This is a genomic window from Streptomyces populi (assembly GCF_002911015.1).
GTDB classification, from domain to species: domain Bacteria; phylum Actinomycetota; class Actinomycetes; order Streptomycetales; family Streptomycetaceae; genus Streptomyces; species Streptomyces populi.
In genome coordinates this window covers 1-49,259 of record NZ_KZ626901.1, presented here as the reverse complement: position 1 = coordinate 49,259, position 49,259 = coordinate 1, and the positions used below count along the sequence as shown (strand labels likewise).

Here is a 49,259-nt window from a genome sequence, read left to right as displayed (position 1 = left end):
CGTGCCGGTACATCGAATGCCCGCAGGCCGGACGGATCAGAACCGACGCACGCCTCGAAACCCCGCTGAGATCCGTCCGGATGCGGGCGGATGTACCGGCACGGCCCCGACCCCCCACCGCACCGGCGCCGGATCCGAACCGGGCGGAAAGGCGGGCGAGCGACCGCCGGGGCCTCTATGCTCGAGTCGGCGATATATCTGACTGAGTCAGTCATCCGGGCCGAGCAGGCCACCCGCGACCGCGCACAGCCGACCTCCGGGGCCGATCATGACCGTCCAGGACATCCGCTCCTTCAACCGCTTCTACACGAACGTCATCGGCGCGCTCGACTACGGCCGCCACCTCTACGCGCCGTACACGCTCACCGAGTCCCGCGTCCTCTACGAACTGGCGCACACACCCCAGGCGGACGCCGCCGACCTGCGGACCGAGCTCTCCCTGGACTCGGGCTACCTGAGCCGCATCCTGAACAAGTTCGAGCAGGACGGCCTGGTCGAGCGCGCCACGTCCGAGAAGGATCCGCGGCGGCGCAGGATCACGCTCACCGCGCACGGCCGGGACGCCGCCGCGCTGCTGGACGAGCGGGCGCGCGGGACCGTGGGCACGCTGCTGGCGACCGTGCCGCCCGCCGACCGGCCGCGGCTCACGGAGGCGATGCTCACGGTGCGCACGCTCCTGGGCGACAGGCGCACCGCACCCCGTCCCGAGGACGTCCTCCTGCGCGAACCGGGCCCCGGCGACCTCGGCTGGATCGTGCAGCGCAACGCGGCGCTGTACGCGGCCGAGTACGGCTGGAACGCCGACTACGAGGGCCTGGTCGCGAGGATCGTCGCCGACTTCGCCGAGGACCACGATCCCCACCTGGAACGGGTGTGGATCGCCGAGCTCGACGGGCGGCCCGTCGGATGCGTGATGTGCGTACGGGACGAAGCTCCCGGCACCGCCCGCCTGCGGCTGCTGCTGGTCGAGCCGGAGGCGCGGGGGCTCGGCGTCGGCGACCGTCTCGTCGGGGCCGTCATCGGCTTCGCGCGCGGCGTCGGCTATCACGAGCTCGTCCTGTGGACCAACGACGTCCTGACCGCCGCCCGGCGCATCTACCGGCGCCACGGCTTCACCCTGGTCGCCGAGAAACCGCACCGGTCCTTCGGCGCGGACCTGACGGGCCAGGACTGGCGGCTGGACCTGCGCGCCGACCTGGACTGACCCGGACCACGACGGCATGCCGGACGCCCACCGCAATCCGAACGGACCCCGCCAAGCCCCGAACGGACGTCCGCCAGGACCCGAACGGACGTCCGGCGCGCCCGGAATGCGGACAGCCCGTCCGCCCGCTGAACGAAGCCGCATCGCAGAGTTAACTCAAAAACCCACCGAATGGAACCGCTCCCGCAACCTGGGCACGGGACCGTACTCCCCCAAGCGACCTGTTCTCATGGGGAGTTGGCATATATGCAAGGCACTGTGGACGACTTCGCGTTCGGGGCGGTGACGCCGGCGGCCTCCTACCTCGTCGCCTGTGTGGGCAGCGCCCTGGGGCTGCGCTGCGTCGTCCGGTCCCTGAACAACCGGCAGTCGTGGAAGCCCGGCTGGCTGGCCCTCGGGGCGGCGACCATCGGCTGCGGCATCTGGACCATGCACTTCGTCGCGATGGTCGGCTTCAGGATCCAGGGGATCCCGATCGACTACGACGCCCGTCTGACGTCGCTCGGCCTCGTCGTGGCGGTCGCGGTGGTCGGCCTCGGCGTCTTCGCCGTGGGATACCGCGGAGCCACCCCCGTCACCCTGACCGCCGCCGGGATCCTCACCGGGCTCGCCGTGGTGGCCACGTACTACATCGGCATGGCCGCGCTCGAGCTGAACGGGGCCCTGGAGTACGACTCGCTCACGGTCGCGGTCTCCGTGCTGACCGCGGTCACCGCCGCGACCGCCGCCCTGTGGACCGCCGCCTCCTACCGGGGGTTCCCGGCCGCCCTCGGCGCCACCCTCCTCATGGGCGTCGCCCTGACCGGCACGCACTACACCGGCATGGCCGCCCTCGGCGTGCACCTGCGCGGCGCGACGGACGCGTCGTACATGACCGGGACGTACGGCAACGCCTCACCGGTCTCGATCCTGCTCCCCATGATCATCGGACCGGTGGTCTTCCTGATCCTGTCCGGAGTGGTGGTGATGTTCGACCCCCAGCTCGTCCTCGGCGGCGGGGACTGGAGCCGGGCCACCCCGCGTCGGCGCCGGGTCGCGGTCGCCGCGCCCGAACGGCCCGCGCAGCCCCCGCAGAACGCCTCGCTCTTCGAGCCCCGGGACCAGCCGGTGGGCCGGCACGCCGGTCCGCGCGGGCGGTGAGCCGCGCCGTCCCGTCCGGCAGGTCGTCGACGCCGTCCACGGCGACCAGCCGGACGGGACGGCACCAGCACCCGGAACGGTACGGACCGCCGTCGCCCGCCTCCCGAAAGGACGCCGTCAGCGGACCGTCGTCAGCGAACCGTCGCGCCGGCCGCCCGGGACACCGCCCCGGCCACTCTCGCGGACAGCCGGTCCCGGCACTCGGGCCACTCCGCCGCCGTCACCGAGAAGACCGCGGAGTCGCGCAGCATGCCGTCCTCGCCGGGCGCCCAGGAACGGGACCAGTTGCGCAGGACGCCCTCCAGGCGGGCGCCGGTGGCCGCGATCGCCGCGCGGGAGCGGGCGTTGCGGGCGTCGGTCTTCAGATCCACGCGGGCCACGCCCCACTCCTCGAAGGCGTGCCGGAAGAGGAGGAGCTTGGACTCGGCGTTCAGGCCGGTGCCCTGGGCCGAGGCCGCGAGCCAGGTGAACCCGACCTCGACGGCGTCGAGCCGGTCGTCCGACCGCCAGCACCGCGGTTCCCAGTACGAGGTGGCGCCGACCGCCCGTCCGGAGGCGAGGGAGATCTGCGCGTAGGGCGCGAGCCTGCCCGTCGCGGCGCGGGCGAGCTGCGCGTCGACGTAGTCCCCGACCTCGTCGGCCCGGGGCACCCAGGTGAACGCGTACGAGTCCCGGTGTTCCTCCGCCGCCTCGGCGAGGTCGGCCGCGTGCCGGTGGCCGAGCGGCTCCAGCCGTACCAGCGTGCCTTCGAGGACCGGCCCCTCCAACTGGAAACCCAACGCCCCGCGTCCCTTCGCCGAACCGATCGTGTCCGCTGTGATTCCTACGCGGCGGAGTCGGCCCGCGTCCAGCGGTTATACGTCCTCCACCGTGCCCGCGAGCCGGGCCCGTTCGGCGGCCAGGACGGTGAGGTGGCTGGTCAGGGACTCTCGGGGGCCGGACTTCACCAGGGCGGGGTTCCCGGTGGCGACGGCGGCGACGAAGGCGTCCATCAGGCCGGCGTCGCCCCCGCCGTGGCCGCCCGCCGCGTCCATGCCGCCCACGGCGTCCAGGTCGACGGCCTCCTCGGTCCGGGTCAGGAAGTCGTAGACGCTCAGACTCCTTCCGTCGCCGCGCAGTTCGCCGCGGGTCCCGAAGATCCGGGTCCGGCGGTCGGCCTGTTCGGTGAAGGCGGTCATGGTGAAGGTGGCGGTGGCCCCGGAGGCGAACTCCATCGACACCACCTGGTGGTCCACCACGTCGTTGTCGCAGGCGTACACGCACCGCCCGTACGGGCCCTCGCGCAGGGCGGTCTCCAGCGCCCCGGGGGTGAAGTCGTCGACCAGCACGCTCAGCGGCCAGCGGTGCTCGCCGCGGGCGAGCCGGTCGCCGTACTCGCGCCGGGCGGAGTAGGGGCAGGTGTCCTCCACCCGGCAGTCCAGACAGCGGTCGGCGGCGCCCTCGGGCCTGTTCTCGGGCCGGAAGTGCGACAGGCGTCCGAAACTGGAGACGCGGACCGGGGGTTGGCCGAGGACGTACTGCAACCAGTCGATGTCGTGACAGGACTTGGCCATCAGCATGGACGTGGCCCGGTCCGTGCGGCCCCAGTTGCCGCGGACGAAGGAGTGGGCCTGGTGCCAGAAGCCGACGGGCTCCAGGTGCTGGACGTTGACGACGTCACCGAGCCGGCCGGAGTCCACGACCTCCTTCACGGCGCGGGTGTACCGGGTGTAGCGCAGGACGTGTCCGACCGAGAGGATCACACCGGCCCGCTCCACGGCGTCGACGATCCGCCGGCACTCGTCCTCGGTCAGGGCCATCGGCTTCTCCAGCATGACGTGGTAGCCGAGGGCCGCGAACTCCAGGACGGGTTCCAGGTGTTCACGGTCGAGGGTGCAGATCAGCACGGCGTCCGCGACGCGGCCGCGGGCGGCCAGCTCCCGCCAGTCGTCCACGGCGGCGTCCGGTTCCAGGCCGTGGGCGGCCACGAGGCGGTTCCGCCGGGTCTCCCGGGGTTCGGCGACGGCCACCACCCGGGCTCGCTCGGGATGGTCCAGGGCCCAGCACGCGTAACCGGTACCCCGCTGCCCGGCACCGACGACGGCGAGTGTGACGACGGAGGGGACGGAGGACATCTGTTCACCGCTTTCCGGTCGGATCGCAGGCGCGGTCGGCGCCGTCCGTCGGGAAGCTATCCGCCCCGGATCCCCCGCGACAAGACGGCAGCGGGGCTCCTCGCGCCCGCTCAGCCGTCCTCTCCGGCCGCGGCCCACGCCCCGAACACCTCGTGGAAGTCCGGGAACGTCTTGCGGACGCATCCGGGGTCGTCGAAGCCGATGCCCGGGGTGCGCAGCGAGGTCACCGCGAAGGACATGACGATGCGGTGGTCGCCGTACGTCCTGATCTCCGTGGCGGCGGGGACGCCCGGGTGGATCTCGATCCAGTCGGGGCCGGTCTCCACCCGGATGCCGAGCGCCCGGAGGTTCTCCGCGCAGGCCTCGAGCCGGTCGCACTCCTTGACCCGGGTGTTGGCGACGTCCTCGATGCGGACCGGGCCGTCGGCGAAGGGCGCGATCGCGGCGAGCGTCGGCATGGTGTCGGAGATGTCCCGCATGTTGACGGTGAGGCCGCGCAGTCCGCCGGTGCCGCGCACGGTCGTGCGGTCGGGTCCGGTCTCCACGTGCGCGCCCATGCGGCGCAGGACGTCCACGAAGGCGAGGTCGCCCTGGAGCGCCCCGGCGCCGAGGCCGTGCACGGTGACCTCGCGGCCGGTCAGGGCGGCCGCCGCGAAGAAGTAGCTCGCGGTGGAGGCGTCGGGTTCGACGGGGTAGGTGGTGGCCCGGTAGCCGCCGGGCGCCACCTCGAAGACGTCGCCGTCCACGGTCACGTCCGCCCCGAACGCGCGCATCATCGCGAGGGTGATGCCGATGTACGGGGCGGAGACCAGCTCGGTGACCTCGATGCGCAGGCCCGTGCGGGTCAGCGGGCCGAGCAGGAGCAGGGCGGTGAGGTACTGGGAGGACTGGCCGGCGTCGAGGGTGACGGTGCCGCCCTCCACCCCGGACGCCGTGATGCTCAGCGGGTGGTGGCCCTCGGCCTCCTCGTGCCGGAGGTCCACGCCGAGGTCGCGCAGCGCCCGCGACAGGGGCCCGAGCGGCCGTCGGCGCATCTGGGCGGAGGCGTCGAAGCGGTAGGTGCCGTGGCCCGCGGCGACGAGGGTCGGCAGGAAGCGGGCCGTGGTCGCGCCGTCCCGGCAGTACACGTCGGCCCGCTCCACCGCCGGACCCCCCGGACGGCCGTCGACGTGCCAGCTGTCCGGGGTCCGGCCGACGCGGTAGCCGAGCCGGGTCAGGCCCTCCGCGAAGCCCTCGGTGTCGTCCGAGCGGAGCGGGCGGACGAGACGGGTGACCCCGTCCGCCGCGGCCGCCAGGAAGAGCGCGCGGGCGGTGATGGACTTGGAACCGGGAATGTCGACGAGGGCCATGGGGTCATGCTGGCGCCCCGACCCGTTCCGGCGCCGGAACGTCCGCCGACTGGACCTTTCGCGGCGTGCGCGAGGTGAGTGCCACCCCGCCCACCAGCAGGGCCGCCGACGCCCACCGCAGCGGGCCGACGCCCTCGTGCAGGAACAGTGCCGCCGACGACATCCCGAAGACCGGGACGAGCAGCGAGAAGGGCGCGACGGTGGACGCGGGGTGCCGGTGCAGCAGCCAGCCCCAGGCGCCGAAGCCGAACACGGTCGTGATCCAGGCGACGTAGACGACGACTCCGGCGCCCTGCGGGTCCAGGTCCCGGAGCGCGTCGAGGTCGCGGGAGGGGCCCTCGGTGAGCAGGGACAGACCGAGCAGCGGCAGGACGGGGACGGTGCTCACCCACACCATGAAGTTCAGCGGGTCGGGCGGGGACGCCTTGCGGGTGAGGACGTTGGACAGCCCCCAGCAGGCCGCCGCCGCGATCACCAGGGCGAAGGCGCCGAGGGGGCCGGCCGTGCCCTCGTCGACGGCGGCCAGGACCACGCCGGCGAGGGCCACCGCCATGCCGCAGAGCCGGACGCGGCCGGGGCGTTCGCCGAGGAAGGCGAAGGCGGCGACCGCGGTGAAGACCGCCTGGACCTGGAGCACGAGCGAGGAGAGTCCGGCGGGCATCCCCGCGTCCATGCCGATGAACAGCAGCCCGAACTTCGCGACGCCGAGGACGAGTCCCACCGCCACGATCCACTTCCACGCCACCTTGGGGCGGCCCACGAAGAACACGGCGGGCACGGCCGCCACGAGGAAGCGCAGGGCCGAGAAGAGCAGGGGCGGGAAGTGGCCGAGCCCGATCTCGATGACGGTGAAGTTCACGCCCCAGACGGCGGCGACGAGGACGGCGAGACTGATGTGCGCGGGTTTCATGCGTCGAGCATCGGATGCCGTCACCATGTAGCACCAGCGCGAATGTCTGCATGGATGGATGAAGCAACGCTTACGTATGCTGGGAGGAGCCGGAAAAGCCGCATCGCCGACCGGGAGGCATCCGTGCTCGATCTCCAGCGCCTGCGCGCGCTGCACGCCGTCTCGGTGCACGGCACGGTCGGCGCCGCCGCGGCCGCGCTCGGCTACACGCCGTCCGCCGTGTCCCAGCAGATCGCGAAGCTGGAGCGGGAGACCAGGACCGTACTGCTGGAGCGGCGCGGCCGCGGGGTCCGACTCACCGAGCAGGCCGAGCAACTCGCAGCCACTGCGCAGCAGTTGCTGTCGATCGTGGAGCGGGCCGAGACCGAGCTGGAGGAGCGCCGGGGGATGCCGGCGGGGCGGCTGACGGTGGCCGCGTTCGCCTCGGCGGCCCGCGGTCTGATGCCCGCCGTCCTGGCCGATCTGGCCGCCCGGCACCCGGCCCTGGACACCCGGCTGACGGAGGTCGACCCGCACCTGTCCGTCGACCTGGTCGCCCGGGGCGCGGTCGACATGGCCGTCGCGCACGACTGGGACATCTCGCCGCTGCCCGCCCCGCCGGGGGTGGAGCAGGCGGTGATCGGGGACGACCTGTGCGATCTGCTCGTCCCCGCCGGACACCCCTTCGCCGGACGGGCCTCGGTACGGCGCGAGGACCTGGGCGGCCAGCGGTGGATCTGCCAGCCGCCGGGCAGGGTCTGCCACGACTGGCTGGTGCGCACGCTGCGCGCGGCGGGCAGCGAGCCGGACATCGTCCACCAGGCCGAGGAGAACCCGACCCTCGTCGCCCTCGTCGCCGCCGGTCTCGGCGTCGCCCTCATCCCGCGCCTCGGCCGCGGCCCCCTCCCCGAAGGGGTGGTGGAGGTACCCCTCGACCCGCTGCCCGTCCGTCGGCTGTACGCGCTGTGGCGCTCGGGAGCGGCGCGCCGTCCGGCCATCGCCGAGACGGTCCGAACCCTCCAGTCCCACTGGCCCACCGTGACGAAACACCCCTGACCCCACAGCCGGAGCCCGACGCAAGGGCTCGCGCCGCCCACCCCACGGCTCCGCAGGTCCGGGCGGTTCTTTCGCCCCCTCCGCCCCTACCCTTCCCACCCCTGGGGCTCCGCCCCGGACCCCGCTCCTCAAACGCCGGAGGGGCTGAAACTCACGCCGATGAGGGGCTGCGCCCGAACCACGACGCACCCGCAGCCGGGTACGCACGCGAGGGGCCGCGCCGGTACATCGATGCCCGTCGCCACCGACGCCCACATCCCTGTCCGACGGCGACGGGCTGATGCACCGGCACGGCCCCGCCCCACCCACCGGCACGGCGCGCCCTGCGCACACCCTTGACTGGAAGAAACTTCCCGGATAATCGTGACTCCTCGGAAGTTTCCTTCACGAGGGAAGGAGCGCTTGTGCGCGACTCCAGCACGGGAAGCACCGCAAGACCGTCCGGGCCGGTGGAGCCGGACAGACCGTCAAGGCCCTCCCGGCGCACGGTCCTCGCCGCCACGGCGGGCATCACCGCCGCGCTGGCCGCCGGTCCCCGCGCCCACGCGGCGCCCGCCCGCCCGGGCACCGACAAGGCGCTGCGCGCCCTGATCTCCCGTATGACGCTGGAGGAGAAGGTCGGCCAGCTCTTCGTCATGCGGGTGTACGGCCATTCGGCCACCGCGCCCGACCAGGCCGACATCGACGCCAACCTCAAGGAGATCGGCGTCCGCACGGCCGCCGAGCTGATCGCCGAGTACCGCGTCGGCGGCATCATCTACTTCGCCTGGGCGCACAACACCCGTGACCCGCACCAGATCGCCGCGCTGTCGAACGGCATCCAGCGGGCCTCGCTGGAGCTGCCGCGCGGGCTGCCGCTGCTGATCGCCACGGACCAGGAACACGGGATAGTGGCCCGGGTGGGCAAGCCCGCGACGCTGTTCCCGGGCGCCATGGCGCTGGGCGCGGGCGGTTCGCGGGCCGACGCGCGGACGGTGGGCCGCATCAGCGGCGCCGAGCTGCGCGCGCTCGGCATCAACCAGGACTACTCCCCCGACGCCGACGTGAACGTCAACCCGGCCAACCCGGTGATCGGCGTGCGCTCCTTCGGCGCCGATCCGGAGGCGGTGGCGGGCCTGGTGGCGGCCGAGGTGAAGGGGTACCAGGGCTCGGGGGTCGCGGCCACGGCCAAGCACTTCCCCGGCCACGGCGACACCGCCGTGGACAGCCACTTCGGCTTCCCCGTCATCACCCACAGCCGCGAGCTGTGGTCGGAGCTGGACGCGGTGCCCTTCCGGGCGGCGATCCGCGCCGGCATCGACTCGATCATGACCGCGCACATCATGGTCCCGGCGCTCGACCCCGCCGGTGACCCCGCCACCCTCTCCCACCCGATCCTCACCGGCATCCTGCGCGGCGAACTGGGCTACGACGGCGTCGTGGTGACGGACTCCCTGGGCATGGAGGGCGTCCGGACGAAGTACGGCGACGACCGCGTTCCCGTCCTCGCGCTCAAGGCCGGCGTCGACCAGCTCCTCAACCCGCCGGACCTCGGCGTCGCGTGGAACGCGGTGCTGAACGCCGTGCGCGGCGGCGAGCTGACCGAGGCCAGGCTCGACGAGTCGATCCTGCGCATCCTGCGGCTCAAGGCGAAGCACGGGCTGCTGAACGACCCGTACGTCCCCGACGCGGACGTCGACCGGGTGGTCGGTGTCCCGGCGCACCTCAGGGCCGCCGACCGGATCGCCGAGCGCACCACCACGCTGCTGGTCAACGAGGAGGGACTGCTCCCGCTGTCCCGGCGGCGCACCCCGAGGGTGCTGGTGGTGGGCGCCGATCCCGCCTCGCCGTCGCTGTCCGACGGGCCGCCCACCACCGTCATGGCCGCCGCGCTGAACGGACTCGGGTTCACCGCGACGGCCCTGTCCACGGGTACGGCGCCGTCGGCGGCCACGATCACCAAGGCCGTCACGGCGGCGGCCGACGCGGACGCGGTGGTCGCCCTGACGTACAACCTGACGGCCACCGGGTCCCAGAAGACCCTGGTCGAACGGCTGGTCGCCACGGGTGTCCCGGTGACCGCCGTCGCCGTCCGCAACCCGTACGACATCGCCCAGGTCCCGGGGGTCGGCGCCTTCCTGGCGTCCTACTCCTGGACCGACGTCGAAGTGCGCGCCGCCGCCCGGGTGATCGCCGGCCGGGCGGACCCGCGCGGCAGGCTGCCGGTGCCCGTACAGCGGGCGGACGACCCGGCGCGGGTGCGGTCCCCGATCGGGTACGGGCTGACGTACTAGGACCTGCCCGGGGCCGTGCCCGCCCACCTCCACGCGGGCGGGCACGGCCCCGGTCCGGCTACGGACGCAGGGTCATGTCCCGTTCGACGTCGCGGTCGTCCAGCCTCGCGTCGAACCGCGCGAGCGGCCGGGCCGCCGACGGGTTCGCCCGGACCGTCGCGGAGGCGACCCCCGCCCAGTCGAGGATGCGGGCGGTGGCGAGCGCCTTCTCGTCGGCGACGAGCCCGGCGACGTTCGCGCCGTGGTTCAGGCCCGGGGCCGTGAAGACGTAGGAGTCGCGTGCCTTGGAGCCGAGGCGGAACCGCTCGGCGCCCCAGGGGTCGTTCTGGCCGTAGACGAAGAGCATGTGGTTCGCGTGCCGGCGGACCCAGGTGTCCACGTCACGCATCGCTCCCGGCTGGAACCTCATCGGAATGGAGCGCGGCACGAAGTTCCGAGGCGGCTGGTAGCCGTACCGGACGTACTTCTTCTCGATGTACGGGAAGTGGATGGTGGGGGCGCCGAGTTGGGTGCCCGCCTGGTAGTAGTACGGCGTGTACGTCTCCAGGCCCTGGTCGGTGTAGGCCGAGAAGCCGGAGATGCCGTCCACCGAGTCCCAGATCGCCTCGTCCGTCGCGTGGGCGGCGTCCGCCGGGATCGTGTCGCAGTCCTTCAGCAGGCTGTACTGCCAGAAGCCCCACACGTAGTCGAGGACGACCGCCTCGTAGGCCCGGTCGAGGCCGCCGATGGTCGTGAACGTGTAGCCGTTGTCGGCCGCGTACTGCTCGTACTTCTTCTCCAGGGGCTCCCGGCGCACCAGGGCCTCGCGCTGCACGGCGTTCAGCCGGTCGCGGCACTCCTTGGTGCCGACCTGCGCGAAGAAGCGGTCGTACGCCGAGTCCTCGTCGTTCACGACGTCGTTGGGCGCCACGTAGGCGACGACGCCGTCCATGTCGCGCGGGTAGAAGCGCTCGTAGTACGTGGCGGTCATGCCGCCCTTGGAGCCGCCGGTGGATATCCACTTCTGACCGTAGATCTGCTTCAGCGCCCGGAAGATGCGGTGCTGGTCGCCGGCCGCCTGCCAGATGTCGAGCTTGGACCAGTCGGCCGGGTCGGGCCGGGACGGCGTGAAGAAGCGGTACTCCATCGAGACCTGGTTGCCGTCCACGATCTGGGTCGGTTCGCGCCGGCTCGGGTTGACGGAGACGTTGTAGCCGCCGGTGTAGAAGACCGTCGGGCGCGCGGTGTCCTTGTGCAGCACGGTGATCCGCTGCTGGAACGTGCCCTTGGACGGGTGCCGGTGGTCGACGGGCTGGGTGTAGTTCAGGACGAAGAACCGGTAGCCGGTGTACGGCTTCTCCTCGACGAGGCTCATGCCCGGGATCGCGAGGAGCCGGTCCAGGATGTCCTTGTTCTCGTCGGCCGTGCCGGTGGTTCTTGCGGTGCGGTGGGCCACCGCCGGGCCGGCGGTGGCCGTCCCGGCCGTGCTCAGCGTGCCGATGAGCACCGTGAGCACGAGCAGCCCTCTGAGCGCCTTGCGCATGCACCCTCCCCTGGGATACGCGGTTGTCCGCCGGAACCTAACGGAGCAACTCCCGTGACACCAGGGGGTCTTGGGTCATACGTGGTTCAGCACAGGATCCAGCCGGAACTCACCGATCCCGATCCGACCGAGCCCTTGACCCGCACGCAGCGGTGGCCCGCGTACAGGGTCACCGGGCCCGCGTGGTGCGCGAAGCGCCCGGAGTTCATGACCGGCCGGCCGCCGCGGGCCTGCACGCTGACGGACATCCGCTTGCGCGAGCCGTGCGCCCCGGGAAAGGTCACGGCGCAGACGTAGCCGCTGCGCTTGTACACCTGCACGGAGCCGGTCGTGAAGGGCAGGGTGCGGACCTTGCGGCCCGAGCAGAAGGGGGAGGCGGCCTGGGCGCTGCCCGGGCTCATGAAGGCGAGCAGTCCGGCCGCGGCCAGCACGGCCGTGCCGAGCGCCAGGCGTCGGCGTATCGCACCACTGTCCACTGTCGTCCCTCCCGCAGCAATCAGCGTACTGGTGTACGGACGCAGGACATGCGGCGGACGGTTGCGTACCGCTACGACTTCACTGTGGGGCGCGTCTCACCCGTGCGAGGTTTTTTCCTTTTTCGGACACAACCGTGCCGGTTTCCCCTTTGTCCAACGGAGCAGGAAACGAAAGGCGGTTACCCATGTCCGGCATCACGTCCTCCCTCACGACCGGTCGCGCTCTCGTCGCCGCGGCCCTGCTGATCGCCGCCGGCGCCTCGGTGCCGGCCGTCGCGAGTTCCACCGCGGCACCGCCCGCCCGCAGCGGGAGCAGCGGCCCCGCCTACGACCGCGTGGCCGACTTCTACGGCGCCTACATCGACGCCGTGACCGACGGGGGCTCCGGCACCCTGGGCACGCGGCTGCGGACCTTCTACCTGACCCCGGCCCTCCGCTCCCAGCTCGCCGGCTGGGAGCACCGGCAGCACGCCGACGGGGTGCTGCGCGCCCAGAACGTGCCGAGCGCCTGGCGGGTGACGGCGGGCGACAGCGGCGCCGGGCACACCTGGTCGACGGTCCGGCTGACCTGGGGCTCCCCGCAGCACCCGACGTACACCTATCTGACGGTGCAGTCGGATCTGGCGACGAAGAAGATCTCCGGCATCAAGCCGAGGAGCTGACGGGCTCCTCGGGCTCCGGGGAACCCACGAAGGTCCGCCACAGCTCGGCGTAACGGCCGTCGAGGCGGAGCAGTTCCTCGTGGGTGCCGTCCTCGGCGACCCGGCCGTGGTCCATCACCACGACCCGGTCCGCGCGGGCGGCCGTCGTCAGCCGGTGGGCGACCACCAGCGTCGTACGGCGGCCCGCCAGCCGGTCGGTGGCCTGGTTGACCAGGGCCTCGGTCGCCAGGTCCAGCGCGGCCGTCGCCTCGTCGAGCAGCAGCACGTCCGGGTCGACCAGCTCGGCGCGGGCCAGCGCGATCAGCTGGCGCTGCCCGGCGGAGAGGTTGCGGCCGCGCTCGGCGACCTCGTGGAGGTAGCCGCCGTCCAGCGTGGCGATCATGTCGTGGGCCCCGACCGCGCGGGCGGCGGCCTCCACCTCGGCGTCACCGGCGCCCGGACGGCCGTAGGCGATGGCGTCGCGGACGGTCCCCTGGAAGAGGTAGGCCTCCTGCGGGACGACACCGAGCCGGTGCCGGTAGGAGGTGATGTCCAGGTCGCGCAGGTCCGTGCCGTCGACCGTCACCCGCCCGGACGTCGGGTCGTAGAACCGGGCGACGAGCTTGACGAGCGTCGACTTGCCGGCGCCGGTCTCGCCGACGAAGGCGACGGTCTGCCCGGCGGGGATGCGCAGCGACACCGCGCTGAGCGCCTCCTCGGCGTCGTCCTCGCGGCCGTAGGCGAAGCCGACGTCCTCGAACGCGATCTCGCCCCGCAGCGAGGTGACATCGCGCGGCGCGGCGGCGGCCTTCGTCGAGGCCGGTTCGCGCAGCAGTTCCTGGATGCGGCCGAGCGAGACGGTGGCCTGCTGGTAGCCGTCGAACACCTGGGAGAGCTGCTGCACGGGCGCGAAGAACAGGTCGATGTAGAGGAGGTAGGCGACCAGGGCGCCGGTGGTGAGCGTGCCGGAGCCGATCCGGTGGGCGCCCACGATCAGCACGGCCGCCGCGGCCCCGGAGGCCAGGAGCTGGACGAACGGGAAGTAGACGGAGATCAGCCACTGGCCGCGGATGCGGGCCCGGCGGTAGCTGTCGCTGCCCTCCGCGAACCGCCGCGCGCTCGCGTCCTCGCGCCGGAACGCCTGGAGGATCCGCAGCCCGGACACCGACTCCTGGAGGTCGGCGTTGACCACCGACACCCGCTCGCGGGCCAGCTCGTACGCCTTCACGCTCGCCCGGCGGAAGAAGAACGTGCCGACGACGAGCGGCGGCAGGGTGGTGAAGACGACCAGCGCCAGCTGGAGGTCGATCACCAGCAGGGCGGCCATGATGCCGAAGAAGGTGACGACGGAGACGAACGCGGTCACGAGCCCGGTCTGGAGGAACGTCGACAGCGCGTCGACGTCGGTCGTCATCCGGGTCATGATCCGGCCGGTGAGCTCGCGCTCGTAGTAGTCGAGTCCCAGGCGCTGGAGCTGCGCGAAGATCTTCAGGCGCAGCGCGTACAGGACCCGCTCGCCGGTGCGGCCGGTCATCCGGGTCTCGCCGATCTGCGCGGCCCACTGCACGAGCACGGTGATCAGCGCGAGGGCGGCCGCCGCCCAGACGGCGCCGAGGGCGAGCCGGGTGACGCCCTGGTCGATGCCGTGCCGGATCAGGATCGGCAGCAGCAGCGTCATGACCGCGTCGACGGCGACCAGGGCGAGGCTGACGAGGAGCGGGGCGCCGAAGCCGCGCAGGAGCCGGCGCAGTCCGTAGGAGTCCTCGGGTGTGACGGCGCGGACCTCGTCGACGTCGGGCACGTCGGTGGCCGGGGGCAGTGCCTCGACCTGGGCGAGCAGTCCGGGGGTGGCGGGCATCCCGTCGAGCGCGGTGTCCCGGGGTTCACGGTCGCCGGTCCACAGGTGCGGGGTCACCCCGCGCTCGGCGTCGAACTCGGCGTCCAGCTCCTCGCGTACGGAGGTGTCCTCGCGCGGCGCGGCCGGCAGGGCGTGTCCCGGGGAGACGCCGCCCAGCTCGTCGGGGTCGGTGAGCAGCCGCCGGTAGAGCGCCGAGCGCTCCTGGAGCTCGTCGTGGGTGCCGATGTCGGCGAGCCGGCCGCCGTCCAGGACGGCGATGCGGTCGGCGAGGTTGAGGGTGGAGCGGCGGTGCGCGATGAGCAGGGTCGTACGGCCCTCCATGACCTGCCCGAGCGCCTCGTGGATCTCGTGCTCGACCCGGGCGTCCACGGCGGAGGTGGCGTCGTCGAGGACGAGCAGCCGCGGGTCGGTGAGGATGGCGCGGGCGAGCGCGACGCGCTGGCGCTGGCCGCCGGAGAGGGTGAGGCCGTGCTCGCCGACCTTGGTGTCGTAGCCGCCGGGCAGCTCGGCGATGAAGCGGTGCGCCTGGGCCGCGCGGGCGGCGGTCTCTATCTCGTCCTGGGTGGCGTCGGGGCGGCCGTAGGCGATGTTGGCGCGGACGGTGTCGGAGAAGAGGAAGGAGTCCTCGGGGACGAGCCCGATCGCGGCGCGCAGGGACTCGGCGGTCAGCTCGCGGACGTCGTGCCCGCCGATGAGGACGGCGCCGTGCGTCACGTCGTAGAAGCGGGGCAGCAGCAGCGAGACCGTCGACTTGCCGGAGCCGGAGGAGCCGACGACGGCCAGGGTCTCGCCGGGCCGGATCTCGAAGCTCAGCCCGTTCAGGACGGGCCGGCCCTCCTCGTACCCGAACGACACGTCGTCGAACTCGACGGTGGCGGGCGCGTCGGCCGGCAGGGTCTTGGTGCCGTCCTTGATCGACGGTTCGGTGTCGATGAGTTCCAGCACGCGCTCGGCGCCCGCGCGGGCCTGCTGTCCGACGGTCAGTACGACGGCCAGCATCCGCACCGGTCCGACGAGCTGCGCGAGGTAGGTGGAGAAGGCCACGAAGGTGCCCAGCGTGATCTGGCCGCGCACGGCCAGCCAGCCGCCGAGCGCGAGCATCGCGACCTGGCCGAGGGCGGGCACGGCCTGGAGGGCCGGGGTGTACCTGGCGTTGAGGCGGATGGTCCGCAGCCGGCCCGCGAAGAGCCGCCGCCCGACCTCGCGCAGCTTGCCGGTCTCCTGTTCCTCCTGGCCGAAGCCCTTCACCACGCGGACGCCGCTGACGGCCCCGTCGACGACACCCGCCACGGCGGCGGCCTGCGCCTGCGCGTACCAGGTGGCGGGGTGCAGCCGGGAGCGGCTGCGCTTGGCGACGAACCACAGGGCCGGGGCGACGGCCAGCGCGACCAGGGTGAGCGGCAGGGACAGCGCGGCCATGATCGCGAGGGAGATCAGGAAGAGCAGGACGTTCCCGATGGTCATCGGGAGCATGAACAGCAGGCCCTGGATCAGCTGGAGGTCGCTGGTCGCGCGGCCCACGACCTGTCCGGTGGACAGCTCGTCCTGGCGCCGCCCGTCCAGCCGGGTGATCGTCCCGTACATGTCGGTCCGCAGATCGTGCTGGACGTCGAGGGCGAGCCGGCCGCCGTAGTAGCGGCGGACGAAGGTGAGGGCGTACACGAGGACGGCGGCGCCGAGCAGCGCGCCCGCCCAGGGGGCCATGCCCCGGCTGTGGTCGCCGATGACGTCGTCGATGATCACCTTGGTGATCAGCGGGACCACCGCCATCAGGGCCATGCCGCCCAGCGAGGAGCCGAGCGCGAGCACCACGTCCTTCGGGTACCGCCAGGCGTACCCGGCGAGCCGCCGGGCCCATCCCCGTTCCGTCGCCACTTGGGCACCTTCCGTAGATCTCACTCCGCCGGAAGGCACCAACACCGGGCGAAGCGGATTTCATCCCTCCGCAATAATCGCCTGCCCGCTCGTCCTCTTGTCATCCGTCCGCACGACACACGTCCGCCCGCCGGGCACGGTGGCCGGGCGGGCGGACGACGGAGTGCGGACGTGACGACGCGGGGCCCCGGCCCCGGTCAGTCAGCTCGCCGGGACGGCCGGGAAGGCCTCCGCGGGCTGCGAGGTCGGCGTGAACCGCTGGGGGGCGACCGAGGTCGGCACGAGGTCCTTGTGGATGACCTTGGCGACGGCCTGGATGGTGGCGACGCCGTAGTCCATGGTGCTGCTGCCGACGGTGAGCACCGACATCATGTAGTCGCGGCCGCCGCCGTTGAAGGTGCCGAGGCTGTGCACCCGCCACGCGTTCGAGGAGCGCGAGAGCCAGCCGTTCTTGACGTGCACGGCGACCGTCGAGGGCGCCCCGGCCGGTGTCCCCCAGCGCTGCGAGGAGACGACCTGGCCCATGAGCTTCAGGATGTAGGCGCGGGCGTTGTCGCTCAGCACCGTGTTCTTGGCGGTGACGAGCTTGAGCAGCTTCTGCTCGTCGGTGACGTTGATCTGGGTCAGACCCCAGTAGCCGCCGGTGCCCGGCGTGGTCTTCGTCATCCCCGCGGCGGTCAGGAAGCCCTTGATCTTCGTCATACCGAGCTGGTTCCACAGCTTGGTGGTCGAGGCGTTGTCCGACTGGGTGATCATCTTGGTGGCGAGCGACGTCTCGGTGCTCGTCAGGTAGCGGTTGTGCTTCTTCGCGTCCCACAGCAGCGCGGCGAGGACGGTGACCTTCACCGTGCTGGCCGAGTCGAACGAGGTGGTGGCGCGGAGCGTGCAGGTGGTGTTGGTCGCACGGTCGTACAGACCGACCGCGACCGTGCCCCTGCGGTTCGCGAGCGCCGCGGTGATGTCCGTCTTCAGCTTGGCGGCCAGACCGGCCTTGCTCGACGTGCAGCTGACCGTCGGCGCCGGCGCGGCTGCCGCCGGGGCCGCGCCGACCGCGATCGGCACGATCACCGCGGCACCGATGCTCGCCGCGAGCACACGGGCACGCCGGGATATCCGGTGAGTCATGGAGGTTTCCCATCCCCTTGAAGCGATACGGACGCGCCAAGGGCGCGCCCGCATCAATGACTCACCGAGGGGTCCGATAGTTGTACGGGCGTTCTAGGTCCAGGAGTTCAGGCATCGAGCCCGACACACTTTCGCCATGCCTCTGACAAGCACTGTCGGTGTCGTCCTAAGATCACCGGCGGGGCCGAGGCCTCCCCACCCCCCTGCGTTGCGCCTCCCGCGGGGACACCCTCTTCGCGCTCGCGCCATCGGGAGCCTGTATGAGCATCACCACGCCGCCGCGGCCGTTCGACGTCACCGCGCTCTTCCCTCAACTGGCCCCGCTGGCGCGCACGGCGACCCGGCTGCACCCGCGGCCCGGGGCGCCGACCGTGCACGACAGCTCCGTCGGCGGCCCGCTCCTGTGGCCCGCCGACGAGGCGTGGCCGCACTGCTCGGGACCCCACGTACGGTACGGGCGGAGCCTGGCCCTCTCACCGGACGACGTCCGGTGGGAGCGGCGCGTCCGGGTGGAACTGGCCGCCCGGCCGCACAGCGACCCCAGCCTCCCCCTGGCCGCCCGGTACACGCCCGAGGAAGCAGCGATCGCGAAGCGGATCAAGGCCGGCCGCCCGTGGCCCGAGGGTCCCGTCGCCATGCTGCCCATGGCCCAGCTGTATGTGCGCGACATCCCCGGCCTGCGCCCGCCCGGGCAGTCCGAGGCCGATCTGCTCCAGGTTCTCTGGTGTCCCTTCGATCACCCGGCGAACCCCACGACCGCGCTGCGCTGGCGGTCCACCACCGAGATCACCGACGCGCTCGACGCACCGCCCGAGCCGCCCGCGATGCAATTCCGCGGCTACCTGCCGGAGCCGTGCCTGCTCGCACCGGAGCAGATCACCGAATACCCCAACTCTTTGGAACTGAGCAAGGAGCTGCGACAGGAGCTGCGCGACTGGACCAGGTGGCAGGCGGCCGGAACGGCGGTGGACAGTTCCTACTCGGTCGCTCCGGACGAGTTCTACGCGAGCCGGCTGTCCGTCGCCCCCGGTTGGAAGGTCGGCGGCTGGACCCGCTGGGGTCTCACCGACCCCACGCCCCGGCGCTGCCGGGAATGCGGCACCGAGGCAGACCCACTGCTGACCATCGCCAGCTCCGAATGGAGTGCGAACACCGAGAGCTGGGCCCCTGAAGAAGACCGGACGGACCTCGCCGCACTAGGGCCCGGCGAGGCGGGCGCCTCGGCTCTCCGCGACGCGGTGGACGTCACACAGCGCCTCGGCCAGGCGGGCGGCCAGGAAGCGGAGTTGCGCGGACGTGGCCCCGTGGTCGGTGAGCATGTCGGCGGCGTGGGCGAGGAGTTCGTCGGCCATGGCCAGTTGCACGGCCTCCACGGAGTCGGCAACGCGGGAGAGGTATCCGGTCCCGTCGCCCACGAGATAGCAGCGCTTGCCCTCCGCGCCCGTCCACGGCAGCAGGCGCAGGGGGCCGTCCTGGTCCTCGATCACGCGAGTATCTCCGTTTCACCTTGCGTAGCGATTCACTCACAGCGTACGACGGCTCGGTCTAGGCTCGCCAGAGGGCGGAGTGTGACCAGTCATCTGTCACAAAGGGGTGGCCATGACCAGTACGTACGGCGACTGGCTCAAGCAACAGCGGGAAGCGGCGGGGCTGACGCAGCAGCAACTGGCCGACATGACGGTGATGACGCGTTCGCACATCGCCCACATCGAGGCGGGCCGCCGCATCCCGTCCCGGGAGGACGCGCGGCGCCTGGACACCGCGCTGAACACGGGCGATGTCCTGAGCAGCTTCCTGCCCACGGAGGACGTGGCGGTCGCCGACTACTTCGAGGCGGCCCGGCTGCTCGAACAACAGGCGGTGATGATCCGCGAGTTCGCGCTGTCGTTCGTGCCCGGCATCCTCCAGACGGAGAGGTACGCACGTGCGGTTCTGAGTACGGCGTTCCCCCGGGTGAGTGGAGAGGAATGTGACAGGCGCCTTGTCACACGCCTCGAGCGGGCGAGGATCCTCGACGATCCGGTGACGCCCGCGGTGTGGGCTCTGCTGGACGAGGCGGTACTGCGTCGCCAGATCGGCGGGCCGAGTGTCATGGCTGAGCAGATCAGTCATCTCGTGCGGCTCGGCGAGAGCAGCCGCATCCAGGTGCATGTGGTGCCGTTCGAGTTGGGCGTCCATCCACTCCTCAGCAACATGCTCACCCTGATGTGGTTCGAGGATCAGCCGCCTCTGGCGTACGGCGAAGGTCTCCACATGGGCAAGCTCCATGACGCCCCATCCGTGGTCCAAGACCTACAGCATCGCTACGATTTCGCGCTGGGCAACGCACTGCCGCTCAAGGAATCACTGGAGCTACTCAGAGCAACAGCAAGGGACTACGAACGCCATGACTGACCAAGCCATCCCGAACGCGGCAGCACCGACAGGCTGGCGCAAGTCCTCCTACAGCAACGATCAGGGTGGCAGTTGCCTGGAGGTGCAGGACGGCCACCCGGCGGGCGTCCCCGTCCGTGACTCCAAGGTCCCGCACGGCCCCGCGCTGATCTTCGGGGCAGCCGCATGGTCACCGTTCGTGTCCGCTCTCAAGGCCGGGTTCGCCTCCGCCTGATCCGGTACAGCGGCAGCGCCCTCTCACAGACTGCGCCCAGCTTCACCACAGTCGGCACCCATCGGGTGTCTGCATGGTGCAGTGGTGACATCTGCCACCGATCCACTCCCCCAGCCCACCGTGACCCCCGACCCGCCGCCGGTCACGCCATCAGCGCCGCCGCAGGGCTCGCCCCGCTGGTCGCTCCCCGCGCTGATCGCGATCCTGATCCTGGCGGGGGTGCTCTACTCCTGGAACCTCTCCGGTTCCGGTCTGAACAGCTTCTACAGCTCCGCCGTGTTCAGCGGCACGCAGAGCTGGAAGGCGTGGTTCTTCGGCTCGCTGGACGCGGGCAACTTCATGACCGTGGACAAGCCGCCGCTCGCGCTGATGGTGATGGGCCTGTCCTGCCGGATCCTCGGTTTCGGGACCTGGCAGATGATGCTGCCGATGATCCTGGTCGCGCTGGCGACCATCTGGATCCTGCACGCCTCGGTGAAGCGGGTGTGGGGCCACGGCGCCGCGGCCGTCGCCGCCCTGGTGCTGGCGCTGACCCCGATCACGGTCGCCATCAACCGGGACAACAACCCCGACACCCTGCTGGTGTTCCTCATGGTGGCGGGCGCGGCCCTCACCCTGCGGGCCACCACGAACGGCCGGCTGCTGCCGCTGCTCGGCTCGGCCGCCTGCTTCGGCCTCGCGTTCAACACGAAGATGCTCCAGGGCTACATCGCGCTGCCCGCCGTCTTCGCGGTCTACCTCTACGCGGCCACGCCGAAGCTCGTGAAGCGGATCGTGAACCTGCTGCTCGCGGGCGTGGTCCTGGCCGTCTCCAGCTTCTGGTGGGCGACGGCCGTCTCCCTCGTGCCCGCCGACGACCGGCCGTACATCGGCGGTTCGACGGACGGCACCGCCTGGGACCTGATCATGGGCTACAACGGCCTCGGCCGGGTCTTCGGCGGCGAGGGCAACGGCGGGGGCGGCGGAGGCGGAGGGGGCGGCTTCTCCGGCACCGCGGGCCTGGGCCGGCTGTTCAACGACATCCTGGGCGGCCAGATCTCCTGGCTGATCCCGTTCGCGGCCGTCGCCCTGGTCGGCGGGCTGGTGCTGTGCGGGCGTGCCCCGCGCACCGGCCTCACCCGCGCCGCGCTGGTGCTGTGGGGCGGCTGGACGCTGCTGCACTACCTGACCTTCGCCATGGCCGAGGGCACGATGCACCCGTACTACACGACCGCGGTCGCCCCCGGCATCGCGGTGCTGTGCGGGGGCGGCGGTGTGATGCTGCTGCGTGCCCTGCGCGGCGGCGACGCGCGCTGGTCGTGGGTGCTGCCCGCCGGACTCGCGGTCACCGGCGTCTGGGCGGTCGTGCTGCTGCGTCGGGCCGTCGGCTGGAACACCTGGCTGTGGCCGTCCGTCGCGGCGGTGACGGTGCTCGCGGCCGTGGGCCTGTTCGTCTTCCGCTCCGGCAACCGCGCGCGACTGCTGACGGCCTCCGTGGCCGCGGCGGTCGTGGCGGGCCTCGCGGGTCCGACGGCGTACGCGGTCGCCGTCCCGACGAGTTCGGGCGGCGGCGGGATGGGTGGCACCAACCCGACCGCGGGGCCGACCACGAGCGGCGGCTTCGGCGGCGGTCCCGGCGGCGGCCGGGGCGGCTTCCCCGGAGGCGGCCAGGAACCGGGCGGCAACGGCGAGACGCCCGAGGGCTTCCCCGGAGGCGGGCAGGCACCCGGTGGCGGCGGCGAGCTGCCCGAGGGCGGCTTCCTCGGAGGTGGCCAGGACGCGGGCGGACCGGGCGGCGCGAACGGGGAGTTCCCCGGCGGCGGCCAGGCGCCCGACGGCAACGGCGAGACTCCCCAGGGCGGTACCGGCGACCGGCCGGGCGGCGCGGGCGGCTTCGGCGGAGGCGGCATGGGCGGCACCATCAGCAGCGCCCTGGTCTCCTACCTGGAGAAGCACCAGGACGGTGCCAAGTGGCTGCTCGCGGTGTCCAATTCGCAGTCCGCCGGGCAGCTGATCCTGAGCACCCACAAGCCCGTCATCTCCATGTTCGGCTTCACCGGCAGCGACAACGGCATGACGGTCGCCAAGCTCGAGGAGCTGGTGAAGAAGGGCGAACTGCACTACATCCAGATCGGCGGCGGGGGCATGGGCGGCGGTATGGGCGGCGGCAACAGCGCCAGTTCGGCCGTCACCGCCTGGGTGGAGAAGAACGGCACGGCGGTGAAGGAGAGCGAGTACGACAAGTCGGCGTCGTCCGGCTCCACTTCGACGTCCGGCTCCGGCTCCGCGTCCGGCTCCCCCTCCTCGAACAGCGGCCGGTCGGCCTCGACGCTCTACCGGCTCGACCCCTCCGACCTCGACTGATCCCGCGTCCCGGCATACCCCGACGGACGTCCCCCGGCCCCCATTGGTCGCGGGACGTCCGTTCCGTCATGTCCCGCGAAGAAAAACCGAGTTGTTGAATCCCGACACAGAACCAACACGCCCCCTTAACCCTCAGAACCGCATGTCCATGTCACCCTCCCGATTACCCGCTCCATTCAACCCGCGTAGAACGGACACCCCACGATGCCCGCCACGCAGATACGCCGTTGGAAGACCCTGGCGGTGGCCACCTCCGCAGTCCTCGTCGGGATCACCCTTCCGACGCTGACCGCGACCCCCGCGAGCGCCACCACCACCGCGTACGACAGCACGTACTACAAGAACGCGATCGGCAAGTCCGGCACGAGCCTGAAGTCCTCGCTGCACACCATCATCAGCAGCCAGACCAAGATCTCGTACTCCGCCGTCTGGAACGCGCTGATGGCCACCGACCAGGACCCGAACAACAGCAGCAACGTGATCCTGCTGTACAGCGGCGTCTCGCGCGCCAAGTCCCTCAACGGCGGCGACGTCGGCGACTGGAACCGCGAGCACACCTGGGCCAAGTCGCACGGGGACTTCGGCGAGGTGACCGGCCCCGGCACCGACCTGCACCACCTGCGTCCGGCGGACGTCCAGGTCAACAGCATCCGCGGCAACCTGGACTTCGACAACGGGGGCAGCGCCGTCACCAACGGCGGCGGCAGCAAGGTCGACTCCGACTCCTTCGAGCCGCGCGACGCGGACAAGGGCGACGTGGCCCGCATGATCCTCTACATGGCGGTCCGCTACGAGGGCGACGACGGCTTCGCGAACCTGGAGCCCAACGAGAAGGTGAACAACGGGAGCAACCCCTACATGGGCAAGCTCTCCGTCCTCAAGGCGTGGAACGAGCAGGACCCGCCGAGCGCCTTCGAGGAGAAGCGCAACCAGGTCATCTACGACTCCTACCAGCACAACCGCAACCCGTTCATCGACCACCCGGAGTGGGTCGAGGCGATCTGGTAGACGGGCGGGCCCGTGAGCCCCGGGACCCCTTCCGCTCGGGAGGGGTCCCGGGGTGGCGCTCGTTCCCGGCGAGGGCGGCCCCTCAGCCCAGGTGGGTCGGCGCGAACATCCTCAGCACCGCCGGCAGGACCACCACCGAGGGGCCGGGAGCGGCCAGGGCCTTCGCCAGGTCCTCCTCCAGCGTCTCGGGGGTCGTGCGGACTCCCGGGACGCCGAAGGACTCGGCCAGCGCCACGTAGTCGGGGCGGGCCAGCTCCGTCGCCGTGGCCTGGCCGAAGGCGTCGGTCATGTACTCGCGCAGGATGCCGTAGCCGCCGTCGTCGACGATCAGCCAGGTGACGTTCAGGTCGTACTGCCTGGCCGTGGCGAGTTCGGCGATCGAGTACAGCGCGCCGCCGTCGCCGGACACCGCGAGGACGGGGCGGGAGGGGTCGGCCGCCGCCGCGCCGAGCGCCGCCGGGAAGCCGTAGCCGAGGCCGCCGGCGCCCTGGGCGGAGTGCATGGTGTTGGCGCCGCGCGGGTCGAAGGCCGACCACGCCCAGTAGGCCAGGATCGTCATGTCCCAGAAGGACGGCGAACCGGCCGGCAGGGCGGCGCGGACGGAGGCCAGCAAGCCCTGTTCCAGGGTGAGTTCCTGTGCGGCGATGCGTTCCGCGACCCGGGCGAGGACGGTGCTCACGCGGTCCGCCGCCGTCGGATCGGGGCGTTCCTCCACCGTCTCCAGGAGCGCGGACAGCGCGAGGCGCGCGTCCGCGTGGATGCCGATCGCCGGGTGGTTGGACTCCAGCTTGCCGAGGTCGGCCTCGATCTGGATCACCCGGCCGCGGGGCTTGAACGTGTGGTAGTTCGAGGACAGTTCACCGAGGCCGGAGCCGACGACCAGCAGGACGTCCGCGTCCTCCAGGAAGTCGGTGGTGTGCCGGTCCTCCAGCCAGGACTGGAGCGAGAGCGGGTGCTCCCAGGGGAAGGCGCCCTTCCCGCCGAAGGTGGTGACGACCGGGGCGTTCAGCCTCTCGGCGAGCGCGCGCAGCTTGCCGGAAGCGTCCGCGCGCACGACCCCGCCGCCCGCGATGATCGCGGGACGGGCCGCCGAGGACAGCAGGTGGGCGGCCAGCGCGGTCAGTTCGGGGCGCGGGACGACGTCCTCCGGGGTCGCGTCCATCGCCGTGACCTGCGGCAGGTGGGTCTCGGCGAGCAGGACGTCCTGCGGGATCTCCACCCAGACCGGCCCGTGCGGGGCGGTCAGCGCCGACTCCCAGGCCGCCGCGATGGCGGAGGGGATCTGCGACTGCGTACGGACCGTGTGGACCGACTTCACCACGCCCCTGAACGAGGCCTGCTGGTCGGGCAGTTCGTGCAGATAGCCGTGCCGCCCGCCGCCGAGGCCCGCGGTCGGGACCTGGCTGCTGATGGCGAGGACGGGCGCCGAGGCGGCCCGCGCCTCCTGGAGCGCGGCGAGCGAGGTCAGCGCACCGGGGCCGGTGGAGAGCAGCAGCGGCGCGGCCTCGCCGGTGATCCGGCCGTAGGCGTCCGCGGCGAAGCCCGCGTTGTTCTCGACGCGCAGTCCGACGTACGTCAGGGACGAACGGCGCAGCGCGTCGAACATGCCGAGCGCGTGCTGGCCGGGCAGTCCGAAGACGGTGGTCGCGCCGAGACCGGAGAGGGTCTCCACGACCAGGTCTCCGCCGTTGCGGCCGGGGGGCGGGTTGAGCGCGGCCTCCGTCTGAGCCGCCGTCGGGCGGAGAACCAGGTCGTGGTCGTGGGTCACTTGCTCCGGGCCTCCGCGATCTGGCGGGACATGATGGTGGTCAGTTCGTACGCGGTGTGGGACGCGGCCACCGCGGTGATCTCGGCGTGGTCGTACGCGGGGGCGACCTCGACGACGTCGGCCGAGACCAGGTTGCAGGACGACAGTCCGCGCAGGATCTCCAGGAGTTCGCGGGAGGTCATGCCGCCCGCCTCCGGGGTGCCGGTGCCGGGCGCGTGCGCCGGGTCGAGGCAGTCGATGTCGATGGAGATGTAGAGCGGGCGGTTCCCGATGCGCTGGCGGAGCTGGTCGGCGACCTCGTCGGCACCGCGGCGGTAGACGTCCGCCGAGGTGACGATGCCGAAGCCCATCTTCTCGTCGTCGGTGAGGTCCTGCTTGCCGTACAGCGGGCCGCGGATGCCGACGTGGGAGAGCGCCTCGGTGTCGAGGATGCCCTCCTCGACGGCGCGGCGGAACGGGGTGCCGTGGGTGTACTCGGCGCCGAAGTAGGTGTCCCAGGTGTCGAGGTGCGCGTCGAAGTGGAGCAGCGCGACGGGACCGTGCTTCTTGGCCACGGAGCGCAGCAGGGGCAGCGCGATGGTGTGGTCGCCGCCGAGGGTCATCAGGCGGGCGCCGGTGCCGAGCAGTTCGTCCGCGGCGGCCTCGACCGTCTCCACGGCCTCGTTGATGTTGAACGGGTTCGCCGCGATGTCTCCGGCGTCCGCGACCTGCGCGAGGGCGAACGGGGAGGCGTCCTGCGCCGGGTTGTAGGGGCGCAGCAGCCGGGACGCCTCGCGGATCGCGTTGCCGCCGAAGCGGGCGCCCGGCCGGTACGAGACGCCGGAGTCGAACGGCACGCCGACGACGGCGACGTCGGTGGTGCCGACCTCGTCGAGGCGCGGTAGCCGGGCGAAGGTCGCGGGGCCGGCGTACCGCGGGATGCGGGACGAATCGACGGGGCCGCGGGGCGTCTCGTTGCTGCTCATGGGGTTTTGCCTTCTTTCCTACGCTTCGTCGCGTATGTACAACTAAGTACAAGTACTACGACTCTACTGGTGAACCGGGACCGGTTCGGACACGGGTTCGGCGTCACGGCCCGCGAGCCGCTCCCGCCAGGCGGCCAGCACCGCGGCGTCGGTCGCCGGCGTGGCCAGCGAGACGATCACGTACGCGGCCAGGGAGAGGAGGAGCCCGTAGTAGACGGGCTCGTTCGCCAGGATGCCGTACGAGGCCATCAGGCCGATGACGGCGAGACCACCGACGACGACGGAGGCGAGCGCGCCGTGCACCGTGCCGCGCTTCCACAGCAGACCGCCCAGGATCGGGACCAGCAGGCCGCCGACGAGCAGGTTGTAGGCGACGGTCAGCGCCTCGACCACGTTGTCGATCGCGATCGCCGTGCAGATCACGGCGATGCCCATGACCAGGATGAAGGCGCGGTTGCCCTTGACCTCGTCGTGGTCGCCCGCGGTGTCGCGCTTCACCACTCCGCGCAGCCGCGACCAGATGTCGTTGTTGGCGACGGTGGCGCAGGCGATCAGGGCGCCGGAGGAGGTGGACATCACGGCGGCGAGGGCCGCGGCGAGCACCAGTCCGCGCACACCGACGGGGAGTTCGTCCTTGACGATGGTCGCGAAGGCGGCGTCGGCGCTGGGCAGCTTCGGGTAGAGGACCTTGGCGGCCGTGCCGATGACGGCGCCGGCGAGGGCGTACACCAGGCAGTACGTGCCGGCCACGGTGCCGCCCCACTTGGCGGTCCGGTCGTTGCGCGCGGTGAACACGCGCTGCCAGATGTCCTGGCCGATCAGCATGCCGAAGGTGTAGATGAGGACGTAGGTGAAGATCGTCTCGCCGCCGATGCCCAGCGGGTCGAAGTACTCGGTGGGCAGCTTGGCCTTCATCTCCGAGAAGCCGCCGGCCTTGACGACCGCGATGGGCAGGAGCAGGAGCAGCACGCCGACCGTCTTGACCACGAACTGCACCATGTCGGTGAGGGTGATCGACCACATGCCGCCGAGGGTCGAGTAGGCGACGACGATCGAACCGCCGAGGACGATCGCGAGTGTCCGGTTCATGTCGAAGAGGACGTCGAAGATCGTGGCGTACGCGATGGTCGAGGTGACCGCGAGCATCAGCGTGTACGCCCACATCACGACCCCGGAGATGAGCCCGGCCCGGCCGCCGTAGCGCAGGTCGAGCATCTCGGAGACGGTGTAGACCTTCAGCCGGGCGATGCGGGCGGAGAAGAAGACGCTGAGCGCGAGCAGGCCGAGGCCGATGGTGAAGACCATCCAGGCGCCCGAGAGGCCGTACTGGTAGCCGAGGCCGACGCCGCCGATGGTGGACGCGCCGCCCAGGACGATGGCGGCCATGGTGCCGGAGTACATGACGGGCCCGAGCCGACGCCCCGCGACGAGGAAGTCGCTCTTGGACTTGGCGCGGCGCATGCCCCACCAGCCCATGGCCAGCATGCCGGCCAGATAGACGACGATCACTGTGTAGTCGACGGCCATGGGTCCTCCAGGCGTTCGGTGGCGTGTCGTGCGGGGATGCGGGGGACGAGCCGGCACGTGATCGCGGGGACATCCGCCCGTACCCGTGACTGCCGGTCGGGACCGACATTAGGTGGCCGGAAAGCGACTGCGAAGTGTACGTTTCATCCACTCGACGCGAACGGAATGGAGGAAAGGTCCACCATGCCGGAGGAGCCGCAGCCCCCGTCCGCACCGCTCTCGTCCACACCGCCCCCGGCCGCACCCGTCCCGGCCGTGCCGCCGACACCTCCGGTGCCGCTGTCGGCGCTCCTGGCCCGTGAGGACCTGGGCCTGCGCCTGATCGCCGGACCCGCGGAGCCCGACACGGTGATCCACTGGGCGCACACCTCGGAGATGGCCGACCTCTACCCGTACCTGCTGGGCGGCGAGCTGCTGCTGACGGCGGGGGTCCACGTGCCCGCCGCGGCCGATCGCGACGGGGACACCCCCGGCCCGGAGGAGTACTTCGACGGCTATGTCTCCCGGATCGTCGCGGCGGGCGGCGCGGCCCTGGGGTTCGGCCTGGCGCCGGTGCACGACACGGTCCCGCCCGCCCTCGTCGCGGCCTGCGACACCTACGGGCTGCCCCTCCTCGAGGTCCCGCCCCGGACGACGTTCTCCGGGGTCGCCCGCGCGGTGTGGCAGCTCATGGCCCAGGCCCGGCTGGCCGAGCTGCGCCGGGTGACCGAGGCCCAGCAGAGCCTGGCGGCCGCCGCCGCCCGCCCCGATCCGGTACCGGCGGTCCTGCGGCAGCTCGCCCGGCGGGTGGACGGCCGGGCGGCCCTGTACGGCCCGGAGGGCACGGAACTGGCCCACGCGGGGAGGCTCCCGGCGGACGCGGGGGTCCCCGGGGAGGCACTGGCCGAGCTCGTCGGCGTCGTGCGGCCCCGCGAGGACCGGGGTCCCGCCCCGGCCTCCGCGACCGACACCGTGGACGGCGTCCACCTCACGGCCTACGCCCTCGGCAGCGGCCGGGGCTTCGTCCTGGGCGTCGCGGCTCCGCGCCGCGACCCCGGCGACCACACGATCGCCTCCGTCGCGTCCGTGCTGCTCTCCCTGCTCACCGGGGAGCACCAGAGCGCGAGCGGGGCCGCGCGGACGGCGGCCCTGGTGCGGCTGCTGCTCGGGACGGCACCCGAGGCGGTGGCGCCCCTTCTCGGCGGTGAGCGGTGGGTGGTCGTGCACGCGCGCCCCGCCGGGGACGGCCCCGCCCCGGACGCCGTCTCCGCCTCCGCGCTGGCGGCGGCGCTGGGCTCCACGCTGGTGGACGCCGGCGACGACGGCGTCGTCCGCGTCCTCGTCCCCGGCGACCGCGCGCCCGCCGCGCAGCCGGGCTGGACCTGCGGGGTCAGCGCGCCCGCGGACCCGCGGGGCTGGGCGGCCGCCGACGCCCAGGCGGCCCGCGCGCTGGCCCGCGCCCGGGCCACCCGGGCGGCCGTCGTCCAGCACGGCGAGCGTCCCGCGCTCGCCGACCTCGTCCCCCCGGCGGACGCCGAGGACCACGCCCGGACCCTGCTCGCCCCCGTCGCCGGCACTCCCGCCCTGACCGAGACCCTGCGCACCTGGCTCTCCCTGCACGGCAGTTGGGACCGCACCGCGGTGGCCCTGTCCGTCCACCGCAACACCGTCCGCCAACGCGTCGCCCGCTGCGCCGCGTTGTTGGACGCCGACCTCGACGACCCGGACGTACGCATGGAGTTGTGGTTCGCGCTCAGGGAGGGCTGACCCCGGGGCGCCCTGGCCGTCCCCGTCGCCGGGCCCCCCGAGTGACGCGCGTCCCAGCGACGGGGACGGCCGCGCCCCGGGCCCGGGCGCACCGGCACAATGGTGCTATGCCGATACCCGGGACGCCCAGCCGCGCCGAACTCGTCGCCCACCTCGTGAAGACCCGTATCGCGGGCGATGTCGCCACGCCTCGCGAGAACAACCTCTCCCACTACCGCAAGCTGGCGAACGGCGAGCGCAACTGGTGGCTCGGTCTGGAACTCGGCGACCGCTGGAGCGACGAGCAGGACGTGCTCGCGGTGATGGCGGAGCGGGTCGGCGTCAGCGACGACCCGGAGCACCGCTACGGCCAGGACACCATCGACCCCGAGCTGACCGTGGACGCGCTGGACCGTCTCGCGGCCCGGCTGCGCAAGGCGGCCGAGGACCGGCAGCGGGTGCTGTTCGCGACCGGTCACCCCGGGGGGCTGCTGGACGTGCACCGGGCGACGGCCGCCGCCCTGCGCGCCGCCGGCTGCGAGATCGTGGTGATCCCGGACGGTCTGCAGACGGACGAGGGGTACGTCATGCAGTTCGCGGACGTGGCGGTCCTGGAGCACGGCGCCACGCTGTGGCACACCCACTCGGGCGAGCCGATGCGCGCGATCCTGACCGGGCTGGAGCGGGAGGGCAGACCGCTGCCCGACCTGGTCGTGGCCGACCACGGCTGGGCCGGCTACGCGGGCCGGCACGGGGTGGACTCCGTGGGCTACGCCGACAGCAACGACCCGGCGCTCTTCCTCGCCGAGTCCGAGGGCACGCTCCAGGTCGTGGTACCGCTCGACGACCACGTCCTCAGCCCGCGCCACTACGACCCGATGACGGCGTACCTGCTCAGGGAGGCGGGCCTGGCCTGAGGGTCCTCCCGCGCCCCCGGTCCGGATCCCGGTGACCGGTCCGGGGGCGCGCCCGGCACGGGCGCGCCCCCCGGGGAACGCCTACCGCGGGACGCGGACCACGCCCTCCTGGATCACCGAGATGGCCAGCCGGCCGTCCTGGGTGTAGATGCGGGCCTGGCCGAGGCCCCGGCCGCCCGACGCGGACGGCGACTCCTGGTCGTAGAGCAGCCATTCGTCGGCCCGGAACGGGCGGTGGAACCACATCGCGTGGTCCAGTGAGGCGCCGACGACGTCGCCGGTCACCCAGCCGCCGCGCCCGTGGGCGAGCAGGATGGAGTCGAGGAGCGTCATGTCCGAGACGTAGGTCGCGAGGACGACGTGCAGCAGAGGGTCGTCCGCGAGCTTGCCGTTGGTGCGGAACCACACCTGGGAGCGCGGCTCGCGGGCCTCGCCGACGGTGGCGTACGGCGGCGCGTCGACGTAGCGCAGGTCGACGGACTCGCGGGCTTCCAGGATGCGCTCCACGACGTCGGCGTCGGTGAAGACGTCGGCGTACAGCGGCAGTTGCTCGGCGGTCGTGGGCAGCGTCTCCGGGTCGGGCGCGGGCGGCATCGGGGCCTGGTGCTCCATGCCCTCCTCGTACGCCTGGAAGGACGCGGAGAGGTGGAAGATCGGCTGTCCGTGCTGGACCGCGACCACCCTGCGGGTGGTGAAGGAGCGGCCGTCGCGGATGCGGTCCACCGAGTACACGATGGGTGCGCCGGGGTCGCCGATCCGCAGGAAGTACGCGTGCAGGGAGTGGGCGAGCCGGTCCTCGGGGACCGTCCGCCCGGCGGCCACGAGGGCCTGGGCCGCGACCTGTCCGCCGAAGACCCGTGGGACGACGGCGGACCGGGAACGGCCGCGGAAGATGTTCTCCTCGATCCGCTCGAGGTCGAGCAGATCGAGGAGAGACTGAAGTGCCTCGCTCATAAGGCAGTTGTACCGCGCAGCCTTTTCGCGGACCTTACAGGCCCATGTCCTTGGCGATGATCGTCTTCATGATCTCGCTGGTGCCGCCGTAGATGCGGTTGACCCGGTTGTCCGCGTACAGACGGGCGATCGGGTACTCGTTCATGAAGCCGTAGCCGCCGTGCAGCTGGAGGCAGCGGTCGATGACGCGGTGCGCGACCTCGGTGCAGAACAGCTTGGCGCTGGCGGCCTCGGCCGGGGTCAGCTCACCGGCGTCGAGGGCCTCCAGGGCGCGGTCGGCGACGGCCTCGGCCGCGTCCACCTCGGCCTGGCAGGCGGCCAGCTCGAACTTGGTGTTCTGGAAGTGGGCGACCGGCTTGCCGAAGACGGTGCGCTCCTGGACGTACTCCTTGGCGAACCGGACCGCGGCCTTGGCCTGCGCGTAGGCGCCGAAGGCGATGCCCCAGCGCTCGGAGGCGAGGTTGTGGCCGAGGTAGTAGAAGCCCTTGTTCTCCTCGCCGAGCAGGTCCTCGACGGGCACCTTCACGTCGACGAACGCCAGCTCGGCGGTGTCGGAGGTCTTCAGGCCGAGCTTGTCGAGCTTGCGACCGATGGAGTAGCCCTCGGACTTGGTGTCCACGGCGAACAGCGAGATGCCGTGGCGGCGGTCCTCGGCGGTGGGCGCGGAGGTGCGGGCGCAGACGATCACGCGGTCGGCGTGGACGCCGCCGGTGATGAAGGTCTTGGCGCCGTTGAGGACGTAGTGCGTGCCGTCCTCGGAGAGCTTGGCGGTGGTCTTCATGCCCGCGAGGTCGGAGCCGGTGCCCGGCTCGGTCATCGCGAGGGCCCACATCTCCTCGCCGGAGACGAACTTCGGCAGGAACCGCTTCTTCTGCTCGTCGCTGGCGAGCATCTTGATGTAGGGCAGGCCGAGCAGCACGTGCACGCCGGAGCCGCCGAAGGTGATGCCCGCGCGGGCGGTCTCCTCGTACACGACGGCCTCGAACTTGTACGAGTCGATGCCGGCACCGTCGTACTCCTCGTCGACACGGATGCCGAAGACACCCAGCTCGCCGAGCTTGTGGTAGAAGTCGCGCGGCGCCTGGCCGGCGGCGAGCCACTCGTCGTAGACCGGGACGACCTCGGTCTCGATGAAGGCGCGCAGGGTCTCCCGGAACGCCTCGTGGTCCTCGTTGAACACAGTACGGCGCACCGCCGCCACCTCCGCCTGAATACCTGAGTCATGTCTAAGCGCTTGCTCATTTATCAGGTTACCCGCCGGTCACGAGCGCCGTCCAGGGGTCACCCCCCGAGACGCTCGTCACGCCCCAGGGGTCACACCGGCCGCTCCGAACGCCCCCCGCGCCATCCGGTGCAGCAGCTCGGCCGTGCCCGTGCGCCCCGGGAGCGCGCCCGGCCGCCCCAGGTGCGGGGTCGAGTTGAGCAGGCCGAAGACCGAGTGCACGGCCGACCGGGCGGCCGGCTCGGTCAGCTCCGGGTACACCTCGCGGACCACCTCCACCCACAGCTCCACGTACTGGCGCTGGAGCTGGCGCACGAGCTTGCGGTCGCTGTCCCGCAGGCGGTCCAGCTCCCGGTCGTGCAGGGTGATCAGGGGACGGTCGTCGAGCGCGAAGTCGATGTGCCCCTCGATCAGCGAGTCCAGGAGGCCCTCGGCGCCTCCCTCGGCCTCCGCGACCCGGCGCCGGCCGCCCGTGAGCAGCTGCCCGCTGATGCCCACCAGCAGTTCGGCGAGCATCGCGTCCTTGCCGGCGAAGTGCCGGTAGAGACCGGGGCCGCTGATGCCGACCGCCGCTCCTATCTCATCCACTCCCACGCCGTGGAAACCACGTTCGGCGAAGAGCCGCGCGGCCTCCCTGAGGATCTGCTCGCGCCGGGTGGGGGCGTCGGTTCTGGTGGCCATGAAAACAATTCTAGACATCACGGTTAGCGGTCGTTAACCTGAAGGAGTTGCGTTAACGCTCATTAACTAGTGGACCACTGGTGAGGGGACCGCAGGATGCAAGAGGCACCGGAGCTGACGAGCGCGGCGGATCCCGCGTCGGAGGCCTGGAGGGCCAACGAGGCGGCGCACCGCGCGCTGGGCGAGGAGCTGCGCGCCAAGCTGGCCGCGGCGCGGCTCGGCGGCGGCGAGAAGGCACGCGCGCGGCACACCGCGCGCGGCAAGCTGCTGCCCCGCGACCGCGTGGACACCCTGCTCGACCCCGGCTCCCCGTTCCTGGAGCTGGCGCCGCTCGCCGCCGACGGGATGTACGACGGAGCGGCCCCGGCCGCCGGTGTCATCGCCGGGATCGGCCGGGTGAGCGGGCGCGAGTGCGTGATCGTCGCCAACGACGCCACCGTCAAGGGCGGCACGTACTACCCGATGACGGTGAAGAAGCACCTGCGCGCCCAGGAGGTGGCGCTGGAGAACCGTCTGCCCTGCGTGTACCTCGTCGACTCCGGGGGCGCCTTCCTGCCCATGCAGGACGAGGTGTTCCCCGACCGCGAGCACTTCGGGCGGATCTTCTACAACCAGGCGCGGATGTCCGGCGCCGGGATCCCGCAGATCGCGGCCGTCCTCGGTTCCTGCACGGCCGGCGGCGCCTACGTGCCCGCGATGAGCGACGAGGCCGTGATCGTGCGCAACCAGGGGACGATCTTCCTGGGCGGTCCGCCGCTGGTGAAGGCCGCCACCGGCGAGGTCGTCACGGCCGAGGAGCTGGGCGGCGGCGAGGTCCACTCCCGCGTGTCGGGCGTCACCGACCACCTCGCGGAGGACGACGCGCACGCGCTGCGGATCGTGCGGAACATCGTGGCCACGCTCCCCGCGCGCGGAAGCCTCCCCTGGTCGGTGGAGCCCCCGGCCGAACCCAAGGTCGACCCGTACGGGCTGTACGGCGCGGTGCCGGTCGACTCCCGCACCCCCTACGACGTGCGCGAGGTCATCGCGCGCGTGGTCGACGGCTCGCGCTTCTCCGAGTTCAAGGCCGAGTTCGGCCAGACCCTGGTCACCGGCTTCGCGCGGATCCACGGGCACCCGGTCGGGATCGTCGCCAACAACGGCATCCTGTTCTCCGAGTCGGCCCAGAAGGGCGCCCACTTCATCGAGCTGTGCGACCAGCGCGGCATCCCGCTGGTGTTCTTGCAGAACATCTCCGGGTTCATGGTGGGCCGCCAGTACGAGGCCGGCGGCATCGCCAAGCACGGCGCGAAGATGGTGACGGCCGTGGCCTGCACCCGGGTGCCGAAGCTGACCGTCGTGATCGGCGGTTCGTACGGCGCGGGCAACTACTCGATGTGCGGCCGGGCCTATTCGCCGCGCTTCCTGTGGATGTGGCCGGGCGCCAAGATCTCCGTGATGGGCGGCGAGCAGGCCGCATCCGTCCTCGCGACCGTCAAGCGCGACCAGATCGAGGCGCGCGGGGACTCCTGGCCGGCGGCGGACGAGGAGGACTTCAAGGACCCGATCCGCCGGCAGTACGAGCAGCAGGGCAACGCCTACTACGCGAGCGCCCGGCTCTGGGACGACGGCGTGATCGACCCGCTGGAGACCCGGCAGGTCCTCGGACTCGCCTTGACCGCCTGCGCCAACGCGCCCCTGGGTGACCCCCAGTTCGGCGTCTTCCGGATGTGAGGGGACCCATGTTTGACACGGTGCTTGTGGCCAACCGGGGCGAGATCGCCGTCCGCGTCATCCGCACCCTGCGCGCGCTCGGCGTGCGCTCGGTGGCCGTCTTCTCGGACGCCGACGCCGACGCCCGGCACGTCCGGGAGGCCGACACCGCGGTGCGGATCGGACCGGCGCCCGCGTCGGAGAGCTATCTGTCCATCGAGGCACTGCTGGAGGCGGCGGCCCGCACCGGCGCCCGGGCGGTCCACCCGGGGTACGGCTTCCTCGCCGAGAACGCCGCCTTCGCGCGGGCCTGCGCCGAGGCCGGACTGGTCTTCATCGGCCCGTCCGCCGAGGCGATCTCCCTGATGGGCGACAAGATCCGCGCCAAGGAGACGGTGAAGGCGGCCGGCGTCCCGGTCGTCCCCGGCTCCTCGGGCAGCGGTCTGACGGACGCGGAGCTGATCGCGGCCGCCCGCGAGATCGGCGTCCCGGTGCTGCTGAAGCCCAGCGCGGGCGGCGGCGGCAAGGGCATGCGCCTGGTGCGCGACGCCGGGGTCCTGGCCGACGAGATCGCCGCCGCCCGGCGCGAGGCCCGGGCCTCCTTCGGCGACGACACGCTGCTCGTCGAGCGCTGGGTCGACCGGCCCCGGCACATCGAGATCCAGGTCCTGGCGGACGGGCACGGCAACGTCGTGCACCTGGGCGAGCGCGAGTGCTCCCTCCAGCGCCGCCACCAGAAGATCATCGAGGAGGCGCCCAGCGTGCTCCTCGACGAGGCCACCCGGGCCGCGATGGGGGAGGCGGCCGTCCAGGCGGCCCGCTCCTGCGGCTACCGGGGCGCGGGCACGGTGGAGTTCATCGTCCCCGGCGGCGACCCGTCGTCGTACTACTTCATGGAGATGAACACCCGCCTCCAGGTGGAGCACCCGGTCACCGAGCTGGTGACCGGCCTCGACCTCGTCGAGTGGCAGCTCCGCGTCGCCGCCGGCGAGCACCTGCCGTACGAGCAGGACGACATCACCCTCACCGGGCACGCCGTGGAGGCCCGGATCTGCGCCGAGGACCCGGCGCGCGGCTTCCTCCCCTCCGGCGGCACCGTGCTCGCGCTGCACGAGCCCCAGGGCGACGGGGTGCGCACCGACTCGGGCCTGACGGAGGGCACCGAGGTCGGCAGCCTCTACGACCCGATGCTCTCCAAGGTCATCGCGTACGGCCCCGACCGCCCCACCGCCCTGCGCAGGCTCCGGGCCGCCCTCGCCGAGACGGTCACCCTCGGGGTCCAGACGAACGCGGGCTTCCTGCGCCGGCTGCTGGCCCACCCGGCCGTGGTCGCGGGCGACCTGGACACCGGTCTGGTCGAGCGGGAGGCGGACGGCCTGGTCCCGGACGGGGTGCCCGAGGAGGTGTACGAGGCGGCGGCGGCCGTCCGGCTCGCCGAGCTGGCCCCGGCGGACGAGGGCTGGAGAGACCCGTTCTCGGTGCCGAGCGGCTGGCGGCTCGGCGGCACGCCGAAGCCGGTGGGCTTCTCCCTGCGGGTCCTGGACCCCGTGGAGTACACCCCGCGCGGCACCCACACGGTCACCGCCGACCGGGTCGCGGTGACGCTGGACGGGGTGCGGCACACCTTCCACCGCGCCGCCGACTGGGTCGGCCGCGACGGCGACGCCTGGCACGTGCGCGACCACGACCCGGTGGCCGCCGCGCTCACCGGATCGGCGCACGCCGGTGCCGACTCGCTGACCGCGCCGATGCCCGGCACCGTGACCGTCGTGAAGGTCGCCGTCGGGGACGAGGTGGTGGCCGGTCAGAGCCTGCTCGTGGTCGAGGCGATGAAGATGGAGCACGTCATCTCCGCGCCGCACGCCGGGACGGTCAGCGAGCTGGACGTCACACCGGGCACGACGGTCGCCATGGACCAGGTCCTCGCGGTCATCACTCCCGCGGAGGAGGAGACGGCGTGAGCACCTCCGAGATCGGCCTGCCGATGGCCGTGCCGGCCCAGGACCTGCCCGCCCGGGTCCGGATCCACGAGGTCGGCGCGCGCGACGGGCTACAGAACGAGAAGGCGACCGTACCGACCGAGGTGAAGGCGGAGTTCATCCGGCGCCTCGCGGACGCGGGGCTGACCACGATCGAGGCGACCAGCTTCGTCCACCCCCGGTGGGTTCCCCAACTGGCGGACGCCGAGCAGCTGTTCCCCCAGGTCGCCGATCTGCCGGTGACGCTTCCGGTGCTGGTGCCGAACGAGCGCGGGCTGGAGCGGGCGCTGGCGCTCGGCGCCCGGCACGTGGCCGTCTTCGCCAGCGCGACGGAGTCCTTCGCGAAGGCCAACCTCAACCGGACGGTCGACGAGTCGCTCGCCATGTTCGAGCCGGTGGTACACCGCGCGAAGGACGCCGGCAGCGCGGTCCGCGGCTACGTCTCGATGTGCTTCGGCGACCCCTGGGAGGGGCCCGTCCCGGTCCACCAGGTCGTCCGCGTCTGCAAGGCGCTGCGGGACATGGGCTGTGACGAGCTGAGCCTCGGCGACACGATCGGCGTGGCGACGCCGGGCCATGTGCAGTCCCTGCTCGCCGAGCTGAACGAGGAGGGCGTGCCCACCAGCGCCCTCGCCGTGCACTTCCACGACACCTACGGCCAGGCGCTCTCCAACACCCTGGCCGCCCTCCAGCACGGCGTCGCCACCGTCGACGCCTCCGCGGGCGGCCTCGGCGGCTGCCCGTACGCGAAGTCCGCGACGGGCAACCTCGCGACGGAAGACCTCGTGTGGATGCTCCAGGGCCTCGGTATCGACACCGGGGTCGACCTCGGCCGCCTCACCGCCACGAGCGTGTGGATGGCCGGACGACTGGGCCGACCCAGCCCATCCCGCACCGTCAAAGCACTCGGTAAAACGACACAGTCCCACCAGGAGTGAACACCATGTCCCTGGACCACCGCCTCTCCCCCGAACTCGAGGAACTCCGCCGCACGGTGGAGGAGTTCGCCCACGACGTCGTGGCACCGAAGATCGGCGACTTCTACGAACGGCACGAGTTCCCGTACGAGATCGTGCGGGAGATGGGCCGCATGGGCCTGTTCGGGCTGCCGTTCCCCGAGGAGTACGGCGGCATGGGCGGCGACTACCTCGCCCTCGGCATCGCCCTGGAGGAGCTGGCCCGGGTCGACTCCTCCGTGGCCATCACCCTGGAGGCGGGCGTCTCGCTGGGCGCCATGCCGCTCCACCTCTTCGGCACCGAGGAGCAGAAGCGCGAGTGGCTGCCGCGGCTGTGCTCCGGCGAGATCCTGGGCGCCTTCGGCCTGACCGAGCCGGACGGCGGCTCGGACGCGGGCGCGACCCGCACGACGGCCCGCCTCGACCCCGAGACGGACGAATGGGTCATCAACGGCAGCAAGTGCTTCATCACCAACTCGGGCACGGACATCACGGGTCTGGTGACGGTCACCGCGGTCACCGGCCGCAAGCCCGACGGCAAGCCGCTGATCTCCGCGATCATCGTGCCCTCCGGCACCCCCGGCTTCACGGTCGCGGCCCCGTACTCGAAGGTCGGCTGGAACGCCTCCGACACCCGTGAGCTGTCCTTCACGGACGTGCGCGTCCCGGCGGCCAACCTGCTCGGCGAGGAGGGCCGCGGCTACGCGCAGTTCCTGCGCATCCTGGACGAGGGCCGCATCGCCATCGCGGCGCTGGCCACGGGGCTCGCGCAGGGCTGTGTCGACGAGTCGGTCAAGTACGCCAAGGAACGGCACGCCTTCGGACGCTCGATCGGCGCCAACCAGGCGATCCAGTTCAAGATCGCCGACATGGAGATGAAGGCCCACATGGCCCGCGTGGGCTGGCGCGACGCCGCGTCCCGCCTGGTCGCCGGCGAGCCCTTCAAGAAGGAGGCGGCGGTCGCCAAGCTGTACTCCTCCACCATCGCGGTCGACAACGCCCGTGACGCCACGCAGGTCCACGGCGGCTACGGCTTCATGAACGAGTACCCGGTCGCCCGCATGTGGCGCGACTCCAAGATCCTGGAGATCGGCGAGGGCACGAGCGAGGTCCAGCGGATGCTGATCGCCCGGGAGCTGGGGCTGGTGGGCTGACCTTCACGCACGACCGGCACGACCGGCACGCCGCGGCCACCGACGGGCACCCGCCCGCCGGTGGCCGCGGCGCGTCCGGCACCGCCCGCGGGACCGGACCGCGTCCGTCGGGTTCGAGCCACGGTCAACCGGGCAGGGATGCGGGCGAGTCGAGGCGCCAGGGCGTCCGCCCCGCCGACCGTGGCCGCGATGTCGCCACGTCAACGGCCGTACCGCACGGGCGGACCACGGGCCCGGCCGCGGCACCCGCCCCCTGGACAAGAACTGAGGTTAGGCTAACCTACCTTTGAACTCGTCCGGCGGGCGCTTCCCGCCCCGTGCCGAAAGCAGCCACACATGTCCAACGCCCGTGCCACCCACCTCACCCGCCGCGGCGTCCTCGCCGCGGGCGGCGCCCTCGGCCTCGGCGCCGCCCTCGCCGCCTGCGGCGACGACAAGGACTCGAAAAGCGGTGGCCCGGAGTCGACGAAGGCCGCCGAGAAGTCCGGCCCCTGGACGTTCAAGGACGACCGCGGCACGACCGTGAAGCTGGACAAGGTCCCGGCGAACATCGTCGCCTTCACCGGTGTCGCCGCCGCCCTGTTCGACTACGGCGTCGAGGTCAAGGGCGTGTTCGGCCCGACGACGACCAAGGACGGCAAGGCCGACGTCCAGGCCGGCGACATGGACGTCAGCAAGCTGACCGTCCTCGGCAACGAGTGGGGCCAGTTCAACATCGAGAAGTACGCGGGCCTCGCGCCCGACGTGCTCATCTCCACGATGTTCGACGGCGCGGGCACCCTCTGGTACGTCCCCGAGGAGTCCAAGGACAAGATCCTCAAGCTGGCCCCGAGCGTCGGCGTCTCCGTCTACGACCGTCAGATGCCCGCGTCGCTGGAGCGCATGTACGCGCTCGCCGAGTCCCTCGGCGCCGACGTGAAGTCCGCGAAGATCGTCGAGGCGAAGAAGAAGTTCGAGACGGCCGCCGAGCGGCTGCGCAAGGCCGCCAAGGCCCGCCCGGAGATCAAGGTGCTCGCCGGCAGCGCGAGCCAGGACATCTTCTACGTCTCCGGCTCCAACCTCTCCATCGACCTCGAGTACTTCAAGGCCCTCGGCGTGAACATCGTCGAGCCCTCCGCCAAGGCCCTGAAGGCCAGCGGCGGCTGGTTCGAGAACCTGAGCTGGGAGAACGTCGACAAGTACCCGGCCGACATCATCATCATGGACGACCGCAGCGCGACCATCCAGCCGGCCGACATCACCGAGGCCACCTGGAAGAAGCTGCCCGCCGTCAAGGCCGGCCAGGTCATCGCCCGGACGCCCGAGGCGATCCTGTCGTACGACAAGTGCACCCCGATCCTCGACAAGCTCGCCGAGGCCATCGAGAACGCGAAGAAGGTCGCCTGACCCCCTCCGTGTCCGCCTGAAGCCACCTCAGGAGCACTCATGACGACGGCCGTGGCCGCCCCGTTCCGTTTCTTCTCCCTCCGGGTCGTACGGACGAGGCGGCTCGGCCCGTCCCTGGTCCGGGTGACCTTCGCGGGACCCGATCTGCACGCGTTCCACTCCCACGGACGCGACCAGTCGCTCTCGCTGTTCCTGCCGCACCCCGGCCAGAGCGAACCGGCCGTCCCGGTGGAGCTCGGTGACGGGTGGTGGCAGGGCTGGCGCGAACTGCCGGACGACGTACGGGCGGTGATGCGCTCGTACACCCTGCGGGCGCTGCGCCGCGACCCCGACGAGATCGACATCGACTTCGCGCTGCACGGCCTGGAGCCGGGCACGGCCACCCCCGCGGGGCCCGCCTCGCGCTGGGCGTCCGGGGCGCGGGCCGGTGACCGCGTCGTGCTGCTCGGGCCCGCCGTCGAGGACAACCGCGCCATCCGCTTCCGGCCGCCCGCGGACACCGATCTCGTGGTCCTGTGGGGCGACGAGACGGCCGTCCCCGCCGTCTCCGCCATCCTCGAGTCCCTGCCGGCCGGCCGGCGCGTCCGGGCCTGGCTGGAGGTGCACCACGCCGCCGACATCCAGGACCTGGCGACGGCGGCCGACGCCGAGATCACCTGGCTCGTACGGGACGAGCGCTCCGACCCGGGCGCTCCCCTGGCGCTCGACGCGCTGCGGGCAGCCGCGCTCCCGCCCGCCGAGGCCCCGTACGCCTGGATCGCGGGCGAGTCCGGCTGCGTGAGGGAGCTGCGCCGCCATCTGGTGCACGAGCGGGGCGTCGACCGCCGGCGGGTCACCTTCGTGGGCTACTGGCGGCGGGGACTGAGCGAGGAGCAACTGCGGGAGCAGGGCGAGTAGTTCGCGAAAACCGGCGCGCCTCCCGGAAACCCCCGCGGAGCGAGACGTGGATCACGAAAGGCGCAGGTGGGGCGGGGTCGCACGTTCGACTTAGGTTAGGCTAACCTAAGTTGAACGTCGCGACCTCGCCCCATCTTCTTGTCCCGCTCGGACTCTCCCCCGCACGGAGGACCCCCACATGCGCTCGCACCTGCTCAACGACACCACCGCGGACCGGTATCGCCGCTCCGTGACCGAAGGCGTCGAGCGGGTGGCGGCCAGACTCGCCACCACCGACCGCCCGTTCACGGGTGTCACGGTCGACGAACTCACTCCCCGCATCGAGCGGATCGACCTCGACAAGCCCCTGCACGACACCACGGCCGTTCTCGACGAGCTGGAGGAGGTCTACCTCCAGGACGCGATCTACTTCCACCACCCCCGCTACCTCGCCCACCTCAACTGCCCGGTCGTCATCCCGGCCGTGCTCGGCGAGGCCGTCCTGTCCGCCGTCAACTCCTCGCTGGACACCTGGGACCAGTCGGCCGGCGGCACCCTGATCGAGCGCCGGCTCATCGACTGGACCAACGAGCGGATCGGTCTCGGCCCGGCCGCCGACGGCGTGTTCACCAGCGGCGGCAGCCAGTCCAACCTCCAGGCCCTGCTGCTGGCCCGCGAGGAGGCGAAACTCGGCGAGGAGGACGGGGAGGCGGGAGACGGCCTCGGCCGACTGCGCGTCTTCGCCTCCGAGGTCAGCCACTTCAGCGTCAAGAAGTCGGCCAAACTCCTCGGCCTCGCCGCCGACGCCGTCGTCTCGATCCCCGTCGACCACGACAAGCGCATGCAGACGGTCGCCCTCGCCCACGAGCTGGAGCGCTGCCGGGCGGAGGGCCTGGTCCCCATGGCGGTCGTCGCCACCGCGGGCACCACCGACTTCGGCTCCATCGACCCGCTGCCCGAGATCGCCGAACTGTGCTCCCAGTTCGGGACCTGGATGCACGTGGACGCGGCCTACGGCTGCGGACTGCTCACCTCGCTGAAGAACCGGGACCGCATCGACGGCATCGAGCGGGCCGATTCCGTCACCGTCGACTACCACAAGTCCTTCTTCCAGCCCGTGAGTTCCTCGGCCGTGCTGGTCCGTGACGCCTCGACCCTGCGCCACGCCACCTACCACGCGGAGTACCTCAACCCGCGCCGCATGGTCACCGAGCGCATCCCCAACCAGGTCGACAAGTCCCTCCAGACCACCCGGCGCTTCGACGCGCTGAAGCTGTGGATGACCCTGCGCACGATGGGCGCCGACGGCATCGGCGAACTCTTCGACGAGGTCTGCGACCTGGCCGCCGAGGGCTGGAAGATCCTCGCCGCCGACCCGCGCTTCGACGTCGTCGTGGAGCCCTCGCTCTCCACCCTCGTCTTCCGGTACATCCCGGCCGCCGTCACCGACCCGGCCGAGATCGACCGCGCCAACCTGTACGCCCGCAAGGCCCTGTTCGCCTCCGGCGACGCCGTCGTCGCGGGCACCAAGGTCGGCGGACGCCACTACCTGAAGTTCACCTTGCTCAACCCCGAGACCACGAGGGACGACATCGCCGCCGTCCTCGATCTGATCGCCGGCCACGCCGAGCAGTACCTGGGAGAGTCCCTTGACCGCGCTTGCTGAATCCACGGACACCACCTACGACTTCGTGGGGATCGGGCTCGGCCCCTTCAACCTCGGCCTCGCCTGCCTGACCGAGCCGATCGCCGAACTCAGCGGTGTCTTCCTGGAGTCGAAGCCCCACTTCGAGTGGCACTCCGGCATGTTCCTGGACGGCGCGCACCTACAGACCCCGTTCATGTCGGACCTGGTCACCCTCGCCGACCCGACGTCCCCGTACTCCTTCCTCAACTACCTGAAGGAATCGGGCCGTCTGTACGCGTTCTACATCCGCGAGAACTTCTACCCGCTGCGGGTCGAGTACGACGACTACTGCCGCTGGGCCGCGGACAAGCTGAGCAGCGTCCGCTTCGGGACGACGGTCACCGAGGTGACGTACGACGAGGGCGAGGAGCTGTACGTCGTACGGACGCGAGGGGGCGACACCTACCGCGGCCGACGGCTCGTCCTCGGCACCGGCACCGTGCCCTTCGTCCCGGAGGCCTGCCAGGACCTCGGCGGCGACTTCTTCCACACCGCGCAGTACATGCACCGCAAGGCGGAGCTCGCCGGGAAGAAGTCGATCACGATCGTCGGCAGCGGCCAGAGCGCCGCGGAGATCTACTACGAACTGCTCTCCGGGATCGACGTCCACGGCTACCAGCTCAACTGGGTCACCCGCTCCCCGCGGTTCTTCCCGCTGGAGTACACCAAGCTGACCCTGGAGATGACGTCCCCGGACTACATCGACTACTTCAGCGCGCTGCCCGAGGACACCCGCTACCGGCTGGAGAAGCAGCAGAAGGGCCTGTTCAAGGGCATCAACGGCGACCTCATCGACGCGATCTTCGACCTGCTGTACCAGAAGAACGTCGAGAGCGGCGACCGCCCGGTCCCCACCCGGCTGCTCACCAACTCCACCCTGCGCAGCGCCCGTCACGAGAACGGCACCTACCGGCTGGGCCTGCGCCAGGACGAGCAGGGCAAGGACTACGAGATCGACACCGAGGGCCTGATCCTGGCCACCGGCTACCACTACGCGGCCCCGGCCTTCCTCGAGCCGGTCAAGGACCGCCTCCGCCTCGACGGCCACGGACGGTACGACGTGGCCCGCAACTACTCCATCGACGTCACCGGCCGCGGGGTCTTCCTCCAGAACGCCGGCGTGCACACCCACAGCATCACGTCCCCGGACCTCGGCATGGGCCCGTACCGCAACGCGTCCATCATCCGTGAGCTGCTCGGCACCGAGTACTACCCGGTCGAGAAGACCATCGCGTTCCAGGAGTTCGCCGTATGACCATCACGACCACCGTAGGCACCTTCACCGTCCGCCCCCTCGACCCCGTCGAGGACGCACCGCTGCTGCACCGCTGGGTGACGCACCCCAAGGCCGCCTTCTGGATGATGCAGGAGGCGAAACTGCACGACGTGGAGCGCGAGTACATGGCCATCGCGGCGAGCGAGCACCACGAGGCGTTCCTCGGCCTGCTGGACGGCGAGCCCGTCTTCCTGATGGAGCGCTACGACCCCCGCCACGTCGAACTCGTCGGCCTCTACGAGCCGGAGCCGGGCGACGTCGGCATGCACTTCCTGGTCGCCCCGAGCGACACGCCCGTGCACGGCTTCACCCGGGCCGTGATCACCGCGGTGGTGGAGCACCTCTTCGCCGACCCGGCCACCCGCCGGGTGGTCGTCGAGCCCGACGTGGCCAACACGGCCGTGCACGCCCTCAACGAGGCCGTCGGCTTCGTGCCCGTGCGGGAGATCCAGAAGCCGGAGAAGAAGGCGCTGCTGAGCTTCTGCACCCGGGAGCAGTTCGAGAAGGCGGTGGCCGCGTGAACCCCGCCGAGAGCGCAGCCCACCTCTCCCCCGAACGCTGGGCGGCCGCCGAGCGCCTCCTCGTCCGCAAGGCGCTCGCCGAGTTCGCGCACGAGCGGCTGATCACCCCGCGGAGCCTGCCGGACGGCCGCTACGAGGTCACCGGCGACAACGGGACGACGAGCTACCGGTTCACCGCGACCCGGCGCCTGCTCGACCACTGGCAGGTGGCCGCCGAGTCCATCACCCGGCACCGCGACGGCACCGAACTCCCGCTGTCGGCACTGGACTTCTTCATCGAGCTGAAGGAGTCACTCGGCCTGAGCGACGAGATCCTGCCGGTCTACCTGGAGGAGATCTCTTCCACCCTCGCGGGCACCTGCTACAAGCTCACCAAGCCGCGGATCACCGTGCGCGAGCTGGCCGGCTCCGGTTTCCAGGCCATCGAGACCGGCATGACCGAGGGGCACCCCTGCTTCGTCGCCAACAACGGGCGGCTGGGCTTCGGTGTGCACGACTACCTCGCCTACGCCCCCGAGACCGCGAGCCCCATCCGGCTGGTGTGGCTGGCGGCGCACCGCTCCCGGGCCGCCTTCACGGCGGGCGTCGGCATCGAGTACGAGTCCTTCGTGCGCGCCGAACTGGGCCCGGAGACGGTCGAACGGTTCGACGGGATCCTGCGCGGACAGGGGCTCGACCCCGAGGACTACCTCCTCATACCCGTCCACCCCTGGCAGTGGCACAACAAGCTGTCCGTGACGTTCGCCGCCGAGGTCGCCCAGCGGCGCCTGGTCCCGCTCGGCGAGGGCGACGACGAGTACCTGGCCCAGCAGTCCATCCGGACGTTCTTCAACACCAGCAGCCCGCACAAGCACTACGTGAAGACGGCGCTGAGCGTCCTCAACATGGGCTTCATGCGCGGTCTGTCCGCCGCCTACATGGAGGCGACCCCGGCCATCAACGACTGGCTGGTCCAGCTCGTCGAGAACGACCCGGTGCTGAAGTCGACCGGTCTGTCGGTCATCCGGGAGCGGGCGGCCGTCGGCTACCGGCACCTGGAGTACGAGGCGGCCACCGACCGGTACTCCCCGTACCGCAAGATGCTGGCCGCGCTGTGGCGCGAGAGTCCCGTCCCCTCGCTCCGGGAGGGCGAGTCCCTGGCGACGATGGCCTCCCTCGTCCATGTCGACCACGAGGGTTCCTCGTTCGCGGCCGCGCTGATCGAGCGGTCGGGCCTCACGCCGGTGGAGTGGCTGCGCGGCTACCTGCACGCCTACCTCACCCCGCTGCTGCACAGCTTCTACGCCTACGACCTGGTCTACATGCCGCACGGCGAGAACGTCATCCTGGTCCTGGAGGACGGGGCGGTGCGGCGGGCGGTCTACAAGGACATCGCCGAGGAGATCGCGGTCATGGACCCGCAGGCGGTGCTGCCGCCCGCGGTCGAGCGGATCCGGGTCGACGTCCCCGAGGACACGAAGCTGCTGTCGATCTTCACGGACGTCTTCGACTGCTTCTTCCGCTTCCTGGCCGCCCAGCTCGCGGACGAGGGGGTCCTCGCCGAGGAGGACTTCTGGCGGACGGTCGCCGAGTCGGTGCGCGCCTACCAGGAGGCGACGCCCGAGCTGGAGGACAAGTTCCGGCAGTACGACCTGTTCGCGCCGGAGTTCGCGCTGTCCTGCCTCAACCGGCTCCAGCTGCGCGACAACCGGCAGATGGTCGACCTGGCCGATCCCTCGGGCGCCCTGCAACTGGTCGGCACCCTGAAGAACCCGATCGCCGGGTTCTGAGCACCGGGCTCCTGGCGCGTCCAGGAGCCCCGCGTACGGGCGGGCGCCCCGGAGACGGGCCGCCGGGGCGCCCGTCGGCGTTCCGTCTACCGCGCGGGCCAGGGAACCTGGGGCGAGCGGTAATACGCGATGCCGAGCGCGTCCCAGCGGGGCGCCTGGGCGGCGAGGCGCACCTTGTAGGTGTCCCAGTCGTGCGTGGAGGCGGGGGACCAGCCGAGTTCGGCGGCCCCGGGCAGCCTCGGGAAGGCCATGACGTCGATGTCCGCGGAGCTCCGGATCGTCTCCGTCCACAGCGGCGCCTCGACGCCCCTGACGGCCGAGGCGGGCACGCCGGAGAGGTAGCCGCCCGGGTCCCAGTCGTAGGCCCGCCGCACCTCCACCAGACCGGCCCAGTCCTGCCCGAGCGGGGTGTCGGCGGTGTACTTCATGTCGAGGTAGAGCCGGTCCGCGGGCGACAGCACGACCCCGGTCCCGTTCCGCGCGGCGCGGGCGACCTGCTCCTTCTCCTCGGCACCGGTGTCGTCGAGCCCCCAGTACTGCGCGACGGCGCCCTTCGCCGGAGCGGCCCCGGTCAGCTGGTGCCAGCCCATCACCTTCTTGCCGTACTTCGCGACGAGGGGCTGCACCTTGTCCATGAAGGCCACGTAGTCGGCGTGGCTCGTGGAGTGCGCCTCGTCGCCGCCGATGTGGAGGTACGCGCCGGGCGTGATCGCCGCGAGCTCGCGGATCACGTCCTCCACGAAGGCGTACGTCCTCGGCTCGCCGACGCACAGCGAGCTGAAGCCGACCTCCGTGCCGGTGTAGAGCGGCGGCGCGACCCCGTCGCAGTTCAGGTCCGCGTACGAGGAGAGGGCCGCGTTGGTGTGTCCGGGCATGTCGATCTCCGGGACGACCTCCAGATAGCGCGAGGCGGCGTACCGGACGATCTCGCGGTAGTCGGCCTTGGTGTAGAAGCCGCCCGGTCCGCCGCCGACCTGGGTGGAGCCGCCGTGGGCCGCCAGCCGGGGCCAGGAGTCGACGGCGATGCGCCAGCCCTGGTCGTCGCTCAGGTGCAGGTGCAGCTTGTTGACCTTGTACAGCGCCAGTTCGTCGATGTAGCGCTTCACCTGGGCGACGGTGAAGAAGTGCCGGGAGACGTCGAGCATGGCCCCGCGGTACGCGTAGCGCGGGGTGTCCGTGATGGTGCCGCCGGCGATCAGCCAGGGCCCGTGCTGGACGGACTTCTTCTCGACGGCGGCGGGCAGCAGCTGACGCAGGGTCTGGACGCCGTGGAAGAGGCCCGCGGGCCTGCCGGCCGTGATGGTGACGCCCGAGGCGCCGCTGTCGAGCCGGTAGCCCTCGTCGCCCAGTCCCTTGCCGCCGAGCCGGAGCCGGATGCCTCCCGCGCCGCCCGGGCCGACCGGCAGCCGGTAGCCGGTGGAGGGCCGCAGGACGTCCGCGAGGTACTCGCCGACCGCGCGGGCTTCGCGCGAGCCGTCGACGCGGATGCGGGTGTCACCGGTGAGGCGGTACGGGGCTCCGCCCGGCTCGACGGACGCGGGGGCCGGGACGACATGGACCGGCGGGGCGGCGGCCCGGGTGTGCGGTGCCGCGCCGACGAGGGAGGTACCCGCCGCCGCCACGAGCAGCAGCGTGCCGAGAAGCCGGGGCGTTCTGTGGTGCTGTCTCACATGCGCTCCCTGTGGTCGAGATCTCGGATTGGTCGAGACCACTTTGCCTCAGTCGCGGTGGAACAATCCTCCCCATGGCGGAAATCATCCAGCGGGACGGCACATGGATCTTCGACGGGGACGCCCTGCGGCTGACCCCGGGACGGGACAAGAACGTCGGTCTGCTGCGTCGGACGCTGGGTGAGATCACCGTGCCGCTGGGCGCGTTGGCGGGCATATCCCTGGAGCAGGGCAAGAAGACCGGGCGGCTCAGACTCCGGCTGCGCGACGGCGCCGACCCGCTGCTCCAGGCGACCGGCGGCAAGCTCACGGAGCCGAACGACCCGTACCAGCTCACGGTGGAGGCCGACCGTCTCGGCGTCGCCGAGTACTTCGTGGACGAGGTCCGGAGCGCGCTGCTGCTCGACCAGGTTCCCTCCGGCCCGGTGGACGGCTATCTGCTGCCCGGTCCGGCGGTGCCGCTGTCAGCGTCCGCGGGCGACGGCACGGCGAGCTTCGACGGTGAGCGCGTACGCCTGGAGTGGAACTGGAAGACGGAGGACGCGAAGTCCGCGTCGGGTGCCCGCGCCCTCGCCCTCGGGGACATCACGGCCGTCGAGTGGCGGCCCGCGGCCGGGCTGGAGAACGGCTGTCTGCGCTTCACCGTGCGTGGCGCCGGCACCGAGGCGCCGCCGAAGTACGACCCCAACTCCGTGGAGCTGTGGGGCTTCAAGAAGGACCCGCTGATGGCGCTGGTCGCGGCGGCCGTGCAGGTGAGGCTGCCGCACCCGGCGGCGGCCGGGGACCGGCCGGTCCTGGAGCCGGCCGGGGAGGCGGACCCGGGTCCCGGACCCGGGTCCGACCACGACGCCCTCCTGCGCAGGCTGCGCGAACTGGGCGAGCTGCACAAGGAGGGCGTCCTGACGGACGAGGAGTTCGCCCTGGCCAAGCAGGCGGTCCTCAAGCGCCTGTGAAGACGGGCTCGGACGAGTACCGCCGCTCGCGGGAGGGGCATCCTCTCGGCGAGCAGCCGCCGCTCGGGTACGCCCATGCTTGACATCCTCCCCCTCTTAA

The 49,259-nt window shown here is 71.8% G+C and carries 38 protein-coding genes; 22 read left to right on the top strand and 16 right to left on the bottom strand.

Going from position 1 to position 49,259, the window contains the following annotated elements:
* Window positions 1-268: 268 nt before the first annotated feature.
* Complete coding sequence (locus CW362_RS27235; RefSeq protein ID WP_103552196.1) at window positions 269-1,204, top strand: bifunctional helix-turn-helix transcriptional regulator/GNAT family N-acetyltransferase; 936 nt, start codon at window positions 269-271, stop codon at window positions 1,202-1,204.
* A gap of 246 nt (window positions 1,205-1,450) precedes the next feature.
* The gene (locus tag CW362_RS27230) at window positions 1,451-2,344 is read left to right on the top strand and encodes an MHYT domain-containing protein (RefSeq protein ID WP_103552195.1); all 894 of its coding nucleotides are present in this window, start codon (window positions 1,451-1,453) and stop codon (window positions 2,342-2,344) included.
* Between the two features lie 131 nt (window positions 2,345-2,475).
* On the opposite strand, the gene CW362_RS27225 is transcribed toward CW362_RS27230, so the two are convergent.
* From CW362_RS27225 to CW362_RS27210, 4 genes are all read right to left on the bottom strand, one after another.
* On the bottom strand, window positions 2,476-3,123 hold the full coding sequence (locus CW362_RS27225) for a GNAT family N-acetyltransferase (protein WP_103552194.1): 648 nt from the start codon (window positions 3,121-3,123) through the stop codon (window positions 2,476-2,478).
* 75 nt (window positions 3,124-3,198) lie between these two features.
* A complete protein-coding gene (locus CW362_RS27220) occupies window positions 3,199-4,458 on the bottom strand; it encodes a Gfo/Idh/MocA family protein (protein ID WP_103552193.1) in 1,260 nt (419 codons plus the stop codon).
* Window positions 4,459-4,568: 110 nt separating this feature from the next.
* Entirely contained in the window at window positions 4,569-5,807 is a 1,239-nt protein-coding gene (gene aroA, locus CW362_RS27215; protein WP_103552192.1) for a 3-phosphoshikimate 1-carboxyvinyltransferase, read from the bottom strand.
* A gap of 4 nt (window positions 5,808-5,811) precedes the next feature.
* Window positions 5,812-6,717 (bottom strand): EamA family transporter, encoded by a 906-nt coding sequence (locus CW362_RS27210; protein ID WP_103552191.1) that lies wholly within the window; start codon window positions 6,715-6,717, stop codon window positions 5,812-5,814.
* A gap of 123 nt (window positions 6,718-6,840) precedes the next feature.
* Between CW362_RS27210 and CW362_RS27205 the strand changes: the two genes are divergently transcribed.
* Together CW362_RS27205 and CW362_RS27200 are read left to right on the top strand one after the other, a co-directional pair.
* The gene (locus CW362_RS27205; RefSeq protein ID WP_103552190.1) at window positions 6,841-7,752 is read left to right on the top strand and encodes a LysR family transcriptional regulator; all 912 of its coding nucleotides are present in this window, start codon (window positions 6,841-6,843) and stop codon (window positions 7,750-7,752) included.
* Window positions 7,753-8,156: 404 nt separating this feature from the next.
* Window positions 8,157-10,025: a glycoside hydrolase family 3 protein gene (locus tag CW362_RS27200; RefSeq protein WP_103552189.1), complete on the top strand. Its 1,869-nt coding sequence runs from the start codon at window positions 8,157-8,159 to the stop codon at window positions 10,023-10,025.
* Window positions 10,026-10,083: 58 nt separating this feature from the next.
* Here CW362_RS27200 and CW362_RS27195 read toward each other — a convergent pair whose 3' ends face one another.
* Both CW362_RS27195 and CW362_RS27190 read right to left on the bottom strand, forming a co-directional pair.
* Window positions 10,084-11,547: a S28 family serine protease gene (locus CW362_RS27195; RefSeq protein ID WP_103552188.1), complete on the bottom strand. Its 1,464-nt coding sequence runs from the start codon at window positions 11,545-11,547 to the stop codon at window positions 10,084-10,086.
* Between the two features lie 86 nt (window positions 11,548-11,633).
* Window positions 11,634-12,023, bottom strand: coding sequence for a hypothetical protein (locus tag CW362_RS27190; RefSeq protein WP_103552187.1), 390 nt, complete (start codon window positions 12,021-12,023; stop codon window positions 11,634-11,636).
* Window positions 12,024-12,208: 185 nt separating this feature from the next.
* Here CW362_RS27190 and CW362_RS27185 point away from each other — a divergent pair, with 185 nt between their 5' ends.
* Window positions 12,209-12,685, top strand: coding sequence for a hypothetical protein (locus tag CW362_RS27185; protein WP_103552186.1), 477 nt, complete (start codon window positions 12,209-12,211; stop codon window positions 12,683-12,685).
* On the opposite strand, the gene CW362_RS27180 is transcribed toward CW362_RS27185, so the two are convergent.
* The 3 genes from CW362_RS27180 to CW362_RS27165 all read right to left on the bottom strand — a co-directional run bounded on the left by CW362_RS27180 (window position 12,669) and on the right by CW362_RS27165 (window position 19,009).
* Window positions 12,669-16,397 carry an ABC transporter ATP-binding protein gene (locus CW362_RS27180; protein WP_103552185.1) on the bottom strand — a complete coding sequence of 1,243 codons (3,729 nt, stop codon included), beginning with the start codon at window positions 16,395-16,397 and terminating at the stop codon, window positions 12,669-12,671. The genes CW362_RS27185 and CW362_RS27180 overlap by 17 nt on opposite strands.
* A gap of 201 nt (window positions 16,398-16,598) precedes the next feature.
* The gene (locus tag CW362_RS27175) at window positions 16,599-17,522 is read right to left on the bottom strand and encodes a serine hydrolase (protein ID WP_103552184.1); all 924 of its coding nucleotides are present in this window, start codon (window positions 17,520-17,522) and stop codon (window positions 16,599-16,601) included.
* Between the two features lie 1,196 nt (window positions 17,523-18,718).
* A complete protein-coding gene (locus CW362_RS27165; RefSeq protein ID WP_103552182.1) occupies window positions 18,719-19,009 on the bottom strand; it encodes a hypothetical protein in 291 nt (96 codons plus the stop codon).
* 112 nt (window positions 19,010-19,121) lie between these two features.
* On the opposite strand from CW362_RS27165, the gene CW362_RS27160 reads away from it, so the two are divergent.
* From CW362_RS27160 to CW362_RS27145, 4 genes are all read left to right on the top strand, one after another.
* Window positions 19,122-19,916 (top strand): helix-turn-helix domain-containing protein, encoded by a 795-nt coding sequence (locus CW362_RS27160; protein ID WP_103552200.1) that lies wholly within the window; start codon window positions 19,122-19,124, stop codon window positions 19,914-19,916.
* Window positions 19,909-20,130, top strand: coding sequence for a DUF397 domain-containing protein (locus CW362_RS27155; protein WP_103552181.1), 222 nt, complete (start codon window positions 19,909-19,911; stop codon window positions 20,128-20,130). The genes CW362_RS27160 and CW362_RS27155 overlap by 8 nt, the downstream gene beginning before the upstream one ends.
* 84 nt (window positions 20,131-20,214) lie before the next feature.
* Window positions 20,215-22,473: an ArnT family glycosyltransferase gene (locus tag CW362_RS27150; RefSeq protein WP_103552180.1), complete on the top strand. Its 2,259-nt coding sequence runs from the start codon at window positions 20,215-20,217 to the stop codon at window positions 22,471-22,473.
* A gap of 204 nt (window positions 22,474-22,677) precedes the next feature.
* Window positions 22,678-23,481: an endonuclease I family protein gene (locus CW362_RS27145; protein WP_103552179.1), complete on the top strand. Its 804-nt coding sequence runs from the start codon at window positions 22,678-22,680 to the stop codon at window positions 23,479-23,481.
* 82 nt (window positions 23,482-23,563) lie between these two features.
* Here CW362_RS27145 and CW362_RS27140 read toward each other — a convergent pair whose 3' ends face one another.
* The 3 genes from CW362_RS27140 to CW362_RS27130 form a co-directional block, all read right to left on the bottom strand.
* Window positions 23,564-25,249, bottom strand: coding sequence for a thiamine pyrophosphate-binding protein (locus tag CW362_RS27140; RefSeq protein WP_103552178.1), 1,686 nt, complete (start codon window positions 25,247-25,249; stop codon window positions 23,564-23,566).
* The gene (gene speB / locus CW362_RS27135) at window positions 25,246-26,214 is read right to left on the bottom strand and encodes an agmatinase (protein ID WP_103552177.1); all 969 of its coding nucleotides are present in this window, start codon (window positions 26,212-26,214) and stop codon (window positions 25,246-25,248) included. Before speB ends, CW362_RS27140 begins: the two co-directional genes overlap by 4 nt.
* Window positions 26,215-26,277: 63 nt before the next feature.
* The gene (locus tag CW362_RS27130; RefSeq protein ID WP_103552176.1) at window positions 26,278-27,741 is read right to left on the bottom strand and encodes a sodium:solute symporter family protein; all 1,464 of its coding nucleotides are present in this window, start codon (window positions 27,739-27,741) and stop codon (window positions 26,278-26,280) included.
* A 183-nt stretch (window positions 27,742-27,924) separates the two neighbouring features.
* Here CW362_RS27130 and CW362_RS27125 point away from each other — a divergent pair, with 183 nt between their 5' ends.
* Window positions 27,925-29,487, top strand: a complete 1,563-nt coding sequence (locus CW362_RS27125; protein ID WP_103552175.1) for a PucR family transcriptional regulator — start codon at window positions 27,925-27,927, stop codon at window positions 29,485-29,487.
* 107 nt (window positions 29,488-29,594) lie between these two features.
* Window positions 29,595-30,383, top strand: a complete 789-nt coding sequence (locus tag CW362_RS27120; RefSeq protein ID WP_103552174.1) for a phosphatase — start codon at window positions 29,595-29,597, stop codon at window positions 30,381-30,383.
* A gap of 81 nt (window positions 30,384-30,464) precedes the next feature.
* On the opposite strand, the gene tesB is transcribed toward CW362_RS27120, so the two are convergent.
* The 3 genes from tesB to CW362_RS27105 all read right to left on the bottom strand — a co-directional run bounded on the left by tesB (window position 30,465) and on the right by CW362_RS27105 (window position 33,240).
* A complete protein-coding gene (gene tesB / locus CW362_RS27115) occupies window positions 30,465-31,337 on the bottom strand; it encodes an acyl-CoA thioesterase II (protein ID WP_103552173.1) in 873 nt (290 codons plus the stop codon).
* 34 nt (window positions 31,338-31,371) lie between these two features.
* Window positions 31,372-32,529, bottom strand: coding sequence for an acyl-CoA dehydrogenase family protein (locus CW362_RS27110; protein WP_103552199.1), 1,158 nt, complete (start codon window positions 32,527-32,529; stop codon window positions 31,372-31,374).
* 108 nt (window positions 32,530-32,637) lie between these two features.
* Window positions 32,638-33,240 carry an SACE_7040 family transcriptional regulator gene (locus CW362_RS27105; protein ID WP_103552172.1) on the bottom strand — a complete coding sequence of 201 codons (603 nt, stop codon included), beginning with the start codon at window positions 33,238-33,240 and terminating at the stop codon, window positions 32,638-32,640.
* Between the two features lie 96 nt (window positions 33,241-33,336).
* Here CW362_RS27105 and CW362_RS27100 point away from each other — a divergent pair, with 96 nt between their 5' ends.
* The 10 genes from CW362_RS27100 to CW362_RS27055 all read left to right on the top strand — a co-directional run bounded on the left by CW362_RS27100 (window position 33,337) and on the right by CW362_RS27055 (window position 46,536).
* Window positions 33,337-34,953 (top strand): carboxyl transferase domain-containing protein, encoded by a 1,617-nt coding sequence (locus CW362_RS27100; RefSeq protein WP_103552171.1) that lies wholly within the window; start codon window positions 33,337-33,339, stop codon window positions 34,951-34,953.
* Window positions 34,954-34,961: 8 nt separating this feature from the next.
* Window positions 34,962-36,893, top strand: coding sequence for an acetyl/propionyl/methylcrotonyl-CoA carboxylase subunit alpha (locus CW362_RS27095; RefSeq protein WP_103552170.1), 1,932 nt, complete (start codon window positions 34,962-34,964; stop codon window positions 36,891-36,893).
* On the top strand, window positions 36,890-37,849 hold the full coding sequence (locus CW362_RS27090; RefSeq protein ID WP_240658065.1) for a hydroxymethylglutaryl-CoA lyase: 960 nt from the start codon (window positions 36,890-36,892) through the stop codon (window positions 37,847-37,849). Before CW362_RS27095 ends, CW362_RS27090 begins: the two co-directional genes overlap by 4 nt.
* An 11-nt stretch (window positions 37,850-37,860) precedes the next feature.
* Window positions 37,861-39,021: an acyl-CoA dehydrogenase family protein gene (locus tag CW362_RS27085; protein ID WP_103552197.1), complete on the top strand. Its 1,161-nt coding sequence runs from the start codon at window positions 37,861-37,863 to the stop codon at window positions 39,019-39,021.
* A gap of 336 nt (window positions 39,022-39,357) precedes the next feature.
* The gene (locus tag CW362_RS27080) at window positions 39,358-40,407 is read left to right on the top strand and encodes an ABC transporter substrate-binding protein (protein WP_103552169.1); all 1,050 of its coding nucleotides are present in this window, start codon (window positions 39,358-39,360) and stop codon (window positions 40,405-40,407) included.
* 39 nt (window positions 40,408-40,446) lie between these two features.
* On the top strand, window positions 40,447-41,304 hold the full coding sequence (locus CW362_RS27075; protein ID WP_103552168.1) for a siderophore-interacting protein: 858 nt from the start codon (window positions 40,447-40,449) through the stop codon (window positions 41,302-41,304).
* A 178-nt stretch (window positions 41,305-41,482) separates the two neighbouring features.
* A complete protein-coding gene (gene desA, locus CW362_RS27070) occupies window positions 41,483-42,949 on the top strand; it encodes a lysine decarboxylase DesA (RefSeq protein WP_103552167.1) in 1,467 nt (488 codons plus the stop codon).
* Entirely contained in the window at window positions 42,933-44,225 is a 1,293-nt protein-coding gene (locus CW362_RS27065; RefSeq protein ID WP_103552166.1) for a lysine N(6)-hydroxylase/L-ornithine N(5)-oxygenase family protein, read from the top strand. Before desA ends, CW362_RS27065 begins: the two co-directional genes overlap by 17 nt.
* On the top strand, window positions 44,222-44,767 hold the full coding sequence (locus CW362_RS27060) for a GNAT family N-acetyltransferase (RefSeq protein ID WP_103552165.1): 546 nt from the start codon (window positions 44,222-44,224) through the stop codon (window positions 44,765-44,767). The genes CW362_RS27065 and CW362_RS27060 overlap by 4 nt, the downstream gene beginning before the upstream one ends.
* Window positions 44,764-46,536 carry an IucA/IucC family protein gene (locus CW362_RS27055; protein WP_103552164.1) on the top strand — a complete coding sequence of 591 codons (1,773 nt, stop codon included), beginning with the start codon at window positions 44,764-44,766 and terminating at the stop codon, window positions 46,534-46,536. Before CW362_RS27060 ends, CW362_RS27055 begins: the two co-directional genes overlap by 4 nt.
* Before the next feature lie 86 nt (window positions 46,537-46,622).
* On the opposite strand, the gene CW362_RS27050 is transcribed toward CW362_RS27055, so the two are convergent.
* Window positions 46,623-48,206, bottom strand: coding sequence for a beta-N-acetylhexosaminidase (locus CW362_RS27050; RefSeq protein WP_103552163.1), 1,584 nt, complete (start codon window positions 48,204-48,206; stop codon window positions 46,623-46,625).
* A gap of 74 nt (window positions 48,207-48,280) precedes the next feature.
* On the opposite strand from CW362_RS27050, the gene CW362_RS27045 reads away from it, so the two are divergent.
* The gene (locus tag CW362_RS27045; RefSeq protein WP_103552162.1) at window positions 48,281-49,159 is read left to right on the top strand and encodes a DUF4429 domain-containing protein; all 879 of its coding nucleotides are present in this window, start codon (window positions 48,281-48,283) and stop codon (window positions 49,157-49,159) included.
* Window positions 49,160-49,259 lie beyond the last annotated feature (100 nt).

What these genes read in the sequence shown, in the direction of transcription:
- CW362_RS27145 (WP_103552179.1), top strand. Translation starts at nt 22,678, where the DNA reads ATGCCCGCCACGCAGATACGCCGTTGGAAGACCCTGGCGGTGGCCACC.
- tesB (WP_103552173.1), bottom strand. Translation starts at nt 31,337, where the DNA reads ATGAGCGAGGCACTTCAGTCTCTCCTCGATCTGCTCGACCTCGAGCGG.
- speB (WP_103552177.1), bottom strand. Translation starts at nt 26,214, where the DNA reads ATGAGCAGCAACGAGACGCCCCGCGGCCCCGTCGATTCGTCCCGCATC.
- CW362_RS27230 (WP_103552195.1), top strand. Translation starts at nt 1,451, where the DNA reads ATGCAAGGCACTGTGGACGACTTCGCGTTCGGGGCGGTGACGCCGGCG.
- CW362_RS27195 (WP_103552188.1), bottom strand. Translation starts at nt 11,547, where the DNA reads ATGCGCAAGGCGCTCAGAGGGCTGCTCGTGCTCACGGTGCTCATCGGC.
- CW362_RS27185 (WP_103552186.1), top strand. Translation starts at nt 12,209, where the DNA reads ATGTCCGGCATCACGTCCTCCCTCACGACCGGTCGCGCTCTCGTCGCC.
- CW362_RS27210 (WP_103552191.1), bottom strand. Translation starts at nt 6,717, where the DNA reads ATGAAACCCGCGCACATCAGTCTCGCCGTCCTCGTCGCCGCCGTCTGG.
- CW362_RS27060 (WP_103552165.1), top strand. Translation starts at nt 44,222, where the DNA reads ATGACCATCACGACCACCGTAGGCACCTTCACCGTCCGCCCCCTCGAC.
- CW362_RS27045 (WP_103552162.1), top strand. Translation starts at nt 48,281, where the DNA reads ATGGCGGAAATCATCCAGCGGGACGGCACATGGATCTTCGACGGGGAC.
- CW362_RS27100 (WP_103552171.1), top strand. Translation starts at nt 33,337, where the DNA reads ATGCAAGAGGCACCGGAGCTGACGAGCGCGGCGGATCCCGCGTCGGAG.
- CW362_RS27160 (WP_103552200.1), top strand. Translation starts at nt 19,122, where the DNA reads ATGACCAGTACGTACGGCGACTGGCTCAAGCAACAGCGGGAAGCGGCG.
- CW362_RS27120 (WP_103552174.1), top strand. Translation starts at nt 29,595, where the DNA reads ATGCCGATACCCGGGACGCCCAGCCGCGCCGAACTCGTCGCCCACCTC.
- CW362_RS27220 (WP_103552193.1), bottom strand. Translation starts at nt 4,458, where the DNA reads ATGTCCTCCGTCCCCTCCGTCGTCACACTCGCCGTCGTCGGTGCCGGG.
- CW362_RS27080 (WP_103552169.1), top strand. Translation starts at nt 39,358, where the DNA reads ATGTCCAACGCCCGTGCCACCCACCTCACCCGCCGCGGCGTCCTCGCC.
- CW362_RS27125 (WP_103552175.1), top strand. Translation starts at nt 27,925, where the DNA reads ATGCCGGAGGAGCCGCAGCCCCCGTCCGCACCGCTCTCGTCCACACCG.
- CW362_RS27235 (WP_103552196.1), top strand. Translation starts at nt 269, where the DNA reads ATGACCGTCCAGGACATCCGCTCCTTCAACCGCTTCTACACGAACGTC.
- aroA (WP_103552192.1), bottom strand. Translation starts at nt 5,807, where the DNA reads ATGGCCCTCGTCGACATTCCCGGTTCCAAGTCCATCACCGCCCGCGCG.
- desA (WP_103552167.1), top strand. Translation starts at nt 41,483, where the DNA reads ATGCGCTCGCACCTGCTCAACGACACCACCGCGGACCGGTATCGCCGC.
- CW362_RS27175 (WP_103552184.1), bottom strand. Translation starts at nt 17,522, where the DNA reads ATGACTCACCGGATATCCCGGCGTGCCCGTGTGCTCGCGGCGAGCATC.
- CW362_RS27075 (WP_103552168.1), top strand. Translation starts at nt 40,447, where the DNA reads ATGACGACGGCCGTGGCCGCCCCGTTCCGTTTCTTCTCCCTCCGGGTC.
- CW362_RS27105 (WP_103552172.1), bottom strand. Translation starts at nt 33,240, where the DNA reads ATGGCCACCAGAACCGACGCCCCCACCCGGCGCGAGCAGATCCTCAGG.
- CW362_RS27130 (WP_103552176.1), bottom strand. Translation starts at nt 27,741, where the DNA reads ATGGCCGTCGACTACACAGTGATCGTCGTCTATCTGGCCGGCATGCTG.
- CW362_RS27155 (WP_103552181.1), top strand. Translation starts at nt 19,909, where the DNA reads ATGACTGACCAAGCCATCCCGAACGCGGCAGCACCGACAGGCTGGCGC.
- CW362_RS27095 (WP_103552170.1), top strand. Translation starts at nt 34,962, where the DNA reads ATGTTTGACACGGTGCTTGTGGCCAACCGGGGCGAGATCGCCGTCCGC.